At 55.8% G+C, this 44,495-nt stretch carries 38 protein-coding genes and 1 pseudogene; 20 read left to right on the top strand and 19 right to left on the bottom strand.

Annotation, left to right across the window (positions count from 1 at the left end):
- The 3 genes from HFD92_RS17210 to HFD92_RS17200 form a co-directional block, all read right to left on the bottom strand.
- Positions 1 to 717: metallophosphoesterase (locus tag HFD92_RS17210; protein WP_185185210.1), on the bottom strand; the 717-nt coding region annotated here is incomplete at its 3' end.
- 236 nt (positions 718 to 953) lie between these two features.
- Positions 954 to 3,281, bottom strand: a complete 2,328-nt coding sequence (locus HFD92_RS17205) for an FdhF/YdeP family oxidoreductase (protein WP_167429372.1) — start codon at positions 3,279 to 3,281, stop codon at positions 954 to 956.
- 496 nt (positions 3,282 to 3,777) lie between these two features.
- Positions 3,778 to 4,116 (bottom strand): cupin domain-containing protein, encoded by a 339-nt coding sequence (locus HFD92_RS17200; protein ID WP_167429371.1) that lies wholly within the window; start codon positions 4,114 to 4,116, stop codon positions 3,778 to 3,780.
- 189 nt (positions 4,117 to 4,305) lie between these two features.
- Between HFD92_RS17200 and HFD92_RS17195 the strand changes: the two genes are divergently transcribed.
- Positions 4,306 to 5,028, top strand: a complete 723-nt coding sequence (locus HFD92_RS17195) for a 2-phosphosulfolactate phosphatase (RefSeq protein WP_167429370.1) — start codon at positions 4,306 to 4,308, stop codon at positions 5,026 to 5,028.
- A gap of 56 nt (positions 5,029 to 5,084) precedes the next feature.
- On the opposite strand, the gene yajD is transcribed toward HFD92_RS17195, so the two are convergent.
- The 3 genes from yajD to HFD92_RS17180 all read right to left on the bottom strand — a co-directional run bounded on the left by yajD (position 5,085) and on the right by HFD92_RS17180 (position 6,168).
- Complete coding sequence (gene yajD, locus HFD92_RS17190) at positions 5,085 to 5,432, bottom strand: HNH nuclease YajD (RefSeq protein ID WP_009093119.1); 348 nt, start codon at positions 5,430 to 5,432, stop codon at positions 5,085 to 5,087.
- Between the two features lie 176 nt (positions 5,433 to 5,608).
- Positions 5,609 to 5,776, bottom strand: a complete 168-nt coding sequence (locus HFD92_RS17185) for a hypothetical protein (protein WP_167429369.1) — start codon at positions 5,774 to 5,776, stop codon at positions 5,609 to 5,611.
- Positions 5,777 to 5,991: 215 nt separating this feature from the next.
- The gene (locus HFD92_RS17180; protein ID WP_009093122.1) at positions 5,992 to 6,168 is read right to left on the bottom strand and encodes a general stress protein; all 177 of its coding nucleotides are present in this window, start codon (positions 6,166 to 6,168) and stop codon (positions 5,992 to 5,994) included.
- A gap of 198 nt (positions 6,169 to 6,366) precedes the next feature.
- Here HFD92_RS17180 and HFD92_RS17175 point away from each other — a divergent pair, with 198 nt between their 5' ends.
- The 3 genes from HFD92_RS17175 (at position 6,367) to HFD92_RS17165 (ending at position 10,107) form a co-directional block, all read left to right on the top strand.
- Complete coding sequence (locus HFD92_RS17175; RefSeq protein WP_167429368.1) at positions 6,367 to 6,663, top strand: hypothetical protein; 297 nt, start codon at positions 6,367 to 6,369, stop codon at positions 6,661 to 6,663.
- Between the two features lie 349 nt (positions 6,664 to 7,012).
- Positions 7,013 to 8,986: a methyl-accepting chemotaxis protein gene (locus HFD92_RS17170; protein ID WP_167429367.1), complete on the top strand. Its 1,974-nt coding sequence runs from the start codon at positions 7,013 to 7,015 to the stop codon at positions 8,984 to 8,986.
- 104 nt (positions 8,987 to 9,090) lie between these two features.
- Positions 9,091 to 10,107 carry an NAD(P)-dependent alcohol dehydrogenase gene (locus HFD92_RS17165; RefSeq protein ID WP_009093125.1) on the top strand — a complete coding sequence of 339 codons (1,017 nt, stop codon included), beginning with the start codon at positions 9,091 to 9,093 and terminating at the stop codon, positions 10,105 to 10,107.
- A 49-nt stretch (positions 10,108 to 10,156) separates the two neighbouring features.
- Here HFD92_RS17165 and HFD92_RS17160 read toward each other — a convergent pair whose 3' ends face one another.
- Positions 10,157 to 10,825, bottom strand: coding sequence for a DUF2268 domain-containing putative Zn-dependent protease (locus HFD92_RS17160; RefSeq protein WP_255461729.1), 669 nt, complete (start codon positions 10,823 to 10,825; stop codon positions 10,157 to 10,159).
- A gap of 363 nt (positions 10,826 to 11,188) precedes the next feature.
- Positions 11,189 to 11,590: an H-NS family nucleoid-associated regulatory protein gene (locus tag HFD92_RS17155; protein ID WP_167429366.1), complete on the bottom strand. Its 402-nt coding sequence runs from the start codon at positions 11,588 to 11,590 to the stop codon at positions 11,189 to 11,191.
- A gap of 275 nt (positions 11,591 to 11,865) precedes the next feature.
- Between HFD92_RS17155 and HFD92_RS17150 the strand changes: the two genes are divergently transcribed.
- Entirely contained in the window at positions 11,866 to 13,428 is a 1,563-nt protein-coding gene (locus tag HFD92_RS17150; RefSeq protein WP_167429365.1) for a sensor domain-containing diguanylate cyclase, read from the top strand.
- A gap of 232 nt (positions 13,429 to 13,660) precedes the next feature.
- Here the strand turns inward: HFD92_RS17150 and HFD92_RS17145 are convergent, their stop codons facing one another.
- Positions 13,661 to 14,062 (bottom strand): H-NS family nucleoid-associated regulatory protein, encoded by a 402-nt coding sequence (locus tag HFD92_RS17145; protein WP_167429364.1) that lies wholly within the window; start codon positions 14,060 to 14,062, stop codon positions 13,661 to 13,663.
- A 1,213-nt stretch (positions 14,063 to 15,275) separates the two neighbouring features.
- On the opposite strand from HFD92_RS17145, the gene HFD92_RS17140 reads away from it, so the two are divergent.
- The gene (locus HFD92_RS17140; RefSeq protein WP_072215522.1) at positions 15,276 to 15,452 is read left to right on the top strand and encodes a DUF2256 domain-containing protein; all 177 of its coding nucleotides are present in this window, start codon (positions 15,276 to 15,278) and stop codon (positions 15,450 to 15,452) included.
- 67 nt (positions 15,453 to 15,519) lie between these two features.
- Here the strand turns inward: HFD92_RS17140 and HFD92_RS17135 are convergent, their stop codons facing one another.
- From HFD92_RS17135 to HFD92_RS17125, 3 genes are all read right to left on the bottom strand, one after another.
- On the bottom strand, positions 15,520 to 15,825 hold the full coding sequence (locus HFD92_RS17135; protein WP_058958130.1) for a hypothetical protein: 306 nt from the start codon (positions 15,823 to 15,825) through the stop codon (positions 15,520 to 15,522).
- 353 nt (positions 15,826 to 16,178) lie between these two features.
- Positions 16,179 to 16,415, bottom strand: a complete 237-nt coding sequence (locus HFD92_RS17130) for a YgdI/YgdR family lipoprotein (protein WP_009093133.1) — start codon at positions 16,413 to 16,415, stop codon at positions 16,179 to 16,181.
- Between the two features lie 910 nt (positions 16,416 to 17,325).
- Entirely contained in the window at positions 17,326 to 17,607 is a 282-nt protein-coding gene (locus tag HFD92_RS17125) for a hypothetical protein (RefSeq protein WP_167429363.1), read from the bottom strand.
- A gap of 355 nt (positions 17,608 to 17,962) precedes the next feature.
- On the opposite strand from HFD92_RS17125, the pseudogene HFD92_RS17120 reads away from it, so the two are divergent.
- The 3 genes and pseudogenes from HFD92_RS17120 to feoB all read left to right on the top strand — a co-directional run bounded on the left by HFD92_RS17120 (position 17,963) and on the right by feoB (position 21,261).
- Positions 17,963 to 18,544: pseudogene (locus HFD92_RS17120) on the top strand (Rpn family recombination-promoting nuclease/putative transposase).
- Between the two features lie 168 nt (positions 18,545 to 18,712).
- Positions 18,713 to 18,937, top strand: coding sequence for a FeoA domain-containing protein (locus HFD92_RS17115; RefSeq protein WP_140029902.1), 225 nt, complete (start codon positions 18,713 to 18,715; stop codon positions 18,935 to 18,937).
- Positions 18,937 to 21,261: a Fe(2+) transporter permease subunit FeoB gene (gene feoB / locus HFD92_RS17110; RefSeq protein WP_167429362.1), complete on the top strand. Its 2,325-nt coding sequence runs from the start codon at positions 18,937 to 18,939 to the stop codon at positions 21,259 to 21,261. Before HFD92_RS17115 ends, feoB begins: the two co-directional genes overlap by 1 nt.
- Before the next feature lie 227 nt (positions 21,262 to 21,488).
- On the opposite strand, the gene HFD92_RS17105 is transcribed toward feoB, so the two are convergent.
- Entirely contained in the window at positions 21,489 to 22,526 is a 1,038-nt protein-coding gene (locus HFD92_RS17105) for a tyrosine-type recombinase/integrase (protein ID WP_167429361.1), read from the bottom strand.
- 838 nt (positions 22,527 to 23,364) lie between these two features.
- On the opposite strand from HFD92_RS17105, the gene HFD92_RS17100 reads away from it, so the two are divergent.
- From HFD92_RS17100 to HFD92_RS17070, 7 genes are all read left to right on the top strand, one after another.
- Positions 23,365 to 23,832 carry an SgcJ/EcaC family oxidoreductase gene (locus HFD92_RS17100; protein WP_167429360.1) on the top strand — a complete coding sequence of 156 codons (468 nt, stop codon included), beginning with the start codon at positions 23,365 to 23,367 and terminating at the stop codon, positions 23,830 to 23,832.
- A gap of 270 nt (positions 23,833 to 24,102) precedes the next feature.
- Entirely contained in the window at positions 24,103 to 25,314 is a 1,212-nt protein-coding gene (locus HFD92_RS17095; protein WP_167429359.1) for an SfnB family sulfur acquisition oxidoreductase, read from the top strand.
- Between the two features lie 9 nt (positions 25,315 to 25,323).
- On the top strand, positions 25,324 to 26,514 hold the full coding sequence (locus tag HFD92_RS17090) for an SfnB family sulfur acquisition oxidoreductase (RefSeq protein WP_167429358.1): 1,191 nt from the start codon (positions 25,324 to 25,326) through the stop codon (positions 26,512 to 26,514).
- A complete protein-coding gene (locus HFD92_RS17085) occupies positions 26,511 to 27,869 on the top strand; it encodes an LLM class flavin-dependent oxidoreductase (RefSeq protein WP_167429357.1) in 1,359 nt (452 codons plus the stop codon). The genes HFD92_RS17090 and HFD92_RS17085 overlap by 4 nt, the downstream gene beginning before the upstream one ends.
- 24 nt (positions 27,870 to 27,893) lie before the next feature.
- Positions 27,894 to 28,700: a MetQ/NlpA family ABC transporter substrate-binding protein gene (locus tag HFD92_RS17080; RefSeq protein ID WP_167429356.1), complete on the top strand. Its 807-nt coding sequence runs from the start codon at positions 27,894 to 27,896 to the stop codon at positions 28,698 to 28,700.
- A 2-nt stretch (positions 28,701 to 28,702) separates the two neighbouring features.
- Positions 28,703 to 29,806, top strand: a complete 1,104-nt coding sequence (locus tag HFD92_RS17075) for a methionine ABC transporter ATP-binding protein (RefSeq protein WP_167429355.1) — start codon at positions 28,703 to 28,705, stop codon at positions 29,804 to 29,806.
- The gene (locus tag HFD92_RS17070) at positions 29,790 to 30,440 is read left to right on the top strand and encodes a methionine ABC transporter permease (RefSeq protein WP_009093148.1); all 651 of its coding nucleotides are present in this window, start codon (positions 29,790 to 29,792) and stop codon (positions 30,438 to 30,440) included. The genes HFD92_RS17075 and HFD92_RS17070 overlap by 17 nt, the downstream gene beginning before the upstream one ends.
- A 35-nt stretch (positions 30,441 to 30,475) precedes the next feature.
- Here the strand turns inward: HFD92_RS17070 and HFD92_RS17065 are convergent, their stop codons facing one another.
- From HFD92_RS17065 to ssuD, 5 genes are all read right to left on the bottom strand, one after another.
- Positions 30,476 to 31,693 carry a monooxygenase gene (locus HFD92_RS17065; RefSeq protein ID WP_167429354.1) on the bottom strand — a complete coding sequence of 406 codons (1,218 nt, stop codon included), beginning with the start codon at positions 31,691 to 31,693 and terminating at the stop codon, positions 30,476 to 30,478.
- Positions 31,686 to 33,146 carry an MFS transporter gene (locus HFD92_RS17060; protein WP_009093150.1) on the bottom strand — a complete coding sequence of 487 codons (1,461 nt, stop codon included), beginning with the start codon at positions 33,144 to 33,146 and terminating at the stop codon, positions 31,686 to 31,688. Before HFD92_RS17060 ends, HFD92_RS17065 begins: the two co-directional genes overlap by 8 nt.
- Positions 33,147 to 33,355: 209 nt before the next feature.
- Positions 33,356 to 34,762: an LLM class flavin-dependent oxidoreductase gene (locus HFD92_RS17055; protein ID WP_167429353.1), complete on the bottom strand. Its 1,407-nt coding sequence runs from the start codon at positions 34,760 to 34,762 to the stop codon at positions 33,356 to 33,358.
- Positions 34,763 to 34,831: 69 nt separating this feature from the next.
- Positions 34,832 to 36,244 carry an FAD/NAD(P)-binding protein gene (locus HFD92_RS17050; protein ID WP_167429352.1) on the bottom strand — a complete coding sequence of 471 codons (1,413 nt, stop codon included), beginning with the start codon at positions 36,242 to 36,244 and terminating at the stop codon, positions 34,832 to 34,834.
- A gap of 19 nt (positions 36,245 to 36,263) precedes the next feature.
- The gene (gene ssuD, locus HFD92_RS17045) at positions 36,264 to 37,436 is read right to left on the bottom strand and encodes an FMNH2-dependent alkanesulfonate monooxygenase (protein WP_009093153.1); all 1,173 of its coding nucleotides are present in this window, start codon (positions 37,434 to 37,436) and stop codon (positions 36,264 to 36,266) included.
- A 275-nt stretch (positions 37,437 to 37,711) separates the two neighbouring features.
- On the opposite strand from ssuD, the gene HFD92_RS17040 reads away from it, so the two are divergent.
- The 4 genes from HFD92_RS17040 to HFD92_RS17025 all read left to right on the top strand — a co-directional run bounded on the left by HFD92_RS17040 (position 37,712) and on the right by HFD92_RS17025 (position 42,624).
- Complete coding sequence (locus HFD92_RS17040; protein ID WP_167429351.1) at positions 37,712 to 39,601, top strand: sigma-54-dependent Fis family transcriptional regulator; 1,890 nt, start codon at positions 37,712 to 37,714, stop codon at positions 39,599 to 39,601.
- Between the two features lie 94 nt (positions 39,602 to 39,695).
- Positions 39,696 to 40,643 carry a sulfonate ABC transporter substrate-binding protein gene (locus tag HFD92_RS17035; protein ID WP_167429350.1) on the top strand — a complete coding sequence of 316 codons (948 nt, stop codon included), beginning with the start codon at positions 39,696 to 39,698 and terminating at the stop codon, positions 40,641 to 40,643.
- A gap of 315 nt (positions 40,644 to 40,958) precedes the next feature.
- Positions 40,959 to 42,092, top strand: a complete 1,134-nt coding sequence (locus HFD92_RS17030) for a glutathione-independent formaldehyde dehydrogenase (RefSeq protein WP_009093156.1) — start codon at positions 40,959 to 40,961, stop codon at positions 42,090 to 42,092.
- 280 nt (positions 42,093 to 42,372) lie between these two features.
- Positions 42,373 to 42,624 carry a type II toxin-antitoxin system Phd/YefM family antitoxin gene (locus HFD92_RS17025; RefSeq protein WP_167429349.1) on the top strand — a complete coding sequence of 84 codons (252 nt, stop codon included), beginning with the start codon at positions 42,373 to 42,375 and terminating at the stop codon, positions 42,622 to 42,624.
- Between the two features lie 215 nt (positions 42,625 to 42,839).
- Here the strand turns inward: HFD92_RS17025 and HFD92_RS17020 are convergent, their stop codons facing one another.
- On the bottom strand, positions 42,840 to 43,844 hold the full coding sequence (locus tag HFD92_RS17020; protein WP_167429348.1) for a hypothetical protein: 1,005 nt from the start codon (positions 43,842 to 43,844) through the stop codon (positions 42,840 to 42,842).
- Positions 43,845 to 44,495 lie beyond the last annotated feature (651 nt).

Genomic DNA, 44,495 nt, shown 5'->3' with positions numbered 1-44,495 from the left:
GCTGTTAAGCAGCGGCTGCAGCCCCAGCGAAGCCAGATGCGCCGTCCAGATCGCCTGATGAAAGAAATATTCGTGATTGCCGGTGATGGCCCAGACGCCGTCGGGCGCAGTAAGACCGCGCAGTGGCGCAACATCATGCCGCCGGTGTTCCAGGCTGCCATCGATCACATCCCCTGTCACGACAATAAGGTCGGGCCGGAGGGACATCGCCCGCTCCACCATGGCGCGGGTCCAGGCAGCATTAAACAGTCGCGTGATATGCAGATCGGTCAGTTGCAGAAGCTGATAGCCCTCAAACTCAGCAGGCAGACTGGGCAGGAACAGCGTCACCTCTTTGACGGGAGGCACCCGTATTGCCTGCTGAACCCCGAAAGCCGCCAGCCCCATCGCCAGCAGGACGGTCAGATAGCGCGCCCCGGGCGGCAGCGGCAGCGGATGTCGCAGCAGCAGGGCAAGCAGCATGACAGCATCCAGCACGATCTGAAACACGGCAAGCAGCAGCACGGTGCCGTAAGCCCAGTTAAACAGAATGATAATGGCGCGGGGCATCTCGGCCGAGAAGATCCCGCCGGATGTGAAGCGACTCACCAGCAGATATTGAGAGGCCAGCAGCGCCAGTGCAGAGAGCAGGATTTTTACGGACAGGGGCAGGGACAAAGGAATAATGACGCGGGCAATGACATACCAGCTGGGTAAGCTGAAAATCAGGTGAAACATGGCAATCTTCCGGTGAGGCGCTGACGGTCAGCGCAGGCAGTTAAGAGAGGATAGCGAATGAAACCGTTTTAGCACGGTAAGGTATAGGATGAGTTTGCCAGGTCTGCTTTACGGCAGGTGCTCTGGCCGTGTTCAATCCGGCGCAGCGGGCCGCCTGGCCGGGACGAAAAAACCCGCGTGACCGGCACGCCGGCCACGCGGGTAACATCAGGTCTCACCTTTTGCGACACGCGGGATCAGCGCAGAACACCCGACGTTGTCTGCGTCTCCTCCGTCACGCGCGTCATGGCGATCGGAATGCTTTTGTAAGCCGGAATGCCGCTCTGCGTGTCGTGGCTGTCGAGCGGCACCATCACGTTGGCTTCCGGATAGTAGGCCCCGACCGATCCGGGTGCCATATCGATAATCACAATCGTCAGGTTTTTCATCTGGCGGGAGGTAGGATTGCCCTCCGGGTCCAGCGCCATCAGATCGACACGGTCGCCCACCCGCAACTGCCGTTTTTCCGCCTCTTCGGCATTAATAAACAGCACATCACGACGGCCCGTGACGCCACGATAGCGGTCGTTCAGCCCATAAAGGGTCGTGTTGTACTGGTCGTGACTGCGCAGGGTGGTCAGCACCAGGTCATGGCATTTCAGCGAGCGGGGATCTTCATTGATGCCCTGCATCACTTTGAACTGCGCCTTACCGGAAGGCGTATGCCAGACGCGTTCTGATGCGGCGTTATAGAGCCGGAATCCACCCGGGTGCTTAATCCGCTCGTTGAAGTTTTCGAACGCCGGAAAGACCGCTTCGATGGCGTCACGGATGCGGCTGTAATCGGCTGCCATCGCGGACCAGTCCACCACGCTGTCTGGCAGCGTCGCTTTAGCCAGCGCGGCCACCAGTGCCGGTTCCGATTTAAGATGCGGCGATGCCGGATCGAGCGAGCCGCGCGAGGCATGCACCATGGACATCGAATCTTCCACCGTCACACTCTGCGCGCCCGTTGCCTGCACATCCGTCTCCGTGCGGCCCAGCACCGGCAGCAGATAGTTATGCTTACCCAGCAGCAGGTGTGAGCGGTTCAGCTTGGTCGCCATATGCACAACCAGATCGAGATTGCGCATCGCCGGGAAGGTGACCTGTGGATCGGAGATCGCTTCTGCCAGGTTACCACCCAGACAGAGCAGCGCTTTGGCTTTGCCATCGCGCATCGCCTTAATTGCCTCAACGGCACCGTGACCATGCTTCTGCGGCGGCCGGAAGCCAAACACTTTCTCAATACTGTCCAGCAGCGATTGCGGCGGGATCTCCGTGATGCCCACCGTCCGGTCGCCCTGAACGTTGGAGTGACCGCGTAACGGACAGATACCTGCACCGGGTTTACCGATGTTGCCGCGCATCAGCAGCAGGTTGGCAATCTGCTGCACATTCTGGGTGCCGTACTGGTGCTGAGTGATCCCCATGCCGTAGCAGATAATCGTGCGTTCAGCGCTGGCATAGAGCCGGGCAACGTGCTGGATCTCTTCACGCGTCATCCCCGAGACCTTCAGGATATGCTCCCAGTCGGTGCTTTCCAGGTCGGCTTTCAGCGCGTCGAAGCCTTCGGTGTGCTGGGTGATAAACGCCTCATCAATGACGCCCGGTTTGCCTTCACTCAGCGCTTCTTCATGCAGGGCCAGCAGGATTTTCATCACCCCTTTCAGCATCGCTGCATCGCCGCCCACCCGTACTTTGTAATAGGTTGAGGCCAGTTCAGTTGAGCTGAGCGACAGCATCTCTATCGGGCTTTGCGGTGAGGTAAAGCGCTCCAGACCGCGTTCCCGCAGGGGGTTGATCGCCACAATCGTGCCACCGCGCTTGGCGACTTCGCGCAGCGTCCCCAGCATGCGTGGGTGATTCGTACCGGGATTGTGACCAATGCATAACACCAGGTCGCAGTGGTCGAAATCCTCCAGTTCCACCGTGCCTTTGCCGACGCCGATGGACTCCGGCAGTCCGACGCTGGTGGGTTCATGACACATGTTTGAGCAGTCGGGGAAATTATTGGTGCCATATTCGCGGGCGAAGAGCTGCCACAGAAACGCGGCTTCATTTGAGGCCCGGCCGGAGGTGTAAAACTCCACGCTGTCCGGGTCTTCGTAACTGCGCAGGTGTTCACCAATCTCACGAAACGCGGTTTCCCATTCGATGGGCTGATAGGTGTCAGATGCGGCATCATACTTCATCGGATGCGTCAGGCGGCCTTCGCCCTCCAGGTGCAGTGCGCTGCGCTCCCATAGCTCTGTCACCGTATGGGCGGCAAAGAATGCGGGTGTGGTGCGTTTGCTGGTCGCTTCCCATGACACCGCTTTTGCCCCGTTTTCGCAGAACTCAAAGGACGAGGCATGTTGCGGATCCGGCCAGGCACATCCCGGGCAGTCAAAGCCCTGCGGCTGGTTAACTTTAAACAGGGCGATAACATCCTGTTTTACCGACATCTGGCCGCGGATAGCATCGGCAACCGCCTTTAATGCACCCCAGCCACCGGCCGCGCCACCATAAGGGGCAATGCCATTTGTGCGATTTTGCTCTTTCATAATGCTCCACATTGTCTCTATTGTTATCGGCTAAGTCTGGTACAGAAAATCGTTAACCGCGTGGATTCTGGCTAATATGTCGCGAAATTCTTTCTCAAAATGTTTCTGTGCCCGGCGCACCATCCTTTTCAGCGCGAAAATAAGCAGAGCGCCGCGCTGTTTTTGTCGGGAAATAAGCGAGGCGGACTGTCCTGATTTAACAGGAATATCGTGAGTAATTTAAGGTTGGTAAGCATTGGTATCGCTCTTAATTTTTTAAATGACTGTTTTTGCGTATTTTAATAGAAGTGAATGGCGTGGAAATTACCCGGAAATTAATTAGTTTCTGATGGGGAAAGTTGTGTCGATGAATTTTCTGACCTGTGTTAAAGCGGCAATAATATTCACAGCCGCAGAAGGGAAATATCAGCAGAGGTTGCAGCGTGCCTGTTCAGCGTAAATATGACGGCAGCGTATTCTTGTGTTTCGCGCCTGCCGTAATGACAGAGGCGGTTGCTCAGGCTATATCTTCACGATCCCCGCGCGTCGTGGGATGCGAAATAACCAGAAATTCGACCGCGCCATCACCGTTATTCTGCGCCTGATGTGCCGATTGCGGGGGGATTTCGATACCCTGTTGCGCGCTGATATCCTGCACGGTGCCGTCAAGCTCCATCGTCAGCAGCCCGCTAAGGACAAAGAAAAACTGTCTGGACGCCGCATGATAGTGCCGTTTCTCACGTGTGCCAGGCGGCATTTTTTCGTGAATGATTAACATGTCCTGGCGGTTGACCAGGTACCAGCCGTCGCATCCGTCACCCCACTGATAATGTTCCGCATTCTCTTTTGAAATCATCGTTCTGCTCCGGCGGCGTCGCTCATCTTCTCTGGCTGACTATAGCTGGCCAGGAAATTGATTTTCAAACTTTTATTTCAGCCATCGTTTTCTTCCTGCGCAGCCTGATATTCTCACTGACGAGCGCCCGTTGGCAATCTGGCGCATGATCGCTGGCGATGAGTGGCAGCATGACACGGAGGATAAGAGATGCAGTGGTGTAATCAGGCGCAGTCTGACATCTGTCTTGAGTGGGGGCCCGCGGCCGTCGGTTACGTTGCTCAGGATGTGGACTGTATTGTGATCGTTGACGTCATGTCATTTTCCACCTGTGTCAGTCTGGCGGTCGACCAGGGCGCACAGGTTTATCCCTACCCCTGGAAAGATGCCTCTGCGTTGACGTATGCAGACAGCATCGGCGCAAGGGCAGCCAGCCCTGACAGGCTGAGTGGTTCAGGCGGTTTCAGTCTCTCTCCGGCGTCGATGCGAAAACTGGCCGCGGGAGAAAAACTGGTGCTTCCCTCTCCCAATGGTTCAGCAGTTTCGTTCCTGGCGCGGGAGAGTGGCGTGACGGTATTCAGCGGCTGTTTCCGGAATCTCTCACTCACTGCCAGAGCCTGTCGTGACTTCCGGCGCGTCCTGGTTATCCCCTGCGGCGAGCGTTGGCCTGACGGCACGCTTCGCCCTGCGATCGAAGACTATCTGGCCGCAGGCGGCATTATTGCCGCTATCGAACGTGACCGCTGTTCCCCGGAAGCGCAGGGGGCGGTCGCCGCCTGGCAGCAGATGAATCCGCTATCCCTTCGCGAGTGCTCTTCAGCACGGGAACTTCAGCAGCGCGGGTTTGGTGAGGATATCGATCTCTGTCTGGATGTGGACAGCGGACAACAGGCGTGTCAGTTGCAGGGTGATTTTTATACCGCCCGGCAGTGAAGGATCTGAGCCTGTCAGTGCGCGTTCAGCGGCCCGACAGGCGGGAAGGGCAGAGGTTACTTCTTCTTATTCATCATCGATTTCAGGTCAGCAAAAGGGTTGTAGGTGGCTTCACCGACATCCTTCTGTGCATCCTCGCCTGCCACGACGCGGGTACCGTACTGGTCCGCCTCGGTATACTTCGAGTGCTCATGGTCATGACAATAGAGACACAACAGTTCCCAGTTACTGCCATCTTCCGGGTTGTTTGTGTGGTCATGGTCAATATGGTGAACCGTCAGTTCACGCAGGTTTGAATAAACAAACTCGCGCGAGCAGCGACCACACACCCAGGGATAGAGTTTGAGTGCTTTTTCACGGTAGCCGCTTTCAAGCCGCGCATAGTTTTTAGGGATTAAAGCCATTGCCGAAAGTACCTGTTATGCAGAGAGGTTCACGAGAGTGCTGCCAATATATCCCACAATCGGACAGAAAAAGAGATCATCCTCTCCTGTTGTGAAGAAGCGGGTAAATAAAGCCATTTGTTTCAATTGGATAGCCGGAATAAATGGCTGTTTCCCGCTTTGCTTACGGCGTTGCACTAAATGTAATGCAGAACACCATAAATGGCCCAGAAAATGGCGTTAGCACCAAGATAAGTCCAGCATCCCCAGTAGGCAATGGGTTCGCGGCGAGTGCGGAGTTTAGGCAGAAAGGCCAGTAAATAGAGTGCAGAGGCAATAAGCGAAACGAAATAGAAGAATTTCATCGTTCTCTCCTGATTAATATCCTTTATTTCAGGATAGTCAGGACTGACTATTTTGCGCGGTGCTTCATCACAGGAGTGCTCACCCCTCCCTCTGCCAGCCTGTATCAGTGACGTTCAGAAGGAAACAGAGCGAAACGTCGGAGTGAGAGCTCTGGACATCGTCGGCAGAGATGCCACTCCATGGCGTACAAACTCCTAAAGCGCTTTATTCAGAACTACTTAGAAGGACGGCGACTAATCTTGCCTCCTTTCCGACCCGCTTCCCTGGCTTTTTCATGATCATTCTTGAAATTGCCCCCACTGACCTTGCCTCCTGCACTGCCAGCTTCACTCGCGCGTTCTGGATCGTTGGCAAAATTACCGGCACCACCTCTGTATTTCTGTTGTGTCATAGAAAGACCTCCTATCAGTGTTCCGTGAGATAAAAAGGACTAGCTAGTCACAGCAGGAAGGATAGTCGTCCGCTTCGTTTAAGCAAAGGCAGACGATGAATTCCCTGATAAGGGGAGGGTTAATGAATGAATTTTTAGCCCCGGCAGGGTCATGGCAGTTGAACTACGCTTAAAAGCCTGACGAAAAAGGAGAACGCAATGCGTAATGACACCTTAATCGACACGCTGGAGCTGGGTTCCGGTGGACAGAAACAGAAATATGAAATTTATGGTGATGATAACCAGACGCCCACTTATGCGGTGATCTACCGGCAGCAGGGCGAGAGCTGGCAGGCCCTGGAAGAGAAACTTACTTTTGCTGCGCAGGATGAACAGCAGGAGGCAACAGGATCAATGGGCTACGGATCCGGCGATACATTGCCAGATTTGCGCGATCTGCCCGCTGAAGCGCGGGCGCGGTGCGAAGAACACTGGCAGGAGCAGAACAAAAGGTAGCGGGAACGTGTGCCGCTCAGTTCCTGAAACCGTGCGGCCACATCGTTTATCCGGATGCGGCGGAAGAGAAGCCCACGCAGCTTTATATCTTCCTGGTCTGCCGCTGTCCGGGGTTACATTATGCTAATAAAATGTAACAAATTCATTGATTAAACCACCTGCAGCAATCGTTAAAGGTTTTCCCACTACGGGCGATAACCCATAGGCGTTGAGCCCGCCGATCATTGACGAAACCGGTACTCAGCGCCGAGTTCTGAACGCGAACGGACCTGCATTTAGCCCTCCTTTTACACACCAGTAAACGCAAAATTTATGCGTAAGTTAATCTTATAAAAGCGAAAATAATAATATGTCGATCATCAAGACGATCAAAAGTCGCCTGCCTGCTGCGCGTCTCCGGCGTAGCAGCCAGCCTGCAAATGGCACTTACGATTGCCGTGCAATGCCTGCTTCACTCTCTTCCATCGGCCTGAGCGCACGCGCGGGCGGGATCCTGATGACCTTTGTTCCGCCTGAGGCGGACTTCCGGCGGGTCAGTCAGGCATGGCAACGCTTTACGTCTGCCGATCTGACGGTGCTGACACTCTCCTCGAATGGCGCGCTGAGCAGCAGCCGTCCACAGAGCACTTACTGTGAGGGGAATGGTCCGGAAGGGAGCTATCTCTGGCTGCCGGACACGCTGATCGCCCGTCATGAGACGCACATTGTCGATCTTCATGTCGCCGATACGCAGACCGCCAGCCAGCGCATCAGCGCCATCCAGCAGGAGCTGGCGCGATTGCCAGTGCGGATGCCGCTCTCTGCCGACCGTACTTTCGCCATGATTTACTGTGACGGGCTTTCCGCATCAGAAGGTTTTCTGATGCAGGCCTGGTACAACAGCGGCCGCTTTCCCTGCCTGGCCATTGGCGGTTCAGCGGGCGGCCGGATCTCCTTTGATGGCACCTGGATCGGTGTCGGTGGCAAGGTGCTGCAGGGCAAAGCGGTGATCGTTTTCTGCCAGATGGCGCCAGGCAAATCCTTTGCGCCGTTTAAAAGCCAGAACTTTACGCCACGCGATCAGAGCTGGCTGATTGCTGAAGCTGACCCGGTCGCGCGTACCGTCACCTCGGTATTTAACCGTCACGGTCAGCAGCAGCCCTTTGTTCCGGCGCTGTGTGAGCACCTTAACTGCAGTGAAGCGCAACTGGCCGAGCGGATGAAAGGGCTGACCTTTGGCGTCAAAGTCGGGGATGAGTTTTTTATCCGCTCCATTGCCAAAATCGAATCCAGCGGCGTGCAGTTTTTCTGCGACCTGGAGTTTGGCGACCGGCTGTTCCTGATGCAGGAAAAAGATTTCCAGCAGACGACGCAGCAGGAGTGGCAGGCGTTCACCGCTCAGCATGGTAAACCTGCGGCGATTCTGATGAATGACTGTATCCTGCGCCGCGTCGGCAATGCCGACAAGCTGCACAATGCCCATTTCTTCAAAGGGATTGCCGCCGCCGGTTTTTCCAGCTTCGGCGAAATTCTGGGCGTGCCGATCAACCAGACGCTTTCGGCGCTGGTGTTCTTCAATCGCGATGTGAAAGCCATGAGCCAGTTCCCGGTGGAGTATGCCGGTTATGCCGCGCATTACGCGCAACGCGGTCTGCGTCGCTGGGAAGCGCTGAACAGCATCCAGACGCGGGTGCTCGATCGGGTGATCACCTATCAGCAGGCACTGACTCCGCTGATGGAAGCGCTGCCGGTTCTGGAATTGGCGACCCAGAGCCAGGGCGAAACCCTGAGCCTGGCGGAGAGCAGCATCCGTAACATCAGTAACATCGCGACGGAAAGTCAGCAGGCACAGGGCCGGCTGGATGAGGGGCTGGACGATCTGGAGAAAATCTCTAACGGCATCAACGACATTACGCACGGCATCAGCAACATTGCTTTCCAGACCAATATTCTGGCCCTGAATGCGGCAGTCGAAGCGGCGCGCGCAGGCGAGGCGGGACGCGGCTTTGCCGTGGTGGCGGGCGAGGTTCGTCGGCTGGCGCACTCGTCGAAAGAGCAGGCTGAAGCGACCGCCAGTAACATCAGTGAGGCCGTAAGCACCATCTCACGTATCCGGCTGGTGGCCAGTGATTCAGCGCAGACCGCCGCGCAGATGGCAGAGCGCAGCATCAGCGCAGCCGACACGCTGGCTGCTATGAATCAGCAGACGCGACATGAGCGCGCCGATATTGCGAAGCACCTCGGCAGCCTGCGTGAACTCACGCAGGGCATGGACGCGATGCAGGAGGCAGTAGCCCAGCTCAAGGTGTTGCAGACGCTCTCCGGCGCACAGGTTAAAGGCTGATTTATCTCGATAAAATGTAAGAAATTGCGATATAAGCGCATCGGCCAGGCAAGCCGCGCCCGCAGTTGTTACACTTGTCGGTGATTAACCACGCAGAGGTATAAATGAAAATCAAAAGTTATGCAGCCATGCAGGCTGGCCAGGCCCTGGAACTCTATGAGTACGATGCCGCCGAGCTGGCAGCCGAAGAAGTTGAAGTCGAGGTCGAGTATTGTGGCGTCTGCCACTCAGACCTGTCGATGATCGACAACGAATGGGGCATCTCTCAGTTTCCGGTGATCGCCGGACACGAAGTCATCGGCCGGGTCTCTGCCCTGGGTGATGCGGCTAAAAACAAAGGACTCTCTGTCGGTCAGCGAGTGGGCATTGGCTGGACGGCAAAAAGCTGTCAGCACTGTGATGCCTGTATCAACGGCGAACAGGTTAACTGCCAGCAGGGCAGTATCCCGACCATCATGAACAAAGGTGGTTTTGCTGAGAAGCTGCGCGCTGACTGGCAGTGGGTGATCCCGCTGCCGGAGAAGCTGGATGCAGCGACCGCGGGTCCCCTGCTATGTGGCGGGATCACCGTCTTTAAACCGCTGCTGATGAGCAACATTACTGCCACCAGCCGCGTCGGCGTGATTGGTATCGGCGGTCTGGGCCACATTGCGATTAAGATCCTGCACGCGATGGGCGCCGAAGTTGTGGCCTTCAGTTCAACGCCGGATAAGAAGCAGTCAATCCTGGATATGGGTGCGGACGAAGTGGTTAACAGCCGCGACGCTGAAGCCCTGAAGAAACAGGCGGGGCGTTTTGACCTGATCCTGAGCACCGTCGCTGTCGACCTCGACTGGAAGCCCTATTTCGCTGCGCTGGCTCCTCAGGGCAAATTCCACACCGTGGGTGCTGTGATGAAGCCGATTGAAGTGAGTGCTTTCGAACTGATCATGGGCGACAAGGCGGTGACGGGGTCGTCCACCGGCTCTCCGGGGCAGCTGCGCTCCCTGCTGCGCCTCGCTTCCCGGGCTGACATTGCCCCTCAGGTTGAGTATTTCCCGATGTCTGACATCAATAAGGCGCTGGACCACGTTCGTGCCGGTAAAGCCAATTACCGTGTAGTACTGAAAGCCGATTTCTGATGGAAGCCTGAATAATCATGCCGCAGCCTGCTGCGGCATTTTTTTATCTTCACTGTGTGACTAATCCCTCTTCCAGAGCTGCGGCGATGACGTCATCTGCTGTTACGCCGAACCATTTTTCTGTCGGACATGTCCGATGACGACGATGCCAGGCGGCAACCATCTGATAGCCCAGTGTATACCCATACCATCGGCGATACGCACCGGTGCCGAAGAACCAGGCTGAATGGTCGTACCGGGCGCTTTGCAGCATCGTCAGTGGGACCGGGTTAGCCTGCAATTCACTGAGCTCAATGGCACACTCCCAGGGTTCTGCGGCTGTTTCCAGCAGCCAGCAGACAAACTGACCGGCCAGGCCTTCGCTGACTAATGCCTCGCCCAGCGTCCAGCCATACCCGGGCCCGCGCATGCGCAGACAGTGATGGACCTCGTGCACGATCTGCCGCATCAGCCTGCCATTTTCCAGCTCCCGGGACAGGTTCGGATTTGCCGGATCAATGGCCATGCCGAACAGTGTCGAACGGTAAGCCCTGCCTGCAAAACCTGTTTCAGGTATCACAGCCTCCGGTACACACTGAATTAATATATCCAGACGTGGAACGTCTGTTACGCACGAGATATGGTGGAAGGCGGTTTCAGCGGCCCTGACGATAACCGATTCGTACTGCCTGACCTCACCTGATGCCTCCAGCCAGTGCAGTTTCCAAAGATGGTTCACAGGGATCTCCTTTCAGGGGGATAGTCATTTCTCTATCAGGCAGTCTGGCCCAATCCTGTCGAATCTGAAAGTGATGCCCTCTATCACTGACAGGAGGGGCTGAACACGTTGACGGGGATCGCATCAGGTATCGACTGCTGTCACGATATTCTCGCCAGCACAATGGCATGGCTATCGCTAAGGCGCTTGGTGGTGCCGCCTTAACGGGAAGGTAGTCAGGCACAGTTTCTTGATCGACCGGTGTTTAATAACATAGGCGGCGGAATGGGGCATGACCAGGGCAAGGATCAGACCCTGGTCATGCCTGAATACGGCCAACGGCTGCAGCGGGCCATCAGCGTAACGGCAGTACGTTCACCCTGATCAGATCAGGAAGTCATCCAGCGACTGACCCTTATCAATGGCTGTTTTGATTACGCTGGGTGTCCGGCCCTGACCCGTCCAGAAGTGAACCTGGCCCTGTTCATCGCTGTAACGGTATTTCGCCGGGCGCTTCGCCCGTTTCTTTTTACCGGCAGCCGGGGTCGGGGTGCTGTTGACCAGCTCCGCCGGATTAATGCCTTCTTCCTGCAACAGCTCCTGGTAGAAGGCCAGTTTCTCCGCCTTCTCACGCGCCTCTGCTGCCCGCGCATTTTCCTCTTCGCGACGCTCGTTCACCACGGCCTCTAATTTCTGATGTAACTCTTCCAGCGTGGCCACAGTCAGATGGCGTGCCTCGGCGCGAAGCGTGCGGATATTATTCAGGCTGTTCAGGTTCTTATTCATACAAAATTCTCAAATACTCAAGTTAATCAATAAAGTGCAAATTTTTCAGCGGGCAAGGGTAACACTGACCCGCATGCCATTTGAAGTCTCTCTGTAGATTTATGCTCTGCCTTTCCGGTTTTGGGTGTGTTGCGTGATGTGAGATGGCGTAATATAAAAGCGGAATCTGCTGAAAAAATAGCAATTATCGCTATCGAAAGGGGATTACGGGATTTGCATTTTTGCCGGGGGATAACTGTGCTTAAATCAGTCATCAGGTTTTATTAAGGACAGGCATGACGTTTCGCCGTAGAAATGATGAGACAGCGTCAGGGATTTCCCCCCTTCTCAGAAGCATAACGCTGTCGGGCGTGTTGCTTGCTGTCCTGGTGATTGGATCCGATCTCTGGTCGTTGCGTGAAGACTGGAATAACACCGTCAGGAAAGTTGAAGATATGGCGGTCAACCTGTCGCTGTCGCAGGCGCGTCAGGCCGACGATACGTTTTTACAGACCGAACTCTCTTTGCGTGAATTACAGCGCGAGCTCGAAAAACAGATTGCGACGAGCGGGGTGGATGGCCGGGGGCTGAGCGAGACAATGCGCCTGCTGCAGAGCCATTTGCCGCAGCTTCATGGCCTGTTTTACTATGATGCACACGGTAAGTGGATAGCCACATCCATGAACCGTATCCCGCCTGACATCAATAACGCCGATCGCGAATATTTTGCTTATCACCGTTCCACCCTGCGAAACACTCTGCATGTTGGCCCGGTGCTACGCAGTCGCACCACGCATGAACTGGTGATTCCGGTGACGCTGCGCGTTAATGATGCCTATAACGGGTTTCGTGGCGTTTTACTGGCTACCATCAAAGTGGACTATTTCCGCCGTTTTTACAGCTACTACGAACTCAGTGAAGGGGATGTGCTGGTGCTGATGCTGGCAGACAGTACGGTGCTCTACGCCCGGCCAATGCCGGATAGCTACATCGGTAAAAACCTCTCGGTGAGTCCGCTTTTCCTGAAGATGCTGGCAAATAAGGACAAAGGCAGCGGTCAGTGGACCGCCGCGCTGGATGGTCAACAACGGATCTTTGGTTTTGTCCGATCGCAGCGCTATCCGCTGGTGGTTGCCGCCGGATATGATAAACGCGCCCTGTTTCATCACTGGCTCAGAGGCTGGGTACAGGATCTGATACTGAGCCTGATTCTGCTGGCCGTTATTATTTTGTTAGGTAACTTTGTACTGCGTCAGGCACGGCATACGCTACGGTATCAGCGTGAGCTGACCCGGCTGCGCGATGAGCTGACCGCAGCTAACCGCTCACTGGAAGATCTGGCACACAGCGATGGCCTGACGGGCGTCGCCAACCGTCGCCATTTTGATCAAATGCTGAAGCAGAGTCTGCAGAAGGCGGCGCTCAGCGGCCAGCCTGTGTCACTGATTCTGTTTGATATCGACTTTTTCAAACGTTACAACGATACCTATGGCCATGTGGCCGGTGATGATTGTCTGAAGAAAGTCGCTGCCGTGCTGGCAGAAAACACCCTGCGTAAAAACGCACTCACGGCCCGCTACGGGGGAGAAGAGTTTGCGATTATCCTGCCCGGTCAGCCGCTATCCTCTGCGCTTCATCTCGCTGAGACCCTCATCGAAGCGGTTAATCAGCTTGATATTCCGCATCTCACATCTGAACTGCCGCAAAAGCATGTCACGCTGAGTGCAGGCTGTGCTGTAAGCCTGGCGGCTGACTCTCCGTCAGCACCTCAGGCGCTGATCGCGCGCGCGGACGAGGCTCTGTATCGCGCAAAACGGACAGGGCGTAACCAGGCAATGGTTGAAGATCCGCAACGCTGAAATTCAGCCATTAAAACCCTAAAGCGGTTTATTTCTGTCTGCGCATATTAACGGAAGGCGTTAACGATACAGGTTAGCGCTAATCTGCTTAGCCGCTCAGGCAATAACGTGGTGTCGGGAAGAGGATGGGATGCCAGCATTATCGCGCTGGTTTAAGGACATTTCGCTTAACAGCAGGATGCAGAAAACCCGCCTGGCGTTGCCAGACGGGTTTTCATAAACGCATAACGGATTAAATCAGGAAATCGTCCAGCGATTTGCCGTCATCAATAGCCGCTTTAATCGCAGAGGGAGTACGGCCCTGACCGGTCCACTGCTTAACTTCGCCATTTTCATCAGTGTACTGATATTTGGCAGGGCGGGGCGCACGCTTTTTCTTCTCTGCCGGCGCAGTCTGCATACCATTTAACAGCTCGTTAGGATCGATACCTTCCTGCAGCAGTAATTCGCGGTATTTTGCCAGTTTTTCTGCTTTTTCACGATTAGCGGCTTCTGAAGCCTGCGCTTCTTCACGACGCTCGCTAACGACAACAGAGAGTTTTTCCAGCATTTCTTCTAAAGCAGCAAGATCAAGTTCGCGAGCGTTTGCGCGAAGGGTACGGATATTATTCAAGCTATTGAGAGTGTCACTCATCAAAGTCACCATAGTCATGTTCAGATAATAAAATACAGAGCGGGTTCACGCTGATGCTTTTCGTCAGACCTGCTTTTTTTAAGATGCTTGCCTTCGAAGAATCAAATACAGAACCTGGCGTTCAACACAGTCATATTAATCGCTTTCTGAGAGAGTTGAAACTCTATTTAGCGCATCAGCGTTAAACAAAAGTAAATTTATGCTGTTTTACCCTTTTCACACGTACGGTGTCAAAAAAAACCTGATGGTCCTCATCGGATAATTCAGTCATTCACCAGACTTGTTCGCCAGCTTTCAAGCGAAGCCGTGTGCTCTCAGGTCAGACACAAGAGCTAAAAAAGATAAAGTTATTTACACCAGGCGTCATATAAACGGCCAGTGCTTATACCGTTAAGCAAAATTATGCTGTAAAAATGCTAATTAAATAACGCCAGAGCGGTTAATTCCAGGCAGGTCATTTAGTCTGTTTTTATTTGTAAGTTACTGTATTTAATTAATTTTAAGTTGAGGCGACCTGTTGCTGTTAACATTATTCTGATGCAAAGGGTTTACTAACGGTCATGCCGTCTGGCTTTAATGCGTTACGGGGATAGGTACTTAAACAGATGGATACAACTTAAGCGGAATCCTGCGACGTTAATCCACACTTCAGAGCGAATTTTTACAGTTCTAATTACTGTGCGTTCAGGGCCGGACGGGACAACTAAGGACCTGAAGGAGCGCTAATGTCATCCTGCGTAATATTATCTGACGGTATTATTGCACAGGATGCATTAAACGTGGCACATCGTTGCTGTCTGAGATGGGTGAAGCTCCGATGAACAGCATCGTAAAAACATTGCAAAGTGCCCAGCTATCGACAGCATGCCGGAGGACACCCTGCAAAATAGCGCTTCTGAAATCCGCTAACCTGGCAGGCATTAACAGAGTCCGATTGTTGCCGGATGTAATTAATTTGCCTTGAAGGGCTTCCATAGCAAAACGCGGGATATAACTGCCAGCATACAGATGTCGATGTCGGGTCAGGCTTTAATGGGCCAGTCTCGCCGGATAATATGGTCAGATTTTACACGGTTAAAACAGACAGGGTAGTTCTGAACCTGAGGATAACATTATCGCTGATCCGGAAAACGTTGCGCTGTCGGGTTGAGCTACACTCAGTGAACAGAAGGGTTAACAGCAGCGTTGTGATTGATTAGGTGGGGGGAGTAACGTGTTTAAGGGGAATAAAAAGTCATTACCGGTTCGTTACTGTCAAATGTGCAAAAAACCGATGAGCTGGCGGAAAAAATGGGAAAGATGCTGGGAGGAAGTGAAATACTGTTCTGAACGCTGCCGACGCGCGGCGCATGCTCAGCGCAGGGATCAGGCGGAGAACGATCCTCTGTAAAACCATTTAAACGGCGAGAGAGAACGGGCCAGAAGGCGTTCTCCCGGCCACGCTCGTCATCAGGATCTTACTGCTGAACCTCAATCTGCTGCCAGCCCTGTCTGAACATACAATCTTTCACCAGAATTTCCCGCTGACTTTCGTTCGCGTCACTGGTGGAGTAGTCGGTATCCGTTGTTTTATGCTTGTCGTCGTGAGACGTGTATTTGCCACTAACAATGTTATCAGGTGGCAACTCACGCAATGCCTGAGCCTGACACGCGGTTTCCGCCATCATCTCCTGCTGATCAGAGGCATCAGGTTTAACCCATTTGTACTGAACGCATCCGGTCAGACAGAGAGTGAAGAAAAGTAACAGGAAAGGTTTCATCATCTGTTTCTCAGCGATTATTAAAAGGTCATACTGCCGCCGATACACGTGGTTGTAATGCTGGCGGTCATAATTACTGGCCCAGTCTCCAGGCTTTAGCCCGTTCCTGCCTGAGCAACCTCAACGCCATCTGTCGAATATTTATCCCCTGACTGTCCGGATAGATACCGCTGGCGAAACGGCCCGCCTCTGCCTCAAGGATGGTGAAGTGTTTACCCTGTTCTTCGCTGAGGCCTGTCGCCATTGCAGAGGAAGAGGCACACAGTGCTTAGCCAGGAACGCTCAAACGACATTCCATCGAATCTGTTTTCCGTGGAGTCAGAGGATGTGGTGATTCTGCTCAGTGCAGAAAAGGCCTATTTTTGTACAATTTCCTTAACATCATGCTGCTGCAACTGATGCATATTTCCATCTGTGTCTTTATAGGCAATCATGCCGGTCTCTTTGTCTTTAGCCGGCTTGCCTTTGGTGGTAATCATATGACCATCCGTGGTTGAGATGATGTAACTCCCGGAGCAGGCAGCCAGTGACATGGCTGAGAGCATCATGGCAAGGATAATGGCACTTCTGTGGATAAAGGCAGAGGATTTCATAACCGTTCCCGTTTATTCCTGTATAAGACAATGCCGTATTATGTTTTCGCATTCTTAAACGACGTGATAACGGTAGGGCGTTCAAAAAATTTATGTGAATTAAATTGATCTGGATCATTTATAACAAGCTGAGCCTCTCTCTTAACGGCATTCTTATCCAGCCACTAAAAGCCGCTTTAACTTCTGGCAGAACAATGACGCCAAAGAGCACACACGCTTATGTCTGACGGTATCCAAAGATATCTCATCGGGATAAAGCCTCAATGTCATTACACGTTACTATTGGATTTCAAATTAACCCTATATTTGCCACTCATCTGAGCAGCTCTTTATTCCATAAATTGCCGAGTCATTCAGGCGTTATAGCCGACTCCAGGGGAGGGCGTTTGCCGAATCAGGGCGGATTTAATGATGTTACTTGCTTAACAGCCCGTGAGGGATGACCTTTTCAAAGACATTCAAAGAGCAGGATATAGCATCCATAACAGCATCCTGGCACTTATACCGGCTAATCGAAGCCACGGCGGTCTGCGCCCTGATGTGCAGGCGGAAAAGAAAGGCCAGATTATGAGTCATCAATCTATATGTTAGTTACAACAACCAATAAGAGCGGTCACTATTCTCTGAGCGAGCCTGCGTCCCGCTGCCCCTCTCTGACAATTATCATCGAGCTGTTCTGAAACTCCGAGTGCTCATTGACAGGCCGCCCCGCACGGCCCGAAGGGCCGTAACAGCAGTTTATTAGCATATGCATGATGTAACTAATCTTAACGACGGATGTCAGATCAGATATAGCGGCCGGTCAGTAAACTCACTGCTGAACTTAAATAAAAGGTTCCTGCGTAGCAGAAACCTTTTCCGGTATCACGAGGTCAGATAATGCTCCGATTCGCCCATTGCGCAGGCCAAATCAACTGACCTGAAAAGCAATAAAAAGGCCGTTATTAAACCAGGTCACTTTCTCGCCCGCCTCGTTGAGCATCCATCCGGCTTCACCCATAGATGCATTGTTCCAGCTTTTGTATTCAGTCGCGCTGGCCAGACCGATAGCATTAATACTTTTAGCGGCTCGATTATAATTGAAGCAGCAATCTGAATTCAGGCCCGCCTCATTCCACATCCCAAGTAACTCTGTATAGCCGATATCAGCACCGCTGACGCTTTTCGCTTCTGATATATTTAATAAGCGCATATTAACTCCTTTTACATTTAAGTTACATCAAGTGGGTATTGCGGCGTCATTTTATCAAAAAAGTCTTTTTTCACGCTGCTGGTTCAATAGATTAGCAGGCCAGAATAACGATTAATTTTTTTTGAAGAGAATAGCTAATCGAACTGTTTCGATTGACATTTTTTCAGGCGCACGATATCCCTTTAAAAAAACGAACCAGGTTTATTGCAGGTTAAAAAGGTAAACAGAACGTGAGTAAGAAGAGCATGACGTTTTGAGCCGTGTGCCTTGGGTTTAAATAACGCCTGTTGTAACTCTGCATCGTTGCTCTTGCGCCTCTGGTAGTGAACATGTCCCTATTTCGGAGTCAGGGCAGATGAAGACAAACTATACCCCTGCGCATCATGACGCTATGTTCCGTCAATTTCTGACCCAGCCAGATGTTGCCCGTGATTTTATGGAAATCCATCTTCCGGCAGAGCTTCGGGAAATATGCGATCTCAGCACACTCACACTGGAATCCGGTTCGTTTGTCGAGGATGACCTGCGGCAATATTTCAGCGACGTGCTTTACAGCCTTAAAACACGCGCTGGTGACGGTTACATTCATGTTCTGATTGAGCATCAGTCTACGCCCGACAAACATATGGCCTTCCGTCTGATGCGCTATGCGGTGGCGGCCATGCAGCGTCATCTGGAGGCTAAACATCCGACGCCCAATCCTTTGTTCGCGAACTGGCACAGCGTGTGCCGCAACACGGAGACGCACTCATGACCATCGCACAACAACTTGAGCAAAAAGGCATCGAGGAAGGAATTCAGATTGGCAGAGAGAAAGGCCATTCTGAAGGTGAACGCGACGCAACCCTGAAAATTGCGCGGACGATGCTGCAGAATGGCCTCGACCGCGATACCGTCAGGCCTGACCGACGAGGAACTGGCACAAATCCGCCACTGAGTTCGACTCATCCTCCCGTTAATCCCGCTGAATTATCCCTCTTAACAGCCTGTTGAACTGCCGTTGACCCTGACGGCCATTTTCCCCTGCCTGTCCGACGTCAGATCAAAAATCGAAACGCTTATCATTTGTAGAATAAGTGCTTCTTACTCAGAGGCAGAACAGGGTATGGCAATTCACACAGGCTGCTCCTACCGGATAGTGGGCTATCAGCCCTCGGTCAATTCTACCTGGCGTCAGAAATTACTGACGATGGGCATGCTGCCGGGCGCAGTGATTGAAATTATTCGTGTCGCCCCCCTGGGTGACCCGGTACAGATCTCAACCCGTCGTGTCACTCTGGCGGTGCGACAGGGTGACCTGGACGCAATTATTCTGGAGGAGATCGTCTGATGAAAAAGATAACCATCGGGCTGATTGGTAATCCTAACACCGGTAAAACAACGCTGTTTAATCAGCTCACCGGCGCCCGCCAGCGGGTGGGGAACTGGGCGGGCGTCACAGTTGAGCGTAAGGAGGGACAGTTCTTTACGGCCCGGTCAGATGTCCGGCTCATCGATTTACCGGGAACCCGCTCGCTGACAACCCTATCTGCCGAAAGCTCCATCGATGAAAGCATCGCCTGCCAGTACCTTTATCAGGAGCATGCCGACATCGTGATTAACGTCGTCGATGCCTCCCGTCTCGAAAGCAACCTGTTCCTGACGCTTCAGCTGCTGGAGCTGGGGCTGCCCTGTATTATTGCCCTCAACATGCAGGATATCGCCGCCAGCCAGAACATCACTATCAATACGGAAGCCCTGTCAGCCCGGATGGGCTGTCCGGTTGTTTCACTGACCTCAACCAGAGGTGACGGCATTGCACAGCTTAAGGCGTTGATCGATGAACCGCAGATTTACCGCGCACCGGAGCAGGTGCGCTACCCGGCAGCGATTGAATCGGCGATCGGGCAGCTTTGTCAGCAGATGTCTGCCACCCTAGCGCCGCAGAAACGCCGCTGGCTGGCCCTGCAATTGCTGGAAGGCGACATCAACAGTCTGAAGCTTTGCCCGGAACTGGAAGCCCACTTACCTGAAATCAGGCAGCAGGCGGGCGAAGAGGCGGGTGTACAGATTGCCGACTATCGTTATCGCGCCATTAATGCAATCTGTGCGGCCGTCAGTCATAGCGATCAGGCTGCGCCCGCGAATCTGACCAGCCGGATTGATCAGGTTGTGCTGAACCGCTGGCTGGGCATTCCGATTTTTCTGGCGGTGATGTATGTGATGTTCGTGCTCTCTATCAATATCGGCGCCGCCCTGCAGCCGCTATTCGACAGCAGTTCGGTGGCGATATTTATTCATGGTGCACAATGGCTGGGTGCGGTCTGTCACTTCCCGGCCTGGCTGACGGTGTTTCTGGCGCAGGGGATCGGGGCTGGCATCAACACCGTGCTGCCGATTATTCCGCAGATTGGCCTGATGTTCCTGTTCCTCGCTTTTCTGGAAGACTCGGGCTACATGGCTCGCGCCGCCTTTGTGATGGATCGGTTGATGCAGTCACTGGGCCTGCCGGGCAAATCATTTGTGCCGCTGATTGTTGGCTTTGGCTGTAACGTGCCGTCAGTGATGGGGACACGCACGCTGGACACGCCGCGTGAGCGTCTGCTGACCGTGCTGATTGCACCCTTTATGTCGTGCGGTGCGCGGCTGGCGATCTTTGCGGTTTTCGCTGCGGCATTTTTTCATGCGCACAGCTCCAGCCTGGTTTTTTCCCTCTATCTGCTGGGGATTGTCGTCGCGGTCGTGACCGGGCTGGTACTCAAGCATACCCTGCTGGGAGGTGAAGCCTCACCGTTTATCATGGAGCTGCCGGTCTATCACCGGCCCCATCTCAAAAGTCTGCTGCTGCAGACGTGGCAACGGCTGAAAATGTTTGTGGTGCGGGCCGGGCAGGTCATCATCCTGGTGAGCATGCTGATTGGTGTACTGAGCAGTTTTGCATTCAATGGCCAGCTGGTGAATGACATTAACCACTCCGCACTGGCTGCGACCAGTAAAGCGATTACGCCGGCGCTGCTGCCGATGGGTGTCACACAGGATAACTGGCAGGCCACCGTCGGACTGGTGAGCGGTATTATGGCGAAAGAGGTGGTAGTGGGAACACTCAACAGTCTTTACACTACCGAGGCGATTCAGAGCAGCCCGTTCGATCCGCAGGCTTTTGACCTGGGAGGAGAGTTAAGAGAGGCGCTGACTGACACCTGGGCTGGTTTAGCGGCTGCGTTCAGGATTGATGCACTGGCGCATCCGATTGAAGCCAGTAAAGGTGATGGTGAGATGGCCTCCGGCCCGATGAATGTGATGTCGGATAAATTTGGCAGCGGCTTTGCCGCCTATAGCTATTTGATTTTTGTGCTGCTTTACGTCCCCTGTGTCTCCGTCATGGGGGCGATTGCACGCGAAGCAGGCAAAAAATGGATGATGTTCTCCTTTTTCTGGGGACTGAACATCGCCTACACCACGGCAACGCTCTTTTATCAGGCGGTCACGTTTGCCCGTCATCCCGCATTCAGCGCGATCTGCATCTTATGTGTCGTGGTGCTGAATGTCATCATTCTGCTGGCACTGCGCAAAGCAGGGAACCGTGTGCAGAACATCCCCATCATGTTCAGGGAGGAGAAAGGACGCTGTCAGGGCTGCCACGGCAATTGTGATAAGCAGGGCGGATATGCCTGACCCGATCACCCGGTGATAGCGTCAGTTACTGACCAGGGCAAGGCCGGAGATCTGAATACAATGGCGGCGACGCGTCAGGAAACGGCGAAACCGCCTGTTAATCAGTGAGATGGTTCAGGAATAAAGCCCGAAAAGTGCTGTCCCGTACCGGTTTACTCACAGGCTGTCCACTTTTTCTGTGGATAACTTCATCCGCCGAAGACGCTTAGCCCGCTTTTTTGTCAGCATTAATCAGGCCATGCGCCATCAGCATGCTGTTCCATAAACTCCACCATGGCCCCTTTATGGGCTTCGACATGACGAATATAGCGCATCAGCGTCTCCGGCTTTTTCCAGGTGCCTTCCTGCATGATTCTGGCTATGGGGTAGCCTTTGTCTGCCATATCCTGTGCTGCGCCGACCCTTGCGCTGTGGCCACTCCAGCCGGTATAGCGATTTTTATTGGCTTTCACGCCTCCGGTTTTTCCCGCACAGCGCCAGGCGCGTTCGAAAATCTGCTCCAGAGCCCGGGTGCTCATAGGTTTTTCGGCTGGGAGGGAGCGTCCCGAGCGGTGGACAGCGGTAAACAGATAGGCTTCGGGCTGGCCGGAAAGCCCGGATGCCTCCAGCCACTCCTCCAGCCGCTGGGTGGAACGCGTACTGAGGGCTTTAATTAACCCACCGGTCTGTACAACGGTTTTAGTCCAGGCCACATCCAGAATGATACGTCCATCACCGGCACGCATCACATCGCGCACCCGTAACCGCGACAGTTCACTGATACGCAGCAGCGTTGCGTATGCGACGTGCAGAAAGGCCAGATCGCGGCGCGCCTGGAGGCTGTCAGCACCTGACCACTGCCTGTCCAGCGCCAGCAGATCGCTGAGCCTGAAGGGCACAGCCTGTCCCGCCCGCTCGCCACTCATTACCGCCACCCGGTTGATCTTCTTCATCGCACGAAAAACCTGCGGCGAGGAGTTGGGCACGGGCAGACCGGCGTTACGGTGTAACATCGAAATCAGAGCTGCATGTGACGTAACGGTAGAAGAAGCCCGCCCGCTTTCAGCCAGGAAAGTAAGATAGTCGCGCAAATCGTCAGCGCTCATCGGCAGGAAGCTGCGCTGATTTTCTTCCGACCACTGATTGCAGATCCGCATCACGCTCAGAAGCTGTCGCCACGTGTTAGGCGAAAAGGCCTCTTTGTCCTGCACAAATTGTCTGAGGCGTTCAGCGATATCCCCGCTCCGGTTCATCTGCAGTTCAGTTAACGGCACTAGCTCTGTCATTTTTGCTCACTGATTGACCGAAAACAGCGTTGATCGCGCTACGTGAATTCTGAAAAAAAAGCAGGGGGTCAACCGGCCAGAATTTGCGTAGCGCTGCCATTTTACAAAGTGGTTTTGACTGTCTGTCATCATAACCCGGCGCATCCATACTGTCATGACTTCGTATAAGAATAATTATACGAAGCCAGCCAGATGAGCCACTTTTTCATCAGGAGGCAACGACGGCCGCAAGGCATCCGCTAACGTTAGCGAGGATATCGACACCGGATGGAAAGTGACAGGAAAGAGGATCAGGAATGAAATTCAGAAATCGCGCCATGGTTTATCCGAATTTAAGCGGGAAGGCAGCGAAGCTGATGGTTTATTTTTAACTCAGAATCTTCAAGTCCGGTCGTGAAGTAATTAGCCATCTGGCGCTGATTAAAAAACTGCAATGCTATATTTCCCTCCGCTTTAAATATCACCCGAAACGCTGCGAACACGTTATCTGTGCCCCCTGCTTTACTCCTGAAAAATTCGCCTTAACGCCGTTAACAAACCAATGAGAAGAACATGAAATCAGCATATAAATCTAAATAATCGCATATCAGAGATTTAAGTTTTATGCAGAGCAGAGCGTAAGGTAACGTTACGTCATAATAGCAGAGCACTGACAGACAGGCTTAACAAAAGAATAACTAAACCCGGCTGCTTTTTATTCATTACGGCATCAAAAACTAATTAAATCCTTTACATTTCAGATTCACGATTCCTTACTTTAACCCGTATTTACCGGTGTTTTCTCAGAGATCAGAGAGGGCGCCACCCTAAGCCAGGATGAGTTAATGGAGACTATTTCATGAAAAAAACATTATTGTCATTATGCCTGACAGGTCTGCTTTGTGCGCCCGCCATTACGCTGGCACAGCAGCCGGTAACCTGCATTAAAGCCTCTGAACAGGATGTCGCCAGCCTGTTCGACAAGTGGAATGACACGCTGGCAACCGGCGATGCGACGAAGGTTTCGCAACTCTATGTCAGTGATGCGGTATTACTGCCCACCATCTCCAACCACGTCAGGCTCACCGATCAGGAACGGATTGATTATTTCAAAGACTTTCTGAAAAAAGGGCCGCGCGGTAAAATCAACTCCCGCACCATCAGAACCGGCTGTAATAAAGCGATTGATGCCGGCGTTTATACCTTCACGTTTAAAGATAATACGCAGGTAACCGCGCGCTATACGTTTACTTACGTCTGGGATGGAAAAGGCTGGAAAATTTCGACCCATCACTCCTCGGCCATGCCTGAGTCGGCAAGCAAATAATCCCTGCACATCATTACCATAAAAATTAAAACCAGCCTCTGAAGCTGGTTTTAATTTCATATAAATCGACACTTTCCCTTCTGTAGTACCAGACATATATGCATTTAAAATGCAAAGCTGCAATATGAATTAGCTTTGCGGATATTGTAATAACCGCGCTATTTACTTCGTTCTGACCAGCTGCCTATTATCGCTTTCAACGTTAATTAATGTGATGCACTCAATATCAGCCTGCCTGATTTGATGTCTCGCTCTTTTACCGGAAGCGCCATGAATCTTATTTCCGATCCACCCGAAACCTTTCAGGCGGCTGTCATAACCTGTCGAAAACAGGCCATTCAGGCCGCACATGCGCTGGCTGAACAGGCGAAACCGGGTGCTGTTGCCCGGGATCAGCAGCGGCTCTATCCCCGTGAACTGCTCAGTCAGTTTACCCGGCTCGGACTGGGCAGCATCAGCGTGCCACGCCGCTTTGGCGGTGGCGGGCTGGATTTCGGGACCGTGGCGGAGGTTTTCCGCATCATCTCGGCCAGCGATCCCTCCTTGGGCCAGATCCCGCAGAATCACTTTGGCCTGATCCAGTTCATTCTTGGCGAAGGCGAACCGTCACAGCAGGAAAAATGGCTGCAGGCGGTGGTCAGTGGCAAGCGACTGGGCAATGGTGGCCCTGAAAAGAACACCCGCCATACGCGCGACATCCAGGCCCGACTGGTGCGTGAGGGTCAGACATCGCGTCTGAGCGGGGAGAAGTTCTACTCAACCGGCGCATTGTTCGCGGATATCCTGGTCACGACCGCACTGCAGGAGGACGACAAGCCGGCCATGGCTTTTATCCCGCTGCCTGCCGAAGGGGTGGAGATCGTGGATGACTGGTCAGGGATGGGTCAGCGTACCACCGCCAGCGGAACGGTAAGGCTTGATCGGGTCATCGTCAGGCCTGACGCAATCATTCCCCTGCCATCGTCAGACAAACCGACCCTGCGTGGTGCGGTGTCACAGCTGATTCAGGCAGCGATTGATGCCGGTATCGCGCAGGGCGCGCTGGACGATGCGCTGGAGTTTGTCCGTCATCACTCACGTCCCTGGGTGGATGCAGGCGTCGCTCGCAACGCTGATGATCCCTATATCCTGGCTGACATCGGGCGCATCAGTACCGAACTGAGTGCCGCGAATGCCCTGCTGCGACGGGCGGCCCGGATCCTTGATTCGCTGGCCTCGCAGCCTCTGACGGCGGAAAACAGCGCCGCCGCCTCAATTGCCGTGGCGGAAGCCAAGGTGCTGACCACCGATATCGCGCTGCGTGCCAGCGAAAAGCTGCTGGAATGGGGTGGAAGCCGCGCGACGCTGCTGCAGCATGGACTCGACCGCCACTGGCGCAATGCCCGCACCCACACGCTGCATGACCCGGTGCGCTGGAAAACCCACGCCATTGGCAATTACTACCTCAATGCGATCTACCCTGCGCGCCATGCGTGGATTTAAGGAGAAAGAATGAGTCAGGTTCAGCCGAAACAGCCCGCCGACCGCCTCCGCAGTGAGCAACAGACGCTGGACGTGGCCGCGCAACTGGCGCAGGCGTTCCGTGCGGGTGCCGCCGAGCGGGATCGCGAACGTGAGCTGCCCTATGCCCCCTTGCAGAGACTGTTTCAGTCAGGCCTGGGGGCGATCACCGTGCCAAAGGCGTATGGCGGCATTGCAGTTTCAACCGCCACGCTCGCCTCCGTTATCACCCTGCTCAGTGAGGCCGATGCGGCGATAGGGCAGGTTCCGCAGAATCACTTCTACGCGCTGGAAGTCCTGCGCCTCAACGGCAGCGAATCACAAAAGCAACGCTTTTATAGCGAGGTACTGGCTGGCGTCCATCTGGGAAATGCACTGGCGGAATTTGCCTCCCGCGCGGCGCATCAGCGCACCACACAGATCCGCGATAATGTCCTTAACGGCACTAAATTTTACGCCACCGGTGCGCTGTTTGCCGATCGCATTCCCACGGCGGCGCGCGACGAAGACGAGAAAGAGCAGCTGGTATTTGTGCCCCGACATCAGGCAGGCGTGACGGTTATTGATGACTGGAGTGGCTTCGGCCAGCGCACCACCGGCAGCGGCAGCGTCCTGTTTGAGAACGTCAGGGTAGAGGCAGACGATGTGGTGCCGTTTCAGACCGCATTTGAGCGGCCGACCTCGCTGGGCCCTTTTGCACAGATCCTGCATGCCGCGATCGATCAGGGCATTGCCCAGGCGGCGTTTCATGACATGCTCGACTTTCTGCGTCAGCGTGCCCGGCCGTGGCCAGACAGCGGCGTGACCCGCGCCTGTGAGGACCCCTTAACGCTCGATCGCACCGGGCGTCTGGCGGCACGGTTGCGGGCCGGCGAGGCGCTCATCGCGGAGGCGGGTGCAGCCATCGACGTTGCGCAACACCAGCCTGACGCTGATACGGTGGCGCAGGCTTCGATTGCGGTGGCGAAAGCGCGCGCCTGGACCACCGAGGTGGCACTGGAGGCCGCTAACCTCCTGTTTGAACTCGGCGGCACACGAGCCAGCCTGCGTGAATATCATCTCGACCGCCACTGGCGCAATGCGCGCACTCATACCCTGCACGATCCGGTGCGCTGGAAATATCCCGCGATAGGCAACTTCCTGCTCAATGGCGTACTGCCACCGCGCCGGGGCACGCTATGAGTCAGAAACAGGTTCTGCTCAACGCCTTCAACATGAATTGTGTCGGGCATATTCATCACGGCATGTGGACACACCCACAGGATCACTCCACCGAATTCAATAGCCTGAGTTACTGGACCGATCTGGCACGCCTGCTGGAGCGCGGGCTGTTCGACGGACTGTTTATTGCGGACATCCTGGGCGTCTATGACGTTTATCAGCAGGGTATCGGGCTGACGGCGAGCGAGTCGATTCAGCTGCCGGTCAACGATCCGCTGATGCTGGTTTCAGCCATGGCGGGCGTCACACAGCATCTCGGTTTTGCGGTGACCGCCAACCTCAGCTATGAAGCACCGTTTCCCTTTGCCCGTCGTCTCTCGACGCTCGACCACCTTACGCAGGGGCGGATTGGCTGGAACATCGTCACCGGCTACCTGGACAGTGCTGCACGGGCGATGGGTAACAAACAGCTGCTCGCGCATGACCAGCGTTACGCTCAGGCGGATGAGTTTCTCGACGTCAGCTATCAGCTCTGGGAAGGCAGCTGGCAGGATGATGCCCTCGTCGTCGACCGCCAGCGTCGTCTTTATGCCGATGCCAGCAAAATTCATCCCATCAGACATCAGGGGGAGTTTTATCAGGTTGAGGGGTATCACCTCAGCAGTCCGTCACCCCAGCGCACGCCGCTGCTGTTCCAGGCCGGCACCTCTGCCCGTGGCATTCAGTTTGCGGCGCGTCATGCCGAGTGCACCTTCGTCAATGCCGCGACACCCGCGGCAATGCGTCAGCAGACGCAGCGGCTGCGTGAAGCGGCGACCGCAGCGGGCCGCCGTGCAGAGGACCTGCGTATTTTTATGGGAGTCGGTGTGATTGTGGCTCCGACCGAGCGGGAAGCGCAGGAGAAGCACCGCAGCTATCTCGAATATGCCAGCCCGGAGGCGGGTATCGCCCATTTTTCCAGCTCGATTGGCCTCGATCTGGCAGCTTTCGGTCCCGATGAGCCCATCATCAGCGGTGAAACTCGCGCAATAGAGTCGGTCAGTCAGGCGTACAGCGGCTGGACCCGCCGTCGCCTGCTGGAGCAGCACGCCATGGGCAGTCGTTATCCCCTGATTATCGGCAATCCCGCGCAGGTTGCGGAGGCGCTGCTGCAGTGGATGGATGAGGGAGATATCGACGGCTTCAACCTGACCCGCATTCTTAACCCGCAAAGTTACCGTGATTTTATCGAGTTAGTCGTGCCGGAATTACAACAGCGCGGTCGCTACAAAACGACTTATCAGCCCGGATCACTGCGCAACAAACTCTTTCAGCAGGATCGCCTGCCCGATCGCCACCCGGCGGCGCAGTGGCGTCATACCACCGGCCGTCGTTGATCCGCTTAACCTCAAGGAATCATCATGACACGTACAAACAGATTACGCGCCACGCTGGGCGGCTTGCTGCTGACACTCTCTGCCGTCGCCGCTGCAGACTATTCCGGTCCGCTCAAAGTGGGCACGACCGCGGCCTTTGCCCCGCCGCTGGAGACGGCGGTGGCGGAAGCGAAAAAGCAGGGGCTGGCGGTTGAACTGGTTGAATTTACCGACTGGACTGCGCCCAACGTCAGCGTGGAGAATGGCGATATCGACGTTAACCTGTTCCAGCATAAGCCTTTTCTGGAGAACGCTAATCAGTCAGGAGGGTTCCATCTGGTCGCTTATGCGCCTGCTATCATCAACAATATCGGGCTTTACTCTAAAAAGCACAGCGCCATTGACCAGGTGCCGGAAGGGGGCACCGTCGCCATCGCCAACGATCCAATCAACGGCGCGCGTGGATTACTCCTGCTGCAGAAGGCGGGGCTGATTACCCTCAAACCGGGCGCCGGACTGAAATCCACGGTCGATGATATCGTCAGCAATCCTGAGAAGCTGAAAATCATTGAGGTCGAAGCGGTACAGCTCTCACGGTCGCTGGAAGAGGTCGACCTGGCGCAGGGGTATCCGCACTATCTGCGTCTGGCAAAAACCATCGATCCGAATCACGCGCTGCTGTTCGACGGGCTGGAACATCCGGAATATGTGATTCAGTTTGTGATTCGGGAGGGGCACCAGGACGATCCGCGCCTGGCAAAATTTGTCGATATCTATCAACATTCGCCGGTGGTACGCGCCAGCCTCGACAGCTTCTACGGCAAACTCTATCAGCCGGGCTGGAGTCAGTAACGATGGTCAGCCTGGTCATTCCTGACGCGACGGCGTTGCCCCATGCCGCCGCCGAAATCCGCACCCACGCTGCTGCTCACGTCAGGCTGGAAGCGGTCAGTAAACGCTATCCCGGTCAGACGGCCGATGCGCTGCATCACATCAATCTGGAGATCCAGCGCGGTGAGATTTTTGGCATCATCGGCCGCAGCGGCGCAGGTAAATCCACGCTTATCCGCTGCCTGAATCGCCTGGAAGATCCCACCGGTGGACGCATCGTCATCGACGGCACCGACATCAGCGCGCTGGGCGCGCGGCAGCTGGTCGAATGGCGGCGCAGCACGGGCATGATCTTTCAGCACTTCAATCTGCTCTCCGCCAAAACCGTCAGACAGAATATTGAGCTGCCGCTCAGGGTCGCCGGCGTGCCGGCGGCGGCGCGGGCGCGAAAGGTGGATGAACTGCTGGCGCTGGTCGGGCTGGAAGCGCGGCAACACGCCTGGCCTGCACAGCTCTCCGGGGGGCAGAAGCAGCGCGTCGGTATTGCCCGTGCGCTGGTGCACGACCCGGAACTGCTGCTGTGCGATGAAGCCACCTCAGCACTCGATCCCGAGACCACGCGTGCGATTCTGGCGCTGCTGAAAAAGATTAATCAGCAGCGTCATATCACCATTGTGCTGATCACCCACGAGATGGAAGTGGTGCATGACCTTTGCCACAACGTGGCGGTCATCGATCAGGGGGAAATCATCGAACGCGGCCCGGTCTGGCAGGTCTATAGCGACCCGCAGCAGGAAACCACGCGTCAGCTGCTCAATCCCGGTCATCAGACGCTGCCCGAATCCGTTGCCGCCCGCCTGAGTGATCACCGGCTGCATCAGGATGCGCGGCTGTTAGTGCGTTTGCGCTACACCGGACAGGGTGCCCGGCCCGACATCGGCGCGCTGGGCGCGCGGGTGCCGGGGGAAATCACGCTGATCCACAGCGCGATTGAGTGGGTGGAACAGAAACCGGTGGGGCAGCTGCTGGTGCTGCTGGATGCACAGCATGAGGCGCAATCCGTCACCGCTCAACTGGCGCACATTGCCGATCGACTGGAGGTAGTGGGTTATGTCACAGGCTATTGATCGTTTGTGGACCGCGTTACTGGACACCCTGCTGATGGTTGGCGTCTCCTCTGCGCTGGCTCTGGCGCTGGGGTTGCCGATGGCGGTGATTCTGGTGGTCAGCGGACGGGGCGATCTCTTTCCCAGTCCGGCACTCAATCGGGTGCTGGGCTGGATAGTGAATCTCTTCCGCTCCATACCCTTTCTGATTCTGATGGTGGCGTTAATCCCCTTTACCCGCTGGATCGTCGGGACGACCTACGGCGTCTGGGCGGCCGTCGTGCCGCTGACCCTGGCGGCAACCCCGTTCTTTGCCCGCATTGCGGAGGTCAGTCTGCGGGAAGTGGATAAAGGGCTGACCGAAGCGGCGCAGGCGATGGGTTTTCATCGCTGGCACATTATCTGGCATGTCCTGCTGCCGGAGGCGCGCCCTGGCATTGTCAGTGGTTTCACCATTACGCTGGTCACCATGATCAACGCCTCAGCCATGGCGGGTGCCATCGGTGCCGGGGGATTAGGGGATCTGGCCTATCGCTATGGCTACCAGCGCTTTGACATGCAGGTCATGGTGACGGTCATTGTGGTGCTGGTCGCACTGGTCACGCTGCTTCAGTTATGCGGTGACCGGCTGTCGCGTCGTCTGAATCATCGCTGAGCGGTTAAGGCCGGGAACTCCCGGCCTTAGCGATCTCACGCGCCTTCGCCATTGCCTATCTGCCAGATGAACGTCGGATCGCTGCCGTTCACTTCCCAGTCACCCACATTGCGGATTTTGTAGATCACCGGATTGTGTGATGAGACCGTGCGGGCGTTACGCCAGTGGCGGTCCAGCGCCTTGCTGACGCGGGTGTCCGACGCGCCAAGCGCATTAAACAGCTCCGTGGCGACCCGCGTCACCAGCTCCGTGGCTACGGTCTGCGCTTTAGCCGATTCCACTTCTGCCAGCACGTTAGCCGCGTGAAGCGCTGCATCATCCGCGCCGCTGAGCTGTAATTCAAACGCCCGCTGCAGTGAGTGGGTCGCGCGCTCAACGGCGGCTTCGGCGGCCCAGGCCCAGCTGCTGATCTGTCCCACCACCTGCAACACCTGCACATCCTGCCTCACCTGAGGGGCGTTGCCGTGGCTGTAAATCCGCTTACGCTGCGCCACCCCCTGTGCCGCATCGCGCACCACCGCCCGGCCAATTCCCGCCAGCGTTGCGAGCAGGACATGCTGGTAAAAAGCGGTCTGATAGCGGAAGCGCTCGCTGAAATCATAAACGTGGGGCTGCTCAACCCCGGCCTGATGAAAGCGGGTGGTGCCGCTGCCGGTCAGCCGCTGCCCGAAACCATCCCAGTCGTCATCGCGCTCCACCCCGTTCTGGTGCGTGTTCACCAGCGCAATCACATCACGGCCGTTGTCCGTCCGCTTTGCATAGACATCGATCCAGTCGGCATAGAGGGTTCCGGTGCTGTAAAACTTTTCACCGCTGATCACCCATCCCGCCGGCGCGGGGGAAACCTGGGTGATCACCTCACCCAGCTTCACCGCGCCGACCTCGCTCCAGCCGCTGCCCACCAGCTCACCGTCGACGAAACGCCGGAACCAGCGACGGCGTGCGTCGCTGTCAGGCTGGTTCAGGCGATCCTCGATAAAGGCAAAGTGCGCGCGCAGCGCCTGTGGCAGGTTCGAATCTGCCTCGGCCAGGTCAGTCAGTAACGAAAAGAGCTGGGGCAGCGAAACACCAAAGCCGCCGTCCTCTTTCGGGATTCGCAGTGTGCCGAACCGGGCCTCTTTCAGCCAGCGGATCGGCTCATGCAGCAGCGTGCGGCCGGTTTCCCGTGCCGCCGCCTCGCTGGCAATACGGGCAAAAAGCGGTCTGAAATGGTCACGCAGCGCGGCAAATTCAGTCGGGTTGAGTTCAGACATGATCGTCTCCTGTGGCGGGTTGTTCATCAATGTCCTGTCGGGTCGGTTCAAACCGGACGATCAACAGGAAAATAATCGGAATAAGGGCGGCGAGAGAGACAATCCAGAACATGTTGGTGCCGTAGCGCGCCTGCAGAATGGGCAGAATAAACAGCGCCAGCGCACTGCCAATGCCGGAAAGCGAGCGGCTGAAGCCGACGCCGGTGGCCCGGATATGCGTCGGGTAGGAGAGTGCCGGATAGATCATCAACTGCGCACCGGGCCCGAAACCTTCAGCAAACAGCCAGAGACCGAGCATCAGCACCGCCACCACCACGCCCGTCGTCGCCTGCGGATGACCAATCAGTGCCAGCGAGATCAGCGCGATAAACTGCAGCGCAAAGCCGGCAATCGCCACATGACGGGAGGGGAATTTCCACGCCAGCCGCATGCCCAGCAGGCCGCCGGTAAAGGCAAACAGCGCATTCAGCCCCAGCGAGGCAGAGATAGTTTCGAAGACGCCCGCTCCCAGAAACTGCGCAAGGATCGACGGCAGGAAGAAGGCGATGGCGGTGTATTCAAAGGCGATACAGACGTTCATCACCCCACTGACCAGCGTGCGCTCCAGATAAGGCTTCTGAAACAGCACCCGGAAACTCACTTTCGGCGCTGCCTTCACGGTAACGCCTCTTTCGGGCTGCACTTCATGCGCCTCGATGCCGTAAGAGTCCCGCAGGATACGCACCGCACCACGCAGATCGCCCTGATTAGCTGCCCAGAGAGGAGACTCGTTCATGAATCTGCTGCGCACCGCGATAATCAGCAGGGCCGGTACGGCACCAAACAGCAGCGAGGCGCGCCACAACCAGTCGATGTGTTCAGCAGGCAGCAGAAAATAGAGCGCAAAAATAATGAAGAAACAGGCGGATGAGGCGGCATACCACATCGGGCACCAGGCCGCGAGGCGCGACGCTTTATTGCCTTTGCCGGAGAATTTAGAAAACTCCGCCAGATAAGCCATAGCCACCGGCAGATCGATCCCCACGCCGATCCCCATCAGAAAGCGCGCTCCAATCAGCACCCAGACGTTGGGTGCCAGACCCGCAGCGATGGCCGAGACGACAAAGAAGAGCATATCCGCCATAAATACGGAGTAGCGGCCATATTTATCGGTCAGCCAGCCGCCGATCAGATTGCCCACGATAGTGCCGATCATGATGGAGGAGGTCACCAGCCCGGTGAGCACCGGCGTCAGGCTGAACTCCCTGACGACATCATCAATGCCGTAAGAGAGCGTCGTCAGGTCGTAGGCATCAAGAAACACACCGCCCAGCGCCAGAAACACGATCCAGCGGGCGTAGCTGTTTTTCTCACTTTTACTGTTGATAAGCCGGGCCACGTCGCTCACCGAACGCACCGGCGTGGAGTGGGGCGGCGGGATGGTCAGGGTGTCGTCAATATTCAGTGTACTCATCGTATCCTCGTTATTATGTTCAGCAGGTAACGAGGCTTTTATAGGTATTCCCGACGCAGTAAACAACCAACAAATATGGATAACGATTATAATAATTTCAATAAGTTAATTCGTTTTTACTGGCATGCAAAAGGCCGGATGAAGGGGTTATTTCATCCGGCAGCGTTCAGGCAAATTCGTTGTCAGGCGGCTGTGCGAACAGCCTGATGCTAAACCGCCAGGTTGAGCGTCCGCTGCGCTGAATCGGAACGCCGGCGATAGCCAGCCCCCGGATGCGGCAATGCCAGCCGTGGCCCCTGTCCGAACAGCTTTTCACGCAGCGTTCCCGGCTGATAATCCTGCTTATAGACACCCCGTTTTTGCAGCTCCGGCACCAGCAGCTCCACCACGTCGGTAAAGGTTTCATGCGTTACGGCGTAGGCGAGGTTAAAACCATCCACATCGGTTTCCTCCACCCAGCTCTGCAGCTCATCCGCCACGGTTTCGGCACTGCCCACCAGCAGTGGCCCGAATCCCCCAATCCCGACCCAGTCTGCAAGACCCTGGACCGTCCACTGGCGGTTCGGGTCGGCGGTGGAGAAGGTCTCTACCGCCGACTGAATCGCATTGGTATGCAGATGCTTCAGCACCTGATCCGGCTGATACTGGCCAAAATCGATACCGGTCCAGCCGGAGATCAGCGCCAGCGCGCCTTCGTAACTGACATAGCGTTTGTACTCCTGCCATCTGGCCTGCGCTGCCAGGTCAGTTTCACCCACAATCACCGTCTGCAGATTGAAGATCAGTATGTCGCGTGGATCGCGTCCCGCCGCGGCGGCTCGCTGGCGAATATCCGCCACGGTTTTTTTCAGCAGCACTTTCGAGGGCGCCGCCACGAACACGCACTCGGCATGTTCTGCCGCAAACGCCTTGCCGCGGCTGGACGCTCCCGCCTGGTAGAGTACCGGCGTGCGCTGCGGTGACGGTTCGCAGAGATGAATGCCCGGCACCTGAAAGAAGGTGCCCTGGTGGTTAATCGGATGAATTTTATCGGGGTCGCTGAAAATATGGCGTTCGCGATCGCGCACGATTGCGTCATCTTCCCAGCTTCCCTCAAGCAGTTTGTAGATCACCTGAAGATATTCATCGGCATAGTCATAGCGCGCGTCATGATCGGTCTGCGTCTGCTGGCCGATATTGCGCGCGCCGCTCTCCAGATAGGAGGTGACAATGTTCCAGCCAATGCGGCCTTTGGTCAGGTGATCGAGCGTGGAAATGCGCCGTGCAAACGGGTAGGGATGTTCAAACGAGAGCGAGGCGGTGAGGCCAAACCCCAGATGCTCCGTCACCAGCGCCATCGGCGTAATTAACGCCAGCGGATCGTTAACCGGCACCTGGGTGGCCTGGCGAATGGCCGCCTGATTATTGCCGTTGAGCACATCATAGACACCCAGTACGTCCGCAATAAACAGCCCGTCAAACTTACCGCGCTCCAGCAGGCGCGCCAGGTCGGTCCAGTATTCCAGATCTTTATACTGCCAGGAGCGGTCGCGGGGATGCGCCCACAGGCCGGGAGATTGATGACCGACACAGTTCATATCGAAAGCATTAAGGCGAATTTCACGTTGCGATGACATAGCGACTCCTGAGCGGATGCGGCAATCGCCTGCCGCCCGCGTATAGATTGAGGTTTTTTCAGGGCTGAATCAGTGCGTCAGGGAGCCGGGACATCGCTCACTGAGGGAGGAGGGCGTAATGCTCAGCAGCCTGTGCGCCACCGATTCCGCATGCTCTGCCACCTGTGGCAGTCCCATCAGCTCGCCAAAACGTCCTCGTGCGGCAGGCCCGGCGACATAGAGATGCGGGTTGGGTTCGCCCCGGGCATCCAGCGTCTGCGACAGCGCATTGACGCTGATGCCCAGCGACAGTGCATCGGGCTGAATCATGCCGTCGCGGTGTAGCTGGCGCAGCAGGGCATTGCTGTTCAGCAGCGCGTTATGCGCCGGGCCGGTCGTCACAATGACCCGATCCACTACCCGGCTCTCCTGATGCGCGCCCCGCAGCCGCAGCGTCAGCCGGAGCGCGTCTCCCGCCGGTTCGGCGGCGATCAGACGCGCCGCCCGCAGCGAAAGCTGACCGCTGGCCTGCAGCTGAGTCAGCACCTGGCTGACCTGAGGGGCGATGCGGTAGCGGTGAACGTCCCACCAGGGACGAAGATGCTGCAGAAAACGTTGCTGTTCATGCAGCGGCAGGCTCTGCCAGATACGCTGCCCGTTGCGGCGGATATCATCCAGCACGAGCTGCCAGGGCAGGTTCAGCGCCGTGGCCTGTTTAACCTCCTGACGCACCCGATGTAACCAGCCTCGCGCGCTGGCGGGCTGCGGCAGGCGGTAATCCAGCGTGTACTCTTCTTCGCTGCCGCTCAGGTTGGCGCGCGGCACCAGCCCGCGACGCGAGAAAACGGTTATCCCGCCGCGATGCCGCTGGCGGTGCAGCGAGGCGACGACATCAGACATGGTCAGCCCTGAGCCGATGATCGCCACCCGCTCGTCTGGCGCAATCCGGGCCAGCGCATCACCCTGCCAGGGATTAGCGATGACGGCGGGGTGCGCCTGCAGCGGTTTAAGCAGCGCAGGCAGTTCAGGCGGCGGATGACTGATCGCCAGCACCACCTGATCGGCCCGGATGCGCTGACCTGAAGCCGTAGTGACGATGCCATCCTGCAGGGAAACCGCGCTGTCCCGTAAATGGCGCAGCGTCACAGGCGAGTGCTGCTGCTGATAAATAAACTGCGCGTTGACCCAGCGGCCAAACTCACCGCGCTGCGGGTAAACATTGCCGTCATGCCACAGCGCGTCCGGATCGTCGCGGAAGTGCGGCGAGGCGCGGTAGTCACGGTCAAACGCGCCCGCTTCATCCCCGGCCAGCTGCATTCTGGCAGCCGGCACATTGATACGATGCGCCGGATCGGGCGTGCCATACGCCACGCCCTGCGCCAGCTGCGCCCGCGGTTCGATCACCGTCACGCTCAACCCCGCCTCGCCCAGCCGGGCGAGATGGATCGCCAGTGCGGTGCCGGTGAATCCACCGCCAATGATGACAATCTGCTGTTGTGACATAAACGAGCCTTTTCTTCTGTTAACTGGCGCTGGAGTGCTTTTCCGGGCGACGGTCGCCGCCAATGGTTTCGCCAAAGGGCCCGGTATTCACGCTGCGCTGTTTCTTTTCAGCATTTGCCGCCAGCGGTAACAGCGGCATTACCAGATCGGCAAAGCGGTGCGCCTCTTCAAGGTGCGGATAGCCGGAGAAGATAAAGTTCTCAATCCCCAGCGCCTGATATTCACGAATACGATCGGCAACCTGCTGCGGATTGCCCACCAGCGCGGTGCCGGCGCCGCCGCGCACCAGTCCCACGCCCGCCCAGAGATTAGGCCCGATGCGCAGACTCTCCCGCGACCCCTGATGCAGCGCACTCATCCGCGCCTGACCGGCTGAATCCATCCGGGCGAAAATCTTCTGCGCTGCGGCGATCGTCTCGTCATCCAGATGCGAGATCAGCCGATCGGCGGCTGCCCAGGCCTCCTCTTCCGTTTCCCGTACAATGACATGTAACCGGATACCATAAGAGAGCGTGCGGCCCTGTTCCTGCGCCCGCTGACGTACCACCGCCAGCTTCTCTGCCACCTGTTCGACCGGTTCTCCCCAGGTCAGATAGGTATCGATCTGGCTGGCGGCAACGTCGATAGCCGCCTCCGAGGAACCGCCAAAATAGAGCGGCGGGCCGTTCTCCTGCACCGGAGGAAAGAGGATCTCCGCGCCTTCTACGCGAATGTGCTCTCCTGCGAAGTCGACCTTCTCGCCTTTCAGCAGGCGGGAGTAGACGTCGAGAAACTCCCTGGTCACCTGATAGCGCTCGGCGTGACTGAGGAAGATGCCATCACCCTTGTTCTCCACCGGGTCGCCGCCGGTGACCACGTTAATCAGCAGACGCCCGCCCGAGAGGCGATCCAGCGTCGCGGCCATGCGTGCCGCCAGGCTCGGCGGTTGCAGGCCGGGGCGCACGGCCACCAGATAGCGCAGGTTTTTGGTGATCGGGGCCAGCGCCGAGGCGACCAGCCATGAATCTTCGCAGCTCTTGCCGGTCGGGATTAACACACCGTAGTAGCCCAGATTGTCTGCTGCCAGCGCCACCTGCTGTAAATAGGGTAAATCGACCGCCCGGCCTCCTTCGGTTGTCCCCAGATAGCGCCCGTCACCATGGGTGGGCAGAAACCAGAAGAGATTCAGGTTTTCCTGTGTCGCGTGGCTCATTAGCAGATTCCTTTATAACGATATTTGAATTTAATACATAGGGATAATACCTTTGGTTATATAGCTGTTAGCAGATAGCGTGCCAGAGTGAGCAGCTATTTTTATCCCGTTAATTCAGTGAGATAGGCATTTACCATTTCGACTGGTGCTGCTGCATTTGCAACAGCCAGGGTGGCAGGCTGTCGCGTCGGCAACAATCCGGCACCTCTGGCCTCTCGTTTATGCGGCGGACGCGCGGTATGGTCATCACTCTTCTGGTAACCCGGTAAAACGAGATGCAGATTTCCAGCCCTGAGTTGATTGACCCCGCATCGCGCGCGTTTAAAAGCGTGCTGGATCAGCTCGCCCCCACCGATGCGACCGTACTGATTATTGGCGAAACCGGCACCGGTAAAGAGGTGATGGCGCGCTATCTGCATCACCACAGCGCGCGCAGCCGGCAGCCGTTCCTGGCGGTTAACTGCGGCGCGCTGACCGAAAGTCTGGCGGAGTCAGAACTGTTTGGACATGAGAAAGGGGCGTTTACCGGCGCACAGGAGCGGCATCGCGGCTGGTTTGAAGCGGCAGAAGGCGGCACGCTGCTGCTGGATGAAGTCGGCGAACTGAGTCTGTCGCTACAGATAAAGCTGCTGCGCGTGCTGCAGGAGCGTGAGATCACCCGCGTCGGATCGTCACGGGCGGTAAAGGTCAACGTGCGGGTGATTGCGGCGACGAACCGTGATCTGGCCGCAGCGATTCGTGAACGGCGATTCCGGGAAGATCTTTACTACCGGCTGAATGTGGCCAGCGTGACGCTGCCCCCGCTGCGCCAGCGCAGCGAGGATATTCCGGTGCTGGCCACGCACTTTCTGCAGCTCTATGCACGTCGCCTGGGCCGTCCTCAGCTCCGCCTCAGCGAGGATGCGCTGGCGACGCTGATGGCCTACAGCTGGCCGGGCAACATCCGCGAACTGGAGAACACGCTGCACAACGCCGTGCTGCTCAGCAAAAGCTCCGTGGTAACGCCGCAGCAGCTGCGGCTGAGTCCGCTGGCGGAGAGCGATCTGCCGCCTGGTGAGGAGGCACTGGATCAGTTCCTGCGCCAGCAGATGCAGCAGAGCGAAACGCCACTCTATCCCCGCGTGATTGCCGCGCTGGTGAAAAATGCGCTGGAACTGACCCAGGGCAATCAGCTTCAGGCTGCCGCTCTGCTCGGTATCAGCCGTCATACGCTGCGCACCCAGCTGGGACACCTCGGCGTGATTAAACCGCGCCGCACCGCCCTGCGTCAGCGCCAGACCGCTTCCTGCCAGGCTCCGGAGCGTGAGCGGGAACTGCGCATCGGTTATCAGAAGTTCGGCAACCTCGGCATTCTGAAAGCGCGTCAGTCGCTGGAACAGCAGCTGGCGGATCGTGGCGTCAGCGTATTGTGGAGCGAGTTTCCGGCGGGTCCGCAGCTTCTGCACGCGCTGAGCAATAAGGAGATCGATTTCGGCACCACCGGCGAAGTGCCGCCGCTGTTTGCCCAGGCCAGCAACAGCCCGATGATGTATGTCGCCTGGGAGCCAGCGGCGCCGCAGAGTGTTGCGCTGCTGGTGCCGGACAACAGCCCGATTCAGCAGATAGGCGATCTCAGAGGGAAGCGTATCGCCGTCAACCGCGGATCCAACGTTCACTATCTGCTGCTGCAGATTCTGGATGAGGCGGGGTTAGCCCTGGATGATGTGCGTATCGTCTACGCGCCGCCCCGATATCCCTTAACGCCCAGCGATCTCAATGCGGTGGATGCCTGGATGATGTGGGATCCCCTGCTCAGCGATGCCGAGAACAGCGGGCAGTTCAGGGTGATTGCTGACGGCACCGGGCGGGTCAACAACCATCAGTTCTATCTCGCCGAACGCGGATTTGCCGCCCATTCGGGCGATCTGCTGCAGGTTCTGCTTGGCGCGCTGGAGCAGACGGGACGTTACATTGATGCGCACCGTGCGGAAGCGGCCGGACTGCTCTCCACCGAACTCGGCATCTCTACTTCCTCTCTGATGCATGCCCTGGCCCGGCGCAGTCATCAGACCCAGCGCATGAATTTAGCCATCATCCGCGAACAGCAGACCATCGCAGACCGCTTCTATGCGCTGGGGCTGTTTAATCGCGCTATCCGGGTTCGCGAGTCCGTCTGGCATCCATAGCGTTTTTTCAGCTAAGCATCGAACTTCTCCTCGCTAAGCGCGGCAACCCGCGTTTGATATGTTGCGCTGACTACAACAGACTCAGGAATGAGAAATGAAAAAAGTATTACTCAGCGCACTCATTATTGCCGCTCAGGCGGGCTTAGCGTTCAGCATCCAGGCAGCAGAGAAGCCTGAAACGATCAATATCGGTTTCCAGAAGGCCAATATCTTCGCGCTGCTGAAATATCGCGGCACGCTGGATCAGGAATTTAAAAAGCAGGGGATCGCGGTTCACTGGATTGAGTTTCCGGCCGGGCCGCAGATGCTTGAAGGGCTGAACATCGGCAGCATCGACCTCGCGGCGACCGGCGACGCGCCGCCCACCTTCGCGCAGGCCGCTCAGGCCGATCTGGTCTATCTGGCACACTCGCCCGCCAACCCGAAAACCGAGGCGATTGTGGTTCCGGCCGACTCGCCGATCAAAAGCGTTGCAGATCTGAAGGGGAAGCGCGTCGCGCTGAACAAAGGCTCTGACGTGAACTACCTGCTGGTCACCGCGCTGGATCAGGCGGGGCTGAGCTACAAAGACATTACGCCGGTTTATCTGCCTCCTGCGGATGCGCGTGCCGCTTTCCAGCGCGGCGCAGTGGACGCCTGGGTCATCTGGGATCCTTACTATGCAGAAGTGGAAACCAATGCTCACGCGCGGCTGATCAAAAATGCAGAAGGACTGGTGCCCCATTACACCTTCTACCTCGCCAGTCGTAAGTTTGCGGAAGGGTACCCGCAGATCGCCAGCAAGGTCGTGGATGAACTCGGCACGCTCAGCAGCTGGGCCAATCAGCATCAGGAAGAGGCAGCCAGAATCATGTCCACCTCAACCGGGCTGCCCCAGCCTGTCTGGCAGCGCGCGCTGGCGAGAATGCCGTTTGGCGCAGAGCGGATGACGCCAGAGGTCTTCACCCAGCAGCAGGCGCTGGCGGATACCTTTACCCGGATTGGTCTGCTGCCGGTGAAGGTCGATATCCGCAGCGCCACCTGGTCGCAGGATAAAAAGTAGGGGAGAGCCGGGCGGGGGTTCGGGGCAATCTCCGCCACCGGCTTCAGAGCAAAAATTAACCTGCCGTAAGGCAAACGGCAGCAGGATGCAAAGGCGTTGAAAAGGCGAGAAACAGGAGATCTTTAGCGAAGCGGTGCTTACATTTCATAGGGTTACATAATATTAATATCCTCAGACTGCGCCATGCGCTGTTCTACACTTAGACATTCAATCACGCCATTTGATTGAAAAAGCAGCATCACGAAGAGGGTGGCGACCGCAAACATTCACGCAGCCGCAGCCTTCATAACTGATCATGCACGTGAGGAGAACACCATGAAAGCAGTTGTCTATAACGGACCTTTTGACGTTTCAGTCAAAGAGGTGCCGGATCCCAGAATCGTTCGTCCTACCGATGTCATTGTCCGTATTACCACCACCAATATCTGCGGTTCCGACCTGCATATGTACGAAGGGCGCACCAGCTTCGAACAGGGGCGCATCTTTGGCCATGAAAACCTGGGACAGGTCATTGAAATCGGCGGCGCGGTTGAGCGAGTCAAAGTCGGCGATTATGTCTGCCTGCCTTTTAATGTTGGCTGCGGATTCTGTGAAAATTGCGAGAAAGGGTTAACCGGCTACTGTCTCACGGCAAACCCGGGTACGGCCGGTGCCGCCTATGGCTTTGCTGAAATGGGCGAATGGGATGGCGGACAGGCGGAGTTACTGCGCGTTCCCTATGCTGACTTTAACTGCCTGGTGCTGCCGCCTGATGCGGTAGAAAAAGAGGAAGACTACGTTCTACTGTCCGACATCTTCCCCACCGGCTGGCACGCCACTGAACTGGCAGGATTACGCCCCGGAGAGAGTGTTGCCATTTACGGTGCCGGACCGGTCGGCCTGATGGCTGCACACTCGGCCCTGATCAAGGGCGCCTCGCAGGTGTTTGTGGTGGATACTCATCCGGACAGACTGGCGCTGGCCGAGCAGATGGGCGCAGTGGCCATCAACGGCGTGGGTGATGAGGCCGTCAATAAAATCCTCGAATTAACCGATGGGCGCGGCACGGATTGCGGTTGCGAGTGCGTGGGCTATCAGTGCTGCAATAAACATGGCCACGAGGATAACTCTGCCACGCTGAACAGCCTGGTCGCCTCAACCAAGGCCACAGGCGGCATCGGTGCGGTAGGCGTTTTTGTTCCGCAGGACCCCGGCGGCGCGACCGATCTGGCCAAAGAGGGTAAAGTGCCTTTCGATTTTGGTAATTTCTGGTTCAAGGGCCAGTCGATCAAGACCGGCCAGTGTAATGTCAAAGCGTACAACCGCCAGCTCGCCAGGCTTATCCATCAGGGCAGAGCCAATCCGGCGCAGATCATTTCGCACCGACTCGCGCTGGCAGACGCAGCCGAAGGCTATAAGCATTTTGATGATCGTGATAATGGCTGGACAAAAGTCATTCTGAAACCCTGACAGGTCACTCAGAAGAGTTAAGACACATTCAGGCGGTGGGAAGAGGGAGAATGCAAACTGCCTGTCTGTGGCTGGGGATGTTCAGTGCATTTATGCCCCCCCGAAAACGCGTTCGCGTGTTTTGCAATCCCTTCATGACCGCGTGTCGTTATCGGAAACAGGTTCTCCGTTCTTCAAAGTAAAGTGATGAATGTCACCGGTCTCTGTCAACGCATGACGACTGGTCAGCTATCCTTCAGCCTGATACTTTAAAGACCTGTTAAGCAGTCCCGGAGGGCCTATGCCTCATATTATTTTAAGCGATATCAGCGCCAGCGTCAGTGAACTGAAGAAAAACCCGATGGCGACCGTCAGCGCCGGTGACGGCTATCCGGTCGCTATTCTTAATCGCAACCAGCCTGTCTTCTACTGCGTCCCGGCTGAGCTTTATGAGCAGATGCTGGATGCCCTTGACGATCAGGAACTGGTTAAGCTGGTCCAGGAACGCAGTAATGAAAGATGGTGGGAAGTCTGCGATTGCCGCAGCAGATAAGGTCGTCAACGTCTTTTGGGTCAGAGCACTGGAGAAAATCAGTCAAACAGCCTGAACAAATGTTGAGACGCAAAACGGTGAAGGCCGAAATCCTTCGGGGGGCGCTTGAGATAGCACAGGCAAAAATTTGATATCGCGCATGCCATTGCTGCTCCCTGGGTTACTGAACTTTATCATCGCAGCCAGCAGGCATAGCCATCGATTTCCTACTTCTTTCAGTCGACAGAAGACGCCGCTTCAGAACCTCCGGGAGAACCGTGCAGGGGATCGATTAGCACTTCGGAGGCTGGCACGCGAATCGTCTGAGTGCGCGGGAGTTTATCGCTATGAAACTGCAGCGTTACCGAGGTACCGAACGAGGACAAGGCTACGGTCACGTTATCATACCGGGACGCATAAGGTGGCAGTTCAGCTTCACTGCTTTTGACACCGTGACGTGTGAGCACAGAACTCCATTCCTTTTTGACGTATACGGTCGCGCTGTTGTGACGAAATCCAAGAACTTCCATGGTTCGTTCAGCGGAATCACCAAAGAGTCCAAGAAGCATTGTCACGACAAGCGGTATCGCAATAGAGAGGATCATATTACCTATTCTGATATCCTTCTCTACCTTATCAACTGCATTTTCTCCTGGCAAAACAAACTTAAGCTGTCCCCGACGCTGCCGGTTGAAGTCAAGTATGATAAACCACACTGCCAGCCCTATAGCCGATATGACAAGGCGAAAGTACCACAGCATCTGGTCATGATGGATCTGGGTAATTATTAAAATAAGGGTTAATACAGAGACGCTGTGAAAAATAGTAGCAATGGGCGGAAAAATTACGTGATGAATAAATTGACGTTGTCTTTTCCGGGTCCGGTAAAACTCAGAGGGGGCTTTGCGGAATCCCCTCATGCGTTGTCCTGAGGTGTATCCAGTATCTGTTATCCTGAGTAGGATTTGTTCTATAAAAGAATAACCTGTTAACCAGAAAACCAAGTGGCAGATGGACAGACCTAGACACATCAGAAAGAAATAAAAAACGAGCGTACCTGCAGAAAATACCGTGAAGATATAAAGTATGCAAAGGCTGTCCGATAGTGAGAGCCCATCGGGAAAACCGCCGTTCATCATGCAGTAAATCAGGAAAATCGCGCTTCCCAAGCCTAATGAGGCTTTTGTCACAACGGAAATCGCTTTCTCCGCCACCTCAAACTTTTTCTTTAGCTCGTCCATGCTTTCTTTCCCAGTCAAATCCCTTGAAGCAACGTAGAGTAACTCATCGTCGAAGCCAGTCAACCCAGGGTGGCATTCTGAATAAGCTACCCCTGACGGCCGGCATCGAGCAGCTGCCGTGCATCGCCAGCCGCCTAAGTGAAACGCACTTGGTAGTTAGCTGCCACGCCCAGCGCTAATGCCGGCATGTTTACGTCAGTGACCTCCTCTTTATTGTGCATGTTGCTATAAAACAGATACATCGCAAAAGAAGGCCTTGGGCACATCTTGAGTGGAAAGGTGATCGTCAGGTGCCGCCAGAACCTGTCCGTGTGTTTGTCACAGGTCACAGCGGAGCGTGGCGCTTTAGCCTGAAATTAGCCATATGCTGACGCAGTTGCGCCAAAAACCGCTTATGCACAATAGATAGGCCCTAGACAGGTATCCTATCCTATAATTTAGGCGGTAAATTTAACATAATCTTAATTATACGCATGGTAATTTATGGACAGTAGTCTCCAGCCCGTTAGCCTAAGAGATGTCAGGCCAAATCTGATTGGCTGACACGGTCATAAAATTGCCAACTACTCATTATTTGAAAATGGCAGTGAGAAGAATTTTGAATACGGGATTCGTTATGGAAATGTGTCCCTCCGTAACTTCCTCTTTCCG

This window comes from Pantoea sp. EKM101V, assembly GCF_011800325.1.
GTDB lineage: Bacteria > Pseudomonadota > Gammaproteobacteria > Enterobacterales > Enterobacteriaceae > Pantoea > Pantoea anthophila.
The sequence above is the reverse complement of the archived record's forward strand: the minus strand, read 5'-3'. Positions and strand labels throughout refer to the sequence as shown.

Excerpts from the sequence above, each read along its gene's own strand:
- HFD92_RS17205 (WP_167429372.1), bottom strand. The coding sequence starts at position 3,281 with ATGAAAGAGCAAAATCGCACAAATGGCATTGCCCCTTATGGTGGCGCG.
- HFD92_RS17200 (WP_167429371.1), bottom strand. The coding sequence starts at position 4,116 with ATGATTTCAAAAGAGAATGCGGAACATTATCAGTGGGGTGACGGATGC.
- HFD92_RS17195 (WP_167429370.1), top strand. The coding sequence starts at position 4,306 with ATGCAGTGGTGTAATCAGGCGCAGTCTGACATCTGTCTTGAGTGGGGG.
- yajD (WP_009093119.1), bottom strand. The coding sequence starts at position 5,432 with ATGGCTTTAATCCCTAAAAACTATGCGCGGCTTGAAAGCGGCTACCGT.
- HFD92_RS17185 (WP_167429369.1), bottom strand. The coding sequence starts at position 5,776 with ATGAAATTCTTCTATTTCGTTTCGCTTATTGCCTCTGCACTCTATTTA.
- HFD92_RS17180 (WP_009093122.1), bottom strand. The coding sequence starts at position 6,168 with ATGACACAACAGAAATACAGAGGTGGTGCCGGTAATTTTGCCAACGAT.
- HFD92_RS17175 (WP_167429368.1), top strand. The coding sequence starts at position 6,367 with ATGCGTAATGACACCTTAATCGACACGCTGGAGCTGGGTTCCGGTGGA.
- HFD92_RS17170 (WP_167429367.1), top strand. The coding sequence starts at position 7,013 with ATGTCGATCATCAAGACGATCAAAAGTCGCCTGCCTGCTGCGCGTCTC.
- HFD92_RS17165 (WP_009093125.1), top strand. The coding sequence starts at position 9,091 with ATGAAAATCAAAAGTTATGCAGCCATGCAGGCTGGCCAGGCCCTGGAA.
- HFD92_RS17155 (WP_167429366.1), bottom strand. The coding sequence starts at position 11,590 with ATGAATAAGAACCTGAACAGCCTGAATAATATCCGCACGCTTCGCGCC.
- HFD92_RS17150 (WP_167429365.1), top strand. The coding sequence starts at position 11,866 with ATGACGTTTCGCCGTAGAAATGATGAGACAGCGTCAGGGATTTCCCCC.
- HFD92_RS17145 (WP_167429364.1), bottom strand. The coding sequence starts at position 14,062 with ATGAGTGACACTCTCAATAGCTTGAATAATATCCGTACCCTTCGCGCA.
- HFD92_RS17135 (WP_058958130.1), bottom strand. The coding sequence starts at position 15,825 with ATGATGAAACCTTTCCTGTTACTTTTCTTCACTCTCTGTCTGACCGGA.
- HFD92_RS17130 (WP_009093133.1), bottom strand. The coding sequence starts at position 16,415 with ATGAAATCCTCTGCCTTTATCCACAGAAGTGCCATTATCCTTGCCATG.
- HFD92_RS17125 (WP_167429363.1), bottom strand. The coding sequence starts at position 17,607 with ATGCGCTTATTAAATATATCAGAAGCGAAAAGCGTCAGCGGTGCTGAT.
- HFD92_RS17115 (WP_140029902.1), top strand. The coding sequence starts at position 18,713 with ATGGCAATTCACACAGGCTGCTCCTACCGGATAGTGGGCTATCAGCCC.
- feoB (WP_167429362.1), top strand. The coding sequence starts at position 18,937 with ATGAAAAAGATAACCATCGGGCTGATTGGTAATCCTAACACCGGTAAA.
- HFD92_RS17105 (WP_167429361.1), bottom strand. The coding sequence starts at position 22,526 with ATGACAGAGCTAGTGCCGTTAACTGAACTGCAGATGAACCGGAGCGGG.
- HFD92_RS17100 (WP_167429360.1), top strand. The coding sequence starts at position 23,365 with ATGAAAAAAACATTATTGTCATTATGCCTGACAGGTCTGCTTTGTGCG.
- HFD92_RS17095 (WP_167429359.1), top strand. The coding sequence starts at position 24,103 with ATGAATCTTATTTCCGATCCACCCGAAACCTTTCAGGCGGCTGTCATA.
- HFD92_RS17090 (WP_167429358.1), top strand. The coding sequence starts at position 25,324 with ATGAGTCAGGTTCAGCCGAAACAGCCCGCCGACCGCCTCCGCAGTGAG.
- HFD92_RS17085 (WP_167429357.1), top strand. The coding sequence starts at position 26,511 with ATGAGTCAGAAACAGGTTCTGCTCAACGCCTTCAACATGAATTGTGTC.
- HFD92_RS17080 (WP_167429356.1), top strand. The coding sequence starts at position 27,894 with ATGACACGTACAAACAGATTACGCGCCACGCTGGGCGGCTTGCTGCTG.
- HFD92_RS17075 (WP_167429355.1), top strand. The coding sequence starts at position 28,703 with ATGGTCAGCCTGGTCATTCCTGACGCGACGGCGTTGCCCCATGCCGCC.
- HFD92_RS17070 (WP_009093148.1), top strand. The coding sequence starts at position 29,790 with ATGTCACAGGCTATTGATCGTTTGTGGACCGCGTTACTGGACACCCTG.
- HFD92_RS17065 (WP_167429354.1), bottom strand. The coding sequence starts at position 31,693 with ATGTCTGAACTCAACCCGACTGAATTTGCCGCGCTGCGTGACCATTTC.
- HFD92_RS17060 (WP_009093150.1), bottom strand. The coding sequence starts at position 33,146 with ATGAGTACACTGAATATTGACGACACCCTGACCATCCCGCCGCCCCAC.
- HFD92_RS17055 (WP_167429353.1), bottom strand. The coding sequence starts at position 34,762 with ATGTCATCGCAACGTGAAATTCGCCTTAATGCTTTCGATATGAACTGT.
- HFD92_RS17050 (WP_167429352.1), bottom strand. The coding sequence starts at position 36,244 with ATGTCACAACAGCAGATTGTCATCATTGGCGGTGGATTCACCGGCACC.
- ssuD (WP_009093153.1), bottom strand. The coding sequence starts at position 37,436 with ATGAGCCACGCGACACAGGAAAACCTGAATCTCTTCTGGTTTCTGCCC.
- HFD92_RS17040 (WP_167429351.1), top strand. The coding sequence starts at position 37,712 with ATGCAGATTTCCAGCCCTGAGTTGATTGACCCCGCATCGCGCGCGTTT.
- HFD92_RS17035 (WP_167429350.1), top strand. The coding sequence starts at position 39,696 with ATGAAAAAAGTATTACTCAGCGCACTCATTATTGCCGCTCAGGCGGGC.
- HFD92_RS17030 (WP_009093156.1), top strand. The coding sequence starts at position 40,959 with ATGAAAGCAGTTGTCTATAACGGACCTTTTGACGTTTCAGTCAAAGAG.
- HFD92_RS17025 (WP_167429349.1), top strand. The coding sequence starts at position 42,373 with ATGCCTCATATTATTTTAAGCGATATCAGCGCCAGCGTCAGTGAACTG.
- HFD92_RS17020 (WP_167429348.1), bottom strand. The coding sequence starts at position 43,844 with ATGGACGAGCTAAAGAAAAAGTTTGAGGTGGCGGAGAAAGCGATTTCC.